The sequence below is a fragment of the Neoroseomonas soli genome (genome assembly GCF_018129065.1).
Lineage (GTDB): Bacteria > Pseudomonadota > Alphaproteobacteria > Acetobacterales > Acetobacteraceae > Neoroseomonas > Neoroseomonas soli.
Genome location: NZ_JAAEDM010000032.1, coordinates 1 through 46760, shown reverse-complemented (window position 1 = coordinate 46760; position 46760 = coordinate 1). Strand labels below are relative to the sequence as shown.

Annotated in this window: 47 protein-coding genes; 20 read left to right on the top strand and 27 right to left on the bottom strand. The window is 72.2% G+C overall.

The genetic code is table 11. The features are described 5' to 3' along the window. From GXW76_RS13135 to GXW76_RS13125, 3 genes are all read right to left on the bottom strand, one after another. On the bottom strand, nucleotides 1-568 hold a 568-nt coding region (locus GXW76_RS13135), incomplete at its 3' end, for an MFS transporter (protein WP_211862505.1). 1 nt (nucleotide 569) lies between these two features. Further along, entirely contained in the window at nucleotides 570-3455 is a 2886-nt protein-coding gene (gene polA, locus GXW76_RS13130; protein WP_211862503.1) for a DNA polymerase I, read from the bottom strand. Beyond that, complete coding sequence (locus tag GXW76_RS13125) at nucleotides 3445-3672, bottom strand: zinc-finger domain-containing protein (RefSeq protein ID WP_211862502.1); 228 nt, start codon at nucleotides 3670-3672, stop codon at nucleotides 3445-3447. The genes polA and GXW76_RS13125 overlap by 11 nt, the downstream gene beginning before the upstream one ends. A gap of 307 nt (nucleotides 3673-3979) precedes the next feature. Here GXW76_RS13125 and GXW76_RS13120 point away from each other — a divergent pair, with 307 nt between their 5' ends. The 3 genes from GXW76_RS13120 to GXW76_RS13110 all read left to right on the top strand — a co-directional run bounded on the left by GXW76_RS13120 (nucleotide 3980) and on the right by GXW76_RS13110 (nucleotide 6022). Further along, nucleotides 3980-4891 (top strand): alpha/beta fold hydrolase, encoded by a 912-nt coding sequence (locus GXW76_RS13120; RefSeq protein ID WP_211862500.1) that lies wholly within the window; start codon nucleotides 3980-3982, stop codon nucleotides 4889-4891. After that, nucleotides 4888-5547, top strand: coding sequence for a YdcF family protein (locus tag GXW76_RS13115; RefSeq protein ID WP_211862498.1), 660 nt, complete (start codon nucleotides 4888-4890; stop codon nucleotides 5545-5547). Before GXW76_RS13120 ends, GXW76_RS13115 begins: the two co-directional genes overlap by 4 nt. A gap of 88 nt (nucleotides 5548-5635) precedes the next feature. Then, nucleotides 5636-6022 carry a hypothetical protein gene (locus GXW76_RS13110; RefSeq protein ID WP_211862496.1) on the top strand — a complete coding sequence of 129 codons (387 nt, stop codon included), beginning with the start codon at nucleotides 5636-5638 and terminating at the stop codon, nucleotides 6020-6022. Here the strand turns inward: GXW76_RS13110 and GXW76_RS13105 are convergent. Further along, nucleotides 6000-7325: an NAD(P)/FAD-dependent oxidoreductase gene (locus GXW76_RS13105; RefSeq protein ID WP_211862494.1), complete on the bottom strand. Its 1326-nt coding sequence runs from the start codon at nucleotides 7323-7325 to the stop codon at nucleotides 6000-6002. The two genes, GXW76_RS13110 and GXW76_RS13105, sit on opposite strands and share 23 nt — an antisense overlap. 60 nt (nucleotides 7326-7385) lie before the next feature. Between GXW76_RS13105 and GXW76_RS13100 the strand changes: the two genes are divergently transcribed. Beyond that, the gene (locus GXW76_RS13100; protein WP_211862493.1) at nucleotides 7386-8159 is read left to right on the top strand and encodes a glycosyltransferase family 2 protein; all 774 of its coding nucleotides are present in this window, start codon (nucleotides 7386-7388) and stop codon (nucleotides 8157-8159) included. Nucleotides 8160-8168: 9 nt separating this feature from the next. On the opposite strand, the gene fabG is transcribed toward GXW76_RS13100, so the two are convergent. The 11 genes from fabG to GXW76_RS13045 form a co-directional block, all read right to left on the bottom strand. Further along, nucleotides 8169-8873: a 3-oxoacyl-ACP reductase FabG gene (gene fabG / locus GXW76_RS13095; RefSeq protein WP_211862491.1), complete on the bottom strand. Its 705-nt coding sequence runs from the start codon at nucleotides 8871-8873 to the stop codon at nucleotides 8169-8171. 85 nt (nucleotides 8874-8958) lie between these two features. Next, a complete protein-coding gene (locus GXW76_RS13090) occupies nucleotides 8959-9387 on the bottom strand; it encodes a phosphotransferase (protein WP_211862490.1) in 429 nt (142 codons plus the stop codon). Continuing rightward, nucleotides 9384-10172, bottom strand: a complete 789-nt coding sequence (locus GXW76_RS13085; protein WP_211862488.1) for a beta-ketoacyl synthase chain length factor — start codon at nucleotides 10170-10172, stop codon at nucleotides 9384-9386. The genes GXW76_RS13090 and GXW76_RS13085 overlap by 4 nt, the downstream gene beginning before the upstream one ends. Beyond that, complete coding sequence (locus GXW76_RS13080; RefSeq protein ID WP_211862486.1) at nucleotides 10169-11353, bottom strand: beta-ketoacyl-ACP synthase; 1185 nt, start codon at nucleotides 11351-11353, stop codon at nucleotides 10169-10171. Before GXW76_RS13080 ends, GXW76_RS13085 begins: the two co-directional genes overlap by 4 nt. A 5-nt stretch (nucleotides 11354-11358) precedes the next feature. Next, entirely contained in the window at nucleotides 11359-13698 is a 2340-nt protein-coding gene (locus GXW76_RS13075) for an MMPL family transporter (RefSeq protein WP_211862485.1), read from the bottom strand. Next, nucleotides 13695-14180 carry an outer membrane lipoprotein carrier protein LolA gene (locus tag GXW76_RS13070; RefSeq protein ID WP_211862483.1) on the bottom strand — a complete coding sequence of 162 codons (486 nt, stop codon included), beginning with the start codon at nucleotides 14178-14180 and terminating at the stop codon, nucleotides 13695-13697. The genes GXW76_RS13075 and GXW76_RS13070 overlap by 4 nt, the downstream gene beginning before the upstream one ends. Before the next feature lie 173 nt (nucleotides 14181-14353). Next, nucleotides 14354-15259: an LpxL/LpxP family acyltransferase gene (locus GXW76_RS13065; RefSeq protein WP_211862481.1), complete on the bottom strand. Its 906-nt coding sequence runs from the start codon at nucleotides 15257-15259 to the stop codon at nucleotides 14354-14356. Further along, the gene (locus GXW76_RS13060; RefSeq protein ID WP_211862480.1) at nucleotides 15256-15612 is read right to left on the bottom strand and encodes a 3-hydroxyacyl-ACP dehydratase FabZ family protein; all 357 of its coding nucleotides are present in this window, start codon (nucleotides 15610-15612) and stop codon (nucleotides 15256-15258) included. Before GXW76_RS13060 ends, GXW76_RS13065 begins: the two co-directional genes overlap by 4 nt. Nucleotides 15613-15778: 166 nt before the next feature. After that, nucleotides 15779-17107, bottom strand: coding sequence for an AMP-binding protein (locus GXW76_RS25995; protein WP_211862478.1), 1329 nt, complete (start codon nucleotides 17105-17107; stop codon nucleotides 15779-15781). After that, nucleotides 17097-17711: a COG4648 family protein gene (locus GXW76_RS13050; protein WP_211862476.1), complete on the bottom strand. Its 615-nt coding sequence runs from the start codon at nucleotides 17709-17711 to the stop codon at nucleotides 17097-17099. The genes GXW76_RS25995 and GXW76_RS13050 overlap by 11 nt, the downstream gene beginning before the upstream one ends. A 5-nt stretch (nucleotides 17712-17716) precedes the next feature. After that, on the bottom strand, nucleotides 17717-17983 hold the full coding sequence (locus tag GXW76_RS13045) for a phosphopantetheine-binding protein (RefSeq protein ID WP_246514228.1): 267 nt from the start codon (nucleotides 17981-17983) through the stop codon (nucleotides 17717-17719). A gap of 111 nt (nucleotides 17984-18094) precedes the next feature. Between GXW76_RS13045 and GXW76_RS13040 the strand changes: the two genes are divergently transcribed. Continuing rightward, a complete protein-coding gene (locus GXW76_RS13040; RefSeq protein ID WP_211862472.1) occupies nucleotides 18095-19006 on the top strand; it encodes a polysaccharide deacetylase family protein in 912 nt (303 codons plus the stop codon). 86 nt (nucleotides 19007-19092) lie between these two features. Here GXW76_RS13040 and GXW76_RS13035 read toward each other — a convergent pair whose 3' ends face one another. Next, nucleotides 19093-19497, bottom strand: a complete 405-nt coding sequence (locus tag GXW76_RS13035; RefSeq protein WP_211862471.1) for a hypothetical protein — start codon at nucleotides 19495-19497, stop codon at nucleotides 19093-19095. 183 nt (nucleotides 19498-19680) lie between these two features. Here GXW76_RS13035 and GXW76_RS13030 point away from each other — a divergent pair, with 183 nt between their 5' ends. The 3 genes from GXW76_RS13030 (at nucleotide 19681) to GXW76_RS13020 (ending at nucleotide 21388) form a co-directional block, all read left to right on the top strand. Continuing rightward, entirely contained in the window at nucleotides 19681-19854 is a 174-nt protein-coding gene (locus GXW76_RS13030; protein ID WP_211862469.1) for a hypothetical protein, read from the top strand. Between the two features lie 89 nt (nucleotides 19855-19943). Next, complete coding sequence (locus tag GXW76_RS13025; RefSeq protein WP_211862507.1) at nucleotides 19944-20678, top strand: NAD-dependent deacylase; 735 nt, start codon at nucleotides 19944-19946, stop codon at nucleotides 20676-20678. Between the two features lie 17 nt (nucleotides 20679-20695). Beyond that, on the top strand, nucleotides 20696-21388 hold the full coding sequence (locus GXW76_RS13020; RefSeq protein WP_211862468.1) for a trypsin-like serine peptidase: 693 nt from the start codon (nucleotides 20696-20698) through the stop codon (nucleotides 21386-21388). 197 nt (nucleotides 21389-21585) lie between these two features. On the opposite strand, the gene GXW76_RS13015 is transcribed toward GXW76_RS13020, so the two are convergent. The 7 genes from GXW76_RS13015 to GXW76_RS12985 form a co-directional block, all read right to left on the bottom strand. Further along, nucleotides 21586-22734, bottom strand: a complete 1149-nt coding sequence (locus GXW76_RS13015; protein WP_211862465.1) for a CaiB/BaiF CoA transferase family protein — start codon at nucleotides 22732-22734, stop codon at nucleotides 21586-21588. After that, nucleotides 22731-23696, bottom strand: a complete 966-nt coding sequence (locus tag GXW76_RS13010) for a hydroxymethylglutaryl-CoA lyase (protein ID WP_211862464.1) — start codon at nucleotides 23694-23696, stop codon at nucleotides 22731-22733. Before GXW76_RS13010 ends, GXW76_RS13015 begins: the two co-directional genes overlap by 4 nt. 26 nt (nucleotides 23697-23722) lie before the next feature. Further along, on the bottom strand, nucleotides 23723-24328 hold the full coding sequence (locus tag GXW76_RS13005; RefSeq protein ID WP_211862462.1) for a DUF938 domain-containing protein: 606 nt from the start codon (nucleotides 24326-24328) through the stop codon (nucleotides 23723-23725). A 70-nt stretch (nucleotides 24329-24398) separates the two neighbouring features. After that, complete coding sequence (locus GXW76_RS13000) at nucleotides 24399-25139, bottom strand: FkbM family methyltransferase (protein ID WP_211862460.1); 741 nt, start codon at nucleotides 25137-25139, stop codon at nucleotides 24399-24401. Nucleotides 25140-25278: 139 nt separating this feature from the next. Continuing rightward, nucleotides 25279-26163, bottom strand: a complete 885-nt coding sequence (locus GXW76_RS12995; RefSeq protein WP_211862459.1) for a VOC family protein — start codon at nucleotides 26161-26163, stop codon at nucleotides 25279-25281. Beyond that, nucleotides 26160-26813: a glutathione S-transferase family protein gene (locus GXW76_RS12990; protein ID WP_211862457.1), complete on the bottom strand. Its 654-nt coding sequence runs from the start codon at nucleotides 26811-26813 to the stop codon at nucleotides 26160-26162. Before GXW76_RS12990 ends, GXW76_RS12995 begins: the two co-directional genes overlap by 4 nt. Before the next feature lie 214 nt (nucleotides 26814-27027). Continuing rightward, nucleotides 27028-27420 carry a hypothetical protein gene (locus GXW76_RS12985; RefSeq protein WP_211862456.1) on the bottom strand — a complete coding sequence of 131 codons (393 nt, stop codon included), beginning with the start codon at nucleotides 27418-27420 and terminating at the stop codon, nucleotides 27028-27030. A gap of 200 nt (nucleotides 27421-27620) precedes the next feature. On the opposite strand from GXW76_RS12985, the gene GXW76_RS12980 reads away from it, so the two are divergent. The 7 genes from GXW76_RS12980 (at nucleotide 27621) to GXW76_RS12950 (ending at nucleotide 33506) form a co-directional block, all read left to right on the top strand. Beyond that, a complete protein-coding gene (locus tag GXW76_RS12980; RefSeq protein ID WP_211862454.1) occupies nucleotides 27621-28952 on the top strand; it encodes an aspartate aminotransferase family protein in 1332 nt (443 codons plus the stop codon). Nucleotides 28953-28960: 8 nt separating this feature from the next. Then, nucleotides 28961-29734, top strand: a complete 774-nt coding sequence (locus GXW76_RS12975) for a response regulator (protein WP_211862452.1) — start codon at nucleotides 28961-28963, stop codon at nucleotides 29732-29734. Further along, nucleotides 29731-30777: a CobW family GTP-binding protein gene (locus GXW76_RS12970; protein WP_338150954.1), complete on the top strand. Its 1047-nt coding sequence runs from the start codon at nucleotides 29731-29733 to the stop codon at nucleotides 30775-30777. Before GXW76_RS12975 ends, GXW76_RS12970 begins: the two co-directional genes overlap by 4 nt. Before the next feature lie 295 nt (nucleotides 30778-31072). Then, nucleotides 31073-32104 (top strand): WD40 repeat domain-containing protein, encoded by a 1032-nt coding sequence (locus GXW76_RS12965; RefSeq protein ID WP_211862449.1) that lies wholly within the window; start codon nucleotides 31073-31075, stop codon nucleotides 32102-32104. Between the two features lie 308 nt (nucleotides 32105-32412). After that, nucleotides 32413-32586, top strand: coding sequence for a hypothetical protein (locus GXW76_RS12960; RefSeq protein ID WP_211862448.1), 174 nt, complete (start codon nucleotides 32413-32415; stop codon nucleotides 32584-32586). Between the two features lie 78 nt (nucleotides 32587-32664). Then, nucleotides 32665-33087: a DUF3775 domain-containing protein gene (locus GXW76_RS12955; protein WP_211862447.1), complete on the top strand. Its 423-nt coding sequence runs from the start codon at nucleotides 32665-32667 to the stop codon at nucleotides 33085-33087. Then, nucleotides 33084-33506 (top strand): hypothetical protein, encoded by a 423-nt coding sequence (locus GXW76_RS12950; RefSeq protein ID WP_211862446.1) that lies wholly within the window; start codon nucleotides 33084-33086, stop codon nucleotides 33504-33506. Before GXW76_RS12955 ends, GXW76_RS12950 begins: the two co-directional genes overlap by 4 nt. Here the strand turns inward: GXW76_RS12950 and GXW76_RS12945 are convergent. The 3 genes from GXW76_RS12945 to GXW76_RS12935 all read right to left on the bottom strand — a co-directional run bounded on the left by GXW76_RS12945 (nucleotide 33493) and on the right by GXW76_RS12935 (nucleotide 36846). Next, nucleotides 33493-34215, bottom strand: coding sequence for a DUF1194 domain-containing protein (locus GXW76_RS12945; protein WP_211862445.1), 723 nt, complete (start codon nucleotides 34213-34215; stop codon nucleotides 33493-33495). The genes GXW76_RS12950 and GXW76_RS12945 overlap by 14 nt on opposite strands. Nucleotides 34216-34343: 128 nt before the next feature. Next, complete coding sequence (locus GXW76_RS12940; RefSeq protein ID WP_211862444.1) at nucleotides 34344-35492, bottom strand: DegT/DnrJ/EryC1/StrS family aminotransferase; 1149 nt, start codon at nucleotides 35490-35492, stop codon at nucleotides 34344-34346. A gap of 115 nt (nucleotides 35493-35607) precedes the next feature. Next, a complete protein-coding gene (locus GXW76_RS12935) occupies nucleotides 35608-36846 on the bottom strand; it encodes a patatin-like phospholipase family protein (protein WP_211862443.1) in 1239 nt (412 codons plus the stop codon). Between the two features lie 268 nt (nucleotides 36847-37114). On the opposite strand from GXW76_RS12935, the gene GXW76_RS12930 reads away from it, so the two are divergent. Then, entirely contained in the window at nucleotides 37115-38161 is a 1047-nt protein-coding gene (locus GXW76_RS12930; protein WP_211862442.1) for a patatin-like phospholipase family protein, read from the top strand. 4 nt (nucleotides 38162-38165) lie between these two features. Beyond that, nucleotides 38166-39620: a GntP family permease gene (locus GXW76_RS12925; RefSeq protein WP_211862441.1), complete on the top strand. Its 1455-nt coding sequence runs from the start codon at nucleotides 38166-38168 to the stop codon at nucleotides 39618-39620. Between the two features lie 169 nt (nucleotides 39621-39789). Here GXW76_RS12925 and GXW76_RS12920 read toward each other — a convergent pair whose 3' ends face one another. Continuing rightward, nucleotides 39790-40821, bottom strand: a complete 1032-nt coding sequence (locus tag GXW76_RS12920; protein WP_211862440.1) for an AI-2E family transporter — start codon at nucleotides 40819-40821, stop codon at nucleotides 39790-39792. 119 nt (nucleotides 40822-40940) lie between these two features. Between GXW76_RS12920 and GXW76_RS12915 the strand changes: the two genes are divergently transcribed. The 3 genes from GXW76_RS12915 (at nucleotide 40941) to GXW76_RS12905 (ending at nucleotide 46741) form a co-directional block, all read left to right on the top strand. Beyond that, a complete protein-coding gene (locus GXW76_RS12915; protein WP_211862439.1) occupies nucleotides 40941-42395 on the top strand; it encodes an alpha/beta hydrolase in 1455 nt (484 codons plus the stop codon). Nucleotides 42396-42515: 120 nt separating this feature from the next. After that, complete coding sequence (locus tag GXW76_RS12910; protein WP_246514226.1) at nucleotides 42516-43664, top strand: efflux RND transporter periplasmic adaptor subunit; 1149 nt, start codon at nucleotides 42516-42518, stop codon at nucleotides 43662-43664. Continuing rightward, nucleotides 43661-46741 carry an efflux RND transporter permease subunit gene (locus GXW76_RS12905; RefSeq protein ID WP_211862438.1) on the top strand — a complete coding sequence of 1027 codons (3081 nt, stop codon included), beginning with the start codon at nucleotides 43661-43663 and terminating at the stop codon, nucleotides 46739-46741. Before GXW76_RS12910 ends, GXW76_RS12905 begins: the two co-directional genes overlap by 4 nt. Nucleotides 46742-46760: the final 19 nt, after the last annotated feature.

Below are 46760 nucleotides of genomic sequence, written 5' to 3'. Positions count from 1 at the left end.
CCTGCGGCGCCCCGGCCAGCAGCAGCGGCACCGCCGCCACCGGCCCGAGCAGCCCCGCCGCGATCAGCGCGGCCGGCATGCCGAGCCAGGCCGCGATGCCGAGCACGAAGGCCGGCGCCATCGCCCCGCCGAGGAAGCCCGCGAAGGTGTGGATCGAGAAGGCGCGCCCGACGCGCTGCTCGGCGATCGAGGCGCCGAGGATGGCGTAGTCCGCCGGGTGATAGACGCTGTTCGCCAGCCCCGCGAGCGCCGCCGCCGCGATCAGCCAGGCATAGGAGCCCGTCAGCCCGAGCAGGATGAAGGACAGCCCGCCCAGCAGCAGCGCCGCCGCCAGCATCCGCCGCGGGCCGAGCCGGTCCACCACGAAGCCCATCGGCGCCTGGGTGAAGAAGGAGACGACGTTCAACACCGTCAGCGCCAGGCCGAGCTCGACATAGGAGACGCCGAGGCTGTCCTTCAGCAACGGGAAGAGCGGCGGGAGGACCAGGATATGCACATGGCTGACGAAATGCGCGCCGCAGATCTGCGCGAGCGTCGTCCTTTCCTGCGGCGTCCAGCCGGCGGCCACTTCAGTGCGCCTCCGCCCAGGAATGGCCGGTGCCGACCTCGACCGAGAGCGGCACGCGCAGCGTCGCGACCGATTCCATGATGTCCTTCACCACGGCGGCGGTGGCCTCGACCTCGTCCTTCGGGACCTCGAACACGAGTTCGTCGTGGACCTGCAGCAGCATGCGCGCCTTCAGCCCGGCCTGCTTCAGCGCGCGCGGCAGGCGGACCATGGCGCGCTTGATGATCTCGGCGGCGCCGCCCTGGAAGGGGGCGTTGATGGCGGCGCGCTCGGCGCCGGCGCGGCGCACCGGGTCCTTGGTCGCGATGTCCGGGATCCAGAGCCTGCGGCCGAAGGGCGTGCGGACATAGCCATGGGTCCGCGCCTCCTCCTTGCAGCGTTCCATCTCCTGCCGGATGCCGGGGTACTGGGCGAAATAGGCGTCGATGATGGTGCGGCCCTCGGCGGGGGGGATGCCGAGGCGCGAGGCCAGCCCGAAGGCCGACATGCCGTAGATGATGCCGAAGTTGATCGTCTTGGCGCGGCGGCGGGCTTCCTTGTCCACCTTGCCTTTTTCCAGGTGGAAGATTTCCGCCGCGGTGCGGGAATGGATGTCCTCGCCGTGCTCGAAGGCCTCGCGCAGGGTCGGCACCTCCGCGAGGTGCGCGAGCAGCCGCAGCTCGATCTGCGAATAGTCGGCGGACATGATGACGTGGCCCGGCTCGGCGACGAAGGCGCGGCGAATGCGCAGGCCTTCCTCGCTGCGGACCGGGATGTTCTGCAGGTTGGGATCGTTGGAGGACAGCCGCCCCGTGCTCGTGCCCGCCATGCCGTAGGAGGTGTGCACGCGCCGGTCCACCGGATCGATCTGCGCCGCCAGCGCCTCGACATAGGTGGATTTCAGCTTCGCGAGTTGCCGCCAGTCCAGCACCCGCGCCGCGAGCTCCACGCCCTGCGCCGCAAGGTCATCGAGCACCGATGCGTCGGTCGAATAGGCCCCGGTCTTGCCCTTGCGGCCGCCAGTGAGCTTCATTTCGTCGAAGAGGATCTCGCCGAGCTGCTTGGGAGAGCCGACGTTGAACTCGCGCCCGGCGAGCCTATGGATCTCCTTTTCCAGCACCGCGAGGCGCTTGGCGAAATCCTCCCCGATGCGGGCGAGCTCGGCGCCGTCCACCTTGATGCCGGCGGCTTCCATGTCGCGCAGCACGCCGACCATGCGGCGCTCGATCTGTTCGTAGAGGGCGAGGGCGCCTTCCTCCCGCAGCCGCGGCTTCAGCAGCAGCCAGAGGCGCAGCGTGACGTCCGCATCTTCGGCCGCATAGGCGGTGGCCTTGTCGAGCGCCACCTGGCCGAAGGGGATGCGCGCCTTGCCGGTGCCCGTCACCTCGTCGAACTTGATCGGCGTGTGGTTGAGGTGGACGACCGAAAGCTCGTCCATCCCATGCCCGCGCCGCCCCGCCTCCATCGCGTAGGAGATCATCATCGTGTCGTCGATCGGCGCGATGGTGGCGAAGCCGCCATTCTCCTCGCGCGCGAAGACCTCGAGGTCGTACTTGGCGTTCTGGAACACCTTCAACACGGTGGCGTCTTCCAGCAGCGGGCGCAGCAGCGCGAAGGCGCGCACCATCTCGATCTGCGCCGGCGCGGGATCGGACAGCATGTCCCCGCCGCCGCCGTGGCGGATCGGCACGTAGCAGGCCTTGCCCGGCGCGGTGGCGATGGAAAAGCCCACCATCTTCGCGCGCCGCGCATCCAGGCTGTCGGTCTCGGTGTCGATGCCGATCACGCCGGCTTCCGTCGCCGCCGCGATCCAACGCGCGAGGTCCTGTTCGGTCGTGACCGCCTCATATTGCCCGAAGGGCACGGAGAGGTCCGGCGCCACCGGCCCCGGCGCCGGCGCGTGGCGGACCGCCTGCGGCGCCCCGCGGCGGGCCGGCTCGTTGCCTTCCCCGAGCTTGCCCATGCGCGCGAGGATCGAACGGAACCCCATCGCGCGCAGGAAATGCTCGAGCTTGTGGTCGCCCGGCGGCTTCGCCGCGAAATCCTCGACCGGCCGGGGCAACGGCGCGTCGGCGTCGAGCGTCACCAGCCGCTTCGAGATGCGCGCCATCTCGGCATTCCCGATCAGCGCCTCGCGCCGCTTGGGCTGCTTGATCTTCGTGGCGTTCGCCAGGAGCGATTCAAGGTCGCCATACTCGTTGATGAGTTGCGCCGCGGTCTTGATCCCGATGCCCGGCACGCCGGGCACGTTGTCGGTGGAATCGCCGGCGAGCGCCTGCACCTCGATCACCTTGTCCGGCGTGACGCCGAACTTCTCCAGCACCTCCGGCTCGCGGATCGGCTTCTGCTTGATCGGGTCGAGAAGTTGCACGCCCGGCCGCACAAGCTGCATCAGGTCCTTGTCGGAGGAGACGATGGTGACCTGGCCGGGACCCTCGGCGAGGTAGGCCTTGGCGTAAGCGGCGATCAGGTCGTCGGCCTCGAAGCCTTCCTGCTGCACCCGCGCGACGCCGAGCGCATCCGTCGCGTCGCGGATCAGGTCGAATTGCGGGATCAGGTCCTCGGGCGGGTCGGGGCGATGCGCCTTGTACTCGGGGTAGAACTCGTTGCGGAAATTCACCCGCGCGGCATCGAAGACCACCGCGATGTGGCTGCCCGCATGGCGCGTGAGGAACTGCGAGAGCATGGTGGTGAAGCCATAGACGGCATTCACCGGCACGCCCTCCGGGTTCGTCATCGGCGGCAGCGCGTGATAGGCGCGGAAGATGTAGCCGGAGCCGTCCACCAGGATCAGATGGCGCTCGCCCGGCTTCACCTCGGGCAGCGCCTCGGATGCGGCAGTCGCCTCCGCCAGCGCGGCGCCCCGCGGCCGGCCGGCCTCGGGGGCGCGTGTGTCGTCAGTGGCCATGGTCCTCGCCTGCGCCCTCGGCGAGGACGTAGGTAATGGAGCAATAGGGGCAAGTGACCTCGCGGTCCTCGATGTGCAGCCAGATGCGCGGATGGCCGAGGCCCGAGGCCGCTTCCCCGTCGCAGGGGACCTTGCGGGAGGTCACCTCGATCCGCTGGTCGGGGGTCAGCCCGGCGACGGGCTTCGGGGCATATCCGGTCATCTGGGGGTCGCGCATGGGGGTCCTCTCGCCAGGGGGCGCACCATAGTCGCGGCGGACGTGGTGGACCAGCCTCGGGGGCGGTATCATCTGGCGGGCGATGATCCGAACAGGGCGCGACGGACGGAAGGAAGGTCGGGGGAGGGTGAACCTCCCCCGAGCCCCCTCCCTTTTTTGTTCCCTGGAGACTGACAGCCGAGGTCAGTTCCCAGGAACCAAGGAAGGGCGGGGGAGCGGGGGAGGTTCCCCTCCCCCGCCCTTCTTCCCCCGCCGGGCCGTCCTGGCCGCCCTCGCCGCCGCCGGCTGCGCCCCCGCGCGCGCACCGATGGGCCCGCCGGTCGCCTCCCCCTCGCTTTTCGGCGATGCCCTGGTCATGGCCGATGGCGCGCGCCTCCCCCTCCATGCCTGGCTGCCCCCCAGCCCGCCCAAGGCCATCGTGGTCGGCCTGCATGGCATGAACGAGCATGCCCGCGCCTTCCTGCAGGACGCCGCCGCCCGGTTCACCAGCGAGGGCGTCGGCCTCTACGGCTACGACCAGCGCGGCTTCGGGGGCGCGCCCAACCGCGGCATCTGGGCCGGCCATGAGGCGATGGCCGCCGACGCCGCCGAGGCCGCCCGCCTGATCCGCGCCCGCCACCCGCGCGTGCCGGTGGTGATGATGGGGGAGAGCATGGGCGGCGCCGTGCTGCTCGTCGCCGGCGCCTCCCGCACGCCACCGCCTGCGGATGGCTACGTGCTGCTGGCCCCTGCCGTGGTCGGGCGGGCGAGCCTCGGCTGGCTCGCGCGCAACATGCTCGATCTCATGGTCTCGGTGGTGCCGATGATGGGCGTCGTGAACAGCGCGCCCGGCTTCCAGCCGACCGACAACATGGAAGCCTGGCAGCGCTGGTCGCGCGACCCGCTGCTGATCCGCAATACGCGGGTGGATGCCATCGCGGGGCTGGTGGACCTGATGGATGCGGCGGTTGCGGCGGCGCCGCGCTTCCGCGCGCCGGCCCTGCTGCTCTACGGCGGGCAGGACAGGCTGGTCCCGGCGGCGCCGACCCGCCGGCTGCTCTCCGCCCTGCCGGACCCCGCCCGGCAGCGCGCCGGCTTCTATCCGGAGGGCTACCACATGCTGCTGCGCGACACGCGCGGGGACCGCGTGGCGCGCGACATCACCGCCTGGTCGATGGACTCGCGCCTCCCGCTGCCCTCGGGTTCCGAGGCCGCGGCGCGGGCCTGGCTTGCGGCGTGACGGAACGCGAGCCGCCCTTCCTCGGCCCTGAAGGCGCGATCACCCTGGCTGCGGCCGCGACCGTCGCGGTGCTGACCGGCGGCCTGGCGCCCCTGGCGGCGACGCTCGCGGTGCTGCGGACGGCCCGGCGGGCGGGGATGGCGCCCGAGGCACCCCCGGGGCGCATCCTCGTGCTCGGCCACCGGCTGCGGGGCAGTGTGCCCTCGCCGGTGTTCGCCGTGCGGCTGAGACGGGCGCTCGTCCTCGCACGTAGTTGCCCGCGGGCGGACCTGGTCGTGCTCGGAGGACGCTCGGCGCCGGGCGCGCCGAGCGAGGCCGAGGCCGGCCGCGACTGGCTGGTCGCGCATGGCCTCGATCCCGTGCGCATCGGCATGGAGACGCATTCCCGCCATACGCTCGAGAACCTGCGCAACCACAGGACGACAGGTCCAGCGTCGGGGCCGGAGGCGCTGGTGACCAGCCGGCTGCACCTGCACCGCACCTTGCTCATGGCGCGCGGCCTCGGTCTCGCCGTCGCGCCGGTGGCAGCGGAGGACGCGTTCCGCCCGGACCTGCCGGCCTTGCTGACGGAAGGCCTCATGGTCCACTGGTACGTGACAGGGCGACTGCTCGCGCGGCTGCTCCGGCGGCGGCGCTGGCTCGCGCGCATCGCTTGACCTGGCGCAACCCGCAGGGCCGGGCGAGGCCGATAGCCTATGCTTCAGGCGACGCCCGATCCCGGGCGCGCGAGGTGGAGGACAAAGGATGCAACGAAGGTCCCTGCTCGGTGCGGCGCCGGTGCTGCTGGCGATTGCCGCGGTCGGACTCTCGGCCTGCACGCGGCCCATCTACAACGTCGAGAGCCGCAGCTTCGTGGACACGGCGACGCCGGAGATCCGCCGCAACCAGATCCTGCGCGCCGGCGCCGGGCTGGGCTGGGAGATGGAGCCGGTGCGCCCCGGCCTGATCCGCGCCACGCTGCGCCTGCGCACCCATGTCGCGGTGACCGAGATCACCTACACCGCCAGCAATTTCTCGATCCGCTACGTGAACAGCACGAACCTGCAATACGACGGCACCAGCATCCACAGGAACTACAACAGCTGGATCGAGAACCTCGAGCGGGCGATCATCCAGCAGCCGCCGGTGTAGCCGGCGGCACCTTCACCAGCCCCTCCGGCCGCAGCCTGTAGCCGAAGCGGTAGGCGACATTCAGCGCATGGTAGGCCGCCTTGAAGGCGAGCACCGGCATCTGCCGGTTGGCGTTGGCATGCACGTCGCCGGCCAGCAGGCTGACCAGGCCTTCCCGCATGCGGAAGCGGTTGCGCGGCTCCATGAACATGTCGCGCAGCACCGGCTTGTTGATGCGGTAGATGAGCCAGGAGAGCGAGCCGATCGCCCGCTTCACCTTGCGTTCGAAGGCGCGCGCCATGCCGGCCGCACGCGCCGGGTCATCGAGCCAGGTGTCGGCGACCTCGGCACCCATCTCGGCACTCGCCATCGCCAGCAGCACGCCGGAGGAGAAGACCGGGTCGAGGAAGGCATAGGCGTCGCCCGCCATCAGCCAGCCGTCGCCGTGCATCACCTTCGATGCATAGGAGTAGTTGCCCGTGGTGGTGACGTCGGAGACCAGTTCCGCCCCTTCGATCCGCCGCGCGACGGAAGGGACCGAGCGCAGCGTTTCGAGGAAGAAGGACTCCACCGCGCCGCGCCGGCGCTTGAAGAAGGCCGGGTTGCTGACGACGCCCACGCTCATGACGTCGTTCTGCAGCGGGATCATCCAGAACCAGCCGTGGTCGAACAGGTGGATGGTGATGTTGCCGTCCTCCTGCTCCCCGAAGGGCGCGACACCGTGGAAATGGCCGTAGATGGCGGCGGTGTTGTTGTGCGGGTTGCGCGCCTTGCTGCCCATGGCGGTGGCGAGCATCGTGTCGCGGCCGGACGCATCGACGACGTAGCGCGCGCGGAAGGCCTGCATCGCGCCGTCCTCGCCGCGCGCCATCACGAGGTGCCCGCCGCGCGCATCCAGCGCGACATCGAGCACGCGCACCCCCTCCCGCGCATCGGCGCCGGCGGCATGGGCGCGGCGGAACAGGATCTCGTCGAACTCGCTGCGCCGCACCTGGTAGGAATAGGTGTAGTCCTGGTTCAACCCCGCCGCGAAGGAGAAGGCGGTGTGCTTGCCGTGCTCGTCCGAGACGAAGCGCGCGCCGGGCTTGTAGACACCGATCGCCGCCATCTCCTCCTGCACGCCGAGGCGCTCGAAGATGCGCAGGTTGAGCGGCAGCAGGCTCTCCCCGATGTGGAAGCGCGGGTGGCGGTCCTTCTCGAGCAGCACGACGTGGCGCCCCTTCTCCGCCAGCAGCGCCGCGGCGGTGGACCCGGCCGGGCCGCCGCCGATGACGAGCACGTCGCATCGGGTCTCGACCGGAATGTCGGCGGAATCGAGCGGCATGGTCCCTAGGTCCCCGCGCATTTCAACGGTAAGGTGATCGCCCATTCCAGCCGCATTCCCGTGACCGATGCAACCGCAGCGGCGGCCGCGAGCCTCGCCGTCGTCATCCCCGCATACCAGGAAGCGGCAACCATCGCATCGGTGGTCGCACGCGTGCGCGCCGCGCTGCCGGAAGCCCCGCTGCTGGTGGTGGACGACGGATCGACCGACGGCACCGCCGCCCTGGCCGCCGCGTCCGGGGCGGAGGTGGTGGCCATGCCGGGCAACCAGGGCAAGGGCGCGGCCCTGCGCCGCGGCATGGCGGAGGCGCTCGCCCGCGGCGCCGCCTTCGTCGCGACCCTGGACGGCGACGGCCAGCATCGGCCGGAGGATCTGCCGCGGCTGCTCGCGCTGGCGCGGCCTGACCGGATCGTGATCGGCTCCCGCCGCCATGCCGCCGGGCAGCCGGCGGCGCGACGGCGGGCCAATCGCTTCGCGGATTTCTGGATCTCCTGGGCGGCCGGGCATGCGGTGGCGGACAGCCAATCAGGCCTGCGCATCTACCCTGCGGCGGCGCTGACGGAACTCGCGCGCTACGACGGCCGCGCCCGCCGCTTCTCCTTCGAGAGCGAGATCCTGATCGACGCCGCGCGCGCCGGCATCACCAGCGTCGCGGCCGACATCCCCGCCCTCTATGGCGGGACGCTGCGCCGCCCGAGTCATTTCCGACCCGTCGCGGACATCGCCCGCATCGTATTGATGGTGGCGGGCAAGCTGCTCGCGCGCGGCATGGACCCCGCGGGGCTGTGGCGAAGCCAGGCCGAGTTGCGCCGGCTGGCGAAGCGCGATCCGTGAGGCGCCGCGCTACGCCATCCCGCCGTTGATCGAAACGGTCTGCCCCGTGATGTAGGCCGCGCGGTCGGAACAGAGGAAGGCGACGAGTTCCGCCACCTCCTCCGGCCGGCCGAGCCGCCGCGCGGGGACCATCTGCCGCACCGCCTCGGGCGGCACGGCGGCGGCGACGGCGGGGCTCTCGATCAGCCCGGGCGCGACCGCGTTCACCGTCACCCCGCGCGGCGCGCATTCCAGTGCGAGCGACCGAACCGCGCCGATCAGCCCCGCCTTGGCGGCGGCGTAGTTCGCCTGGCCGCGGTTCCCCATGATGGCGGACACCGAGGACATCGCCACGATCCGCCCGCGCCGCGTGCCCATCATCGGCAGCAGCAGCGGCCGCGCGACGTGGAAGAAGCCGTCGAGCGAGACGGCGAGCACGCGCCGCCACTGCGCCTCGCTCATGCCCGCCATGGGCACGTCCTCATGCGTGCCGGCATTGTGCACCAGCACCTGGATCGGGCCGTCCTGCAGCAAGGCCTCGCAGGCGATGCGACAGGCGTCGTGGTCGGCGAGGTCGAATGCGATGCTCGTCCCGCCGATCTCATCGGCCAGCGCCGCCGCTCGCTCGGCATGGGCATGGGCGTGGACGATCACCGCATGGCCGTCGCGGGCCAGCGCGCGGCATATCGCGGCACCTATCGGGCTCGCGCCGCCGGTGACGAGGGCGCGGATCATGCCAGCACCACCCTCGCCCGCCCGATCAGCAGGCGGCGCCCCTCGCTCTCGACCGCGAAGCGGTAGATGGTGACGAGGGCGCGCGTCATGCCAGCACCACCGTCGCCCGCCCGCTCAGCAGGCATCGTCCCTCCCCCTCGACCGCGAAGCGGTAGATGAAGCCGCGGCTCTCCCGCGCCATCGCGGTGGCGGAGACGGAAAGCACGCCCGCAACATCATCCAGCCGCGCGGCCGCGATCTCCACGCCCGAGAGCGCCGCGACGAAGCCGCGGCCCTGCGGCGCGCCCTCGGTCAGCGCGCCGTGCAGTGCCATCGCCTGCAGCGCGTATTCGACGCCGCAGACTGCCGGCAGCATGCCGTCCCGCCGCAGCGGATTGGCTGCGTCGCGGTGGCTGGTCGCGGCGCAGGCGATCGCCTCCGCATCGCAGGAGTCCACGCGGTCGAGCAGGCACATCCCGCCCTGGTGGGGAATGAGGCGCGCGATCGCCTCCCGCGTCGCCGGCAGGGCCTTCACGCCGCCACCGTCACCGCCAGGCTCGCATCGTCGAGCATCGGCAGCAGGATCTCCGCCGCGCCGCCGGCCGCAAGGGCGGCGAGCAGCGGCAGGGCGCGCGCCACCGGATTGGCGCCGTGCAGCGCGTCGAGACCTGGCGGGAGCAGCGGCGGCGGCGCGGCCAGGTCGCGCTGTTCCAGGCGCAGCGCGCCGCGCGTCCCTGTCGCGGGCGTCAGCACCATGGCGATCGCGAAGGGCGCGCTGGTCGGCCGCAATGCGTCGAGCGGCGGCGGCAGCGGCACGTCATGCGCCACGAACAGCACGGGCCGGCGGCCGGCCACGACCTGCGCCGCCGCATGCAGCAGCCCCGTGGCGAAGACCCCGTCATGCCCACCCAGGCTGACCGAGGGCCGCGACGATCCCACCGCGATGCCCCAGTACCCCGCCGCCGCGTTGTGCACCGAATTGTGGAACTGCGTCGGGGAGATGGCCCCGTCCGGCGTGTGCAGCGCCTCGAGGATCGAGGTGATCACCTGCCCCTCGCCATTGGAACTGGCGAAGACGGTATCGAGTTCCTCCGGCGGCACGCCGCTGTCCTGCACCGCCTCCGCCGCCACGGCGAGGGCCAGGCGCACCGAGGGGCCGGTGCGGCGGCGCTCGGTGGCCGGCAGCATGGCAGGCGCGGGCGGGGTGAGCGGCGCGGCCTCGTGCGGGACGCGACCGGCCAGCACCGGCGCGGCCTGCACCCAGCCCGCGAGCCCCGGCCCGAGCAGCCCGATCCCGGCGATGCCGACGGCGAGCGTCACGGCAGCCGCCCGATCACCAGCGCGCAGTTGCTGCCGCCGAAGCCGAAGGAATTGGACAGCACCCGGTCCACGCGCGCCGCCCGGTTCGTCACCACGATGCCGGAGGCGAAGGACGGGTCCGCGCGGTCAAGGCCAAGGCAGCCCGGCACCAGCCCAGCCTCGATGCAGACCGTCGAGATCGCCGCCTCCAGCGCGCCCGAGGCGCCCAGCGTGTGGCCCGTCCAGCCCTTGGTGGAGGAACAGGGCACCGCATCGCCGAAGATCCGCGCGAGGGCACGGTCCTCCATCGCGTCGTTCGCGCGCGTGCCGGTGCCGTGCATGTTGACGTAGTCGATCTGCGACGGCGCGAGGCCCGCGCTGTCGAGCGCCGCGCGCATCGCCACCACCGCGCCGAGCCCGTCCGGGTGCGGCGAGGACATATGGTGCCCGTCCGACGAAGCACCGGCACCGAGCAGCCCGAGCGCGCCCGCATCCTCCGGCCCCGCACGTTCCAGCAGGGCGAAGGCGGCGGCCTCCCCGATGCAGATGCCGTCGCGGTCCTCCGCGCAGGGCCGCGTCGGCCCCTTGGCAAGCAGTTCCAGCGAGCCGAAGCCGTGCAGCGTGAGCCGGCAGAGCGTGTCAGCGCCGCCCACCACCGCCGCGTCGGCAACGCCCGCCGCGATCAGCGTCGCCGCGTCGAGGAAAGCCCGCGCGCCCGAGGTGCAGGCGGTCGAGATCGAGATGCAGGCCCCCTTCAACCCGAGCCGCGCGCGCACGTAGCGCGGCAGCGCATGCAGGTCGTGGGTAGAGGCGAAATCGTAGGGCGGCAGCGCGCCGTCCGCGCCACGGCGGGACCAGGCCTGCTCCGTCTCCTCGATGCCGGAGGTGGAGGTGCCGAGCACCACGGCCACGCGCCCGGCGCCATGCCGGGCGACGGCAGCGGCCACCGCCTCCGTGAACCCATCCTGGCGCAGGGCAAGTTCCGCAAGCCGCGTGTTGCGGCAGGCGAAGGCGGCGAACGCCGCGGGCGGTTCGACCGTATCGGCCTCCCGCACGCGCCCGACCCAGACGCCTGGCGGCATGCCGGGCAGGTCGCAGGGCGCGAGGCCGCCGCGGCGCGTCGCCAGCGCCTCGCGCGTCCCCGCCAGCCCGACGCCCATGGCGCTGGTCGCGGTGATCGCCGTGATGCGGAGCGGAGCCATGCGGCTCAGCGGGGCGCACCCCGTCCGGGCGCCAGGGCGCAGGCGAGCAGGAAGGCCGCCGCGACGCCGACCGTCACGGTCAGCCCCGTGGCGTGCAGCACCGGCGTGCGGCAGAGCGCGAGAAGCCCGAAGGTGAGCAAGGTGGTGACCATGCAGGTGATGACGGATCCAAGCGCCCGCGCTGCCTCCTCCGTCGATGCCTCCCCGGAACGGGCCGAGGCCCGGGTATTCCCAAGGAACAGCGCATAGTCCATGCCGACGCCGGCCAGCAAGAGCGCCGCGGTCAGGTGAAAGACCGAGATCCGTTCCCCCAGCGCTGCGAGCATGGCGAAGGTCAGCATCAGCGCGCCGCCGAGCGCCACGGCGATGCGCAATCCGCCGGCGAGCCCCCGCCCCGCGCCGAGCAGCACCAGCACCAGCACGCCACCGACCGCGGCCCAGCGCAGCGCGGCGCCGGTGGCCTCGGCGAGGATCGCCTCGGTCTCCGCCTTGATCTCCACCGGCAGCAGCCCGGGCACGCGGGATGCGGCCGCGCGCAGCGCCGCCATGTCGCGGATGTCGGTGGGCAGCAGGATGGCGCGGACGCCGCCTTCCTCCTGCCGCAGCAGCGGAGCCAGCCGGGCGGCGAGCAGCGGCGCCGCGCGAAGATCCGCCGGCGTCAGCGGCGCCTGCGTCCGCGCGGCCTCGATGCCTTCGAGGAAGGGCGCGAAGGCATTGGCGCGGAAGGGCAGGCCCTGGCGCGCGGCCTCGATACGTTCTGCCAGCGTGGCGGCCTCGGGCAATGCCGCGAGCCGCGCGCGCTGCGTCGCCGCGCTCGGCAGGAAGCGCGCCGGGTGATCCAGCCCGGCGATGGCGCCGGAGGCAACCAGCGGCGCCAGCGCTTCCGCCGCCCGTTCCGCCGCCTGAAGGGCCGCTTCGGCATCAGGCGCGCGCAGCGTCAGCACCACGCGCACATCCGGCGCACCTACCTGGCGCCGCAGCACCTCGTCGAGGTCGCGCACCGCCTCCGGCACCGGGCTCAACGCCGCCAGGTCGCGTTCCATGCGCGGCCCGCCGCCCAGTGCCAGCGCGACCGCGACAACCGCCAGCGCCGCCAGCACCACCCCGCGCCGCGCCGGCAGCCGCAGCAGCACATGCGCGAGCCGTTCCGGAAGCGGACGCACCGGCAGCCCTTCCGCCGGCAGCAGCGCGGGCAACAGGTAGCGCGTCGTCAGCGCCGCGCCGACCAGCCCCGTCGCCGCAAAGAGGCCGAGCTGCGCCAGGCCCGGAAAGCCCGAGGCCAGCATCGGCACGAGCCCAGCCACCGCCGCCGCCGTCGCCAGCCGCAGCGTCGGCCAGATGCGGCGCGCGGCCTCGCGCAGCGTCTCCCCCGGCGCGCGCCCGGTGATGAGCAGGATCGGGTAGTCGTCCACCACGCCGAGCATGGTCATGCCGAAGCCGAGCGCCGCGCCGTGCACATGCCCGAACGCCGCATCGACCACCGCCAGTGCCGCCAGCGTGCCGGCCGAGAGCGGCACCGCTACCACCGCCAGCATCAGTGGCGACCGGTAGCGCCAGATCAGGAAGGCGGCGACCAGCACCGAGGACAGCATCGAGACGAGGCGCACATCCGCCCGCACCGTCGCCGCCGCCTCCGCCGCGAAGATGCCGGGCCCGGAGAGCAGCAGCCGCGCCCCCGGCGGAGGGTCGGAGGCAGCGAAGGCGGCGCGGAAGGCCTCGGCCGTGCGCGCCTGCGCCTCGGTGTCCAGGCCTCCGGCACGGGACTGCGCCAGCAGCAGCGCGCGGGGGCCTTCGGCCATCCACACGCCATGCTCCATCGCCACGCGCGCATCCGCGGCCCAGCCCCGCACCAGCGCGAGGAAGGCACCGGTCGGATCCGCGAAGCCATAGCGCCGCACCAGCGGCGCGGCGCTGCCGCGCAGCCCGTCCAGCACGGCTTCCAGCGAGCGGCGCAGCGCCGCCTCGGTGAAGGCTTCCGGCGTCGCGGCCGGGGAGAGCGCGTAGCGATGCGCGATGAGCAGCGCCGCCTCGCCATCGTCGATACGCGGCGCGCCATTGGCCACCAGCGCGAAAAGCCCGCTCGCCTCGAGCCGCGCCGCCATCGCCCGCGAGACGCGCGCGAGGTCGCGCGCCTCCCCGCCCTCGATCCCCGCGATCAGCAGCGTCGTCGCGGCGCCGCTGCGGAGTTCCTCCAGCAGGAAGGCGGATTCCTCGGTCTTCGGCGCCGGCAGGAAATCGGCGATGTCGCCGCGCAGCGAGACCTGGCGCAGCAGCAGCGGGAAGGCCAGCGCCAGCACCGCCAGCGCGGCGAAGAGGGCAGCATAGCGCGCGACGAGGCGCCTCATCGCAGCGGGGTGATCGCCATGCGGGTGCGGCCGTCGCGCATCTGCGTCTCCACCACCAGGATGGCGCCGCCCTCGCCTTCCAGCGTCACGCGCTGCACCGCCGCGCGCACGCGCAGCGAACGCGGCGTCAGCACCATCCGCCAGCGCGCGAAGGTGCCGGAGAAGACCACCTCGTGATGCTCGCGCAGTGTGGCGAGGTCGCCGGCAAGCGTCGCGCGGATCGCCTCCACCACCGGTCGCACCTCGGGCACGGCGTCGAGCGCCATGGTCTCGCGGATGCCGCGCGCGGGCTGCTCCAGGACCAGCGTGTCGCCATCGGCGAGGAAGCGTTCCTCGACCGGCTCGAGCGTATGCTTCTCCATCCGATCGGGCGCGCGCCAGGTCAGCACGCCGCGCGAGATCAGCGGGCGGTCGAGTTCAGGGAGTTCCCTCTCCTCGGTGAAGGCGGCGCGGCTTTCGCGCACGGCGGCGAGGGCCGCCATCACCTCGGGCAGCGGGTCGGGGGCCTGGGCGGCCAGGGGCAGGATCAGCAGGGTGCGGCGCAGGAAGGTCGGGGGAGGCGAACCTCCCCCGAACCCCCTCCCTTCTTTGGTTCCAAAGAAGGAGGGGGGATTCGGGGGGAGTTCACTCCCCCCGACCTTCAGCCACCGCCACCTCACGGCTCCTCCCCCCAGAAGTCGTAGAAGTTGAACCAGTTGTAGGGATGCGCCCGGCACATCTCGCCGACCCGCTCCGCGTAGCGCCCGAGCCATTCGCGCAACGCGGCCTCGCGCCGGTCCCGTGGCAGGTCGATCGCCTCGGCGAAGGGTTCGAAGCGCAGCAGGTAGCGGCGCGGGCCGAGCCACAGCCCGAAGCCCAGCACCACCGGCGCGCGCAGGATCGCGGCGAGCGTCATCGGCCCGCCGGGCAGCGTCGCCGGCGCACCGAGGAATTCCGCCGGCAGCATGCGGTCGCCGCTCACCGCGCGGTCCGCGAGGATCCCCACCACGCCGCCGCGCTCCAGCGCCTCCCGCGCCGCCAGCATCGCCGAGGGTCGGCCGAGCGGGATGACGGCGGCCGCGCGCGTCGGGTCGAGGCTGTCGAACAGCGCGTCCGCGGCGCCGGCATTGGCGGTGTGCATCATCATGCGCACCTCGACCGGCGCACCGGCGCCGCCGACCGCGCGCAACGCCTCGAAGGAACCCATATGCGCGCCGAGCACCACCATCCCCTGCCCGCGCGCGGCGGCGTCGCGCAGAATCTCCAGCCCCTCGACCTGCACATGGTAGCCACGCGTGCGCCCGGTCAGCAGGAAGACACGGTCGAGCATCGTCGAGGCGAAGCAGAAATACAGCCGCCAGAGGTCGCGCCACCCCGCCGGCCGGCCGAGCGCCCGCCCCAGGTAGCGCCGCGCCGTACGCTTCTGCGCGGCGGGCGAGGTGGCGAGGAAGAACAGCGTGATCGGGTGCAGCAGCGCATGCGCCACCGGCCAGCCGAGGCCGAGCGCGATGCGCGTCATCAGCCGCAGCACGGCGGCGTTGCCGCGCTCCGGCGTCGCGGCCCAGGCGGCGGTGCCGCTCATGCCGTGAAGGCCATGTCCCCGGCTGCCGCCGGCCGGCCATCGGCCTCGCAGGCGAAGCCGACGCGGCCGGGCGCGAGCAGGGTGAGCACGACGCGCACGTCCTGCCCCGGCAGGACGGGGGCGGCGAATTTCGTCCTCGGGAGCCCGCGCAGGGGGCCAAGGCCGAAGGCCATGCGTGCCGCCTCGGCCACCCGGTCGAGCAGCACGACCCCAGGCACGACCGGATGACCCGGGAAATGCCCGGGCAAGGCGGGATGGTCCGGCGGCACGGCGAAGCGGGCGACATGCGTGGGCGGGGGCGGCACCTCGTCCGGGCGCCGGGCGGCCGGGCCGCGGCTGGGGTCGGAGGCCATGGGCGCCTTCTACGGCAGTCCGGGGCCGGGTTGAATGGGCGGTGCAGGGCTCATGCCGCCGGGCCTTGCCGATCCAGGCCCGGTGAATTGGCGCGCGGAGCGGCTGGGGCGGCCGCGCGCAGGACCAGGCGCGCTGGTGCCGAAGCAGCCGAAAGTCTGGCCGGTATCAGCGCCGCACCGGGCCGCGGGGCCAGGCGAGCGCGGCGAGTTCCGCCTGCCGCAGCTTGCCCACCCCATCGCGCGGAAGCGCATCGACCATCACCACCGGGCGCGGCAGGAAGGCGGGCTCGATCCGCCCGCGCAGCGCCGCCACCACGGCCTTCGGCGTCATTCCCGGCGCCACCACCAGCGCCGCGAGCCGCGCCCGCGGGTTGTCGTCGATATCCGCCGGCGCGAGGTAGACGCCGTCCGCGATGCCCTCGACGTCGGTGAGGATGCGCGTCAGCCCGGCGAGGGAGGCGCGCTTGCCCGCCAGCTTCACCATGTCCGCCCGCCGCCCCGCCAGGCGGAAGCGGCCTTCCGGCAGGGGCTCCAGCGTGTCCGAGAGCGGCACCGGCGCCGGCAGGCCGGGCACGGTCACGTCCGCCCCGTCCTCGGCGATGGCGAAGACCGTGCCGGGATAGGGTTCCCAGGCATCGCCCTCCAGCGTGCGGCGGGAGGCGACGGACCCGGCCTCGGTGGCGCCGTAGATCTCGAGCACGGGCGCGCCCCAGGCCGCCTCGGCCTCCGCGGCGAGGCGCGGATCGAGCGGCGCGGTGGCAGAGATGACGGCGGCGAGCGGCGGCAGCGCGATGCCCGTCCCGAGCACCGCGCGCATCTGCAGCGGCGTGGTCACCAGCAGGCGCGGCGCGGGTACGCCGGCCAGGGCCTCCGCGATGTCGGAGGGGTAGAAGACCGCCCCCGCGTGCCCCGCCCCGCCGCCATGCAGCGGCAGCATCAGGGTCGTCTCGAAACCGTACATGTGCTGCGCCGGCACCGTGCCGACGATGGCCGTGCCCGATGTCACGCCGAACCGCTCGGCGGCGGCACGCGCCCCGGCCACCAGCGCGCCCCAGGGCTTGGCATGCGGCCGCGGCTCCCCCGTGCTGCCGGAGGTGAAGGCGATCGCAGCCACCGCCCCGGCGGGGATGAGCGGGTTCGGCGCATCGGCACCGGGCGCGGCATCCGGCCGCAGCACCGGCACGGGCAGTTCGGCCTCGGTGTCCGCGAGCGCACAGCGCGCCCCGTGCAGCCGGGCGATGTCGGCCAGGCGCTGCGGGGAACGGTCGGCGGAAAGCAGCGTCACCTGGCCCCGCGACAGCACCGCGGCGAAGCCGACCAGCGCCAGGTAGCGGTCGGCGCAGAAGTTCAGGACGGGCCCTTCCGCCGGCAGGCGCGCGGCGAGGGCCGCCACCTCGGCGAGGAAACGCGCCGTCGTCACCGGTTCCCGCCCGCGGTGGAAGATCACTTCGTGCGGCGCGCGGGACGTCAGCGGCAGGGCGGCGTCAGCGGGCATGGGGCACCGCGTCGGCGCGCCAGATGGCGCGCAGCGTCCGCCACGGCCGCACCGGGCCGAGTTCGGGAAAGACCATGCCGCGCACCACATGCTCGCCGAGGAAGAACGCCGCGGCGAGGCCGATGTTGAGCGCCGCCGAGGGCCCCGCCGGCGGCCCGAAGCCCGCCAGCGTCGCCGCGTTCATCGCGGAGAAGAGCAGGAAGTACGCCGTCCAGAGCGCCGTCAGCCGGCGCGCGTAGCGCACGAGCCCGGCCGGGATCTCCCCGTGCTCGGCGCGGCTGTAGCGGACGATCAGGGCTTCCTGCCCCGGGCGCAGCGTCGCGCCGAAATGCCAGGCGAGCGTCAGGTTCCCGGCCAGGGGCAGCGCCGCGAGCACCGCCCGGGCCCCACCCGTCCCGCCCACCCAGAGCCAGGTCGCGATCCCGGCCGCCAGCGCGCAGGCGACGATGCCCGCCGGCCGCGCGGTCGGCGCCAGGAAGGCGACGATGATCGCGGCGGCCAGAGCCGCGGCGGCGAGATCCTGTCCCGCCGCCCGGGCAGCGAGGCACAGCCCCGAGAGCGGCAGCGAGACCAGCAGCCGCGGCGCCAGGCGGGGCAGGCGCATGGCGTTCAGGCCGCCCGGTTCTTCTCGATATGCGCGGCGAGCGCGCGGAGCGAGGCGAAGATGCGGTGGTTCATCTCGTCATCGGATCGGAGTTGGAAGCCATACCGCTTGGAAACGGCGAGCGCGATCTCGAGCGCGTCGATCGAATCGAGGCCGAGGCCCTCGCCGAACAGGGGCGCCTCCGGATCGATCTCCTCCGGCGCGACTTCGAGGTGCAATGCCTCGACGACGAGGCGCGCCACCTCCGCTTCCAAGGAGAGGGTCGTGGTCAAGCTCGGTCTCCCGCCGCGCATCGGCTTCACAATCCCGAGGGCTGCCGCCGCCGGCCGCCCCCTTGCCGGGTGGCCTTGACGAAGCGGGGCCGACCAGCGACCTCAGCCGCGATGTCATCCACCTCCGGACTGCAAGAATATCAACGCGAAAGTGGCCTCACAAGGGCGGCACGCCGGGCCGCGCGCGGCTTCGCGGCACTGCCCGCCCTGTTCACCTTCACCGTGGACGTCGAGGAGCATGAGGGCGGGTCACGCGCACGCGAACAGACCGCCCGGCTGCTCGACCTGCTGGATGCCGCCGGGGCGCGCGGGACCTTCTTCGTGCTGGACCGGGTGGCGCGCGCCGATCCGCGCCTGGTCACGCGGATCGCGCGGCGGGGGCATGAGGTCGCCTCGCACGGCCATGTCCACCAGCCCCTGGCGGATCTGGCGCCTGATCGTTTCCGCGCCGGCATGGCAACGGCGCGGGACCGGCTGGCGAACCTGACCGGCGCGGCGCCGGCGGGATTCCGCGCGCCCTATTTCTCCCTGACGCCGGCGGCCGCCTGGGCGCCGGACATCCTGGCGGAACTCGGCTTCGCCTATTCCTCCTCCGTGCTGCCGGCCTGGAACCCGCTCGCGGGCTGGCCAGGGGCACCGCGGCGGCCCTTCCTCTGGCCCTGCGGGCTGCTGGAATTGCCGGTGCCGGTGGCGCGGCTGGGGCCGGCCTGGCTGCCCTTCCTGGGAGGCATGTACCTGCGCTGGCTGCCGCCCTGGCGCCTGCGCGGCCTGGCCGCGCGCTGGACGGCGGAGGAAGCCGCGGGCGGCGCCCTGTGGTCCTATTGCCACCCCTACGACCTCGACGAGCGCGAGGCGCTGGTCCACCGCCCCGATGCCGGCGTCTTCGGCAGCCTGATGTTGTGGCTCAACCGCGGACCGATGCTGCCGCGGCTGGAAGGGCTGCTGCACGGACGGCGCTCGGTGCCCTTCACCGCGCGGCTGGCGGAGTTGCGGTCGGAAGCCCGGGCCTGGGCCGCCGCGTAGCGCCGCAGGACCGGCGACCGGTTCACGGGAACCGCCGAGGCCACTGGCACGGCGGATTTCGACGTCCGATGCGGTGATGCCCGGTTCTACCGCCGGCAGACCGAGGCCTCGGCCGCCGCCACTGCAGAGGCGGTGTCGCCGCCGCTCAGCACGAGGTCGCGCAGCCCTTCCGCGCGCAGCCGGTCCGCGACGCAGAGGCAGAAGCCGGCGAGCCGGCGGAGCGGCCAGTCCGGATGCTCGCCAATCGCTTCCCGCAGGCCGGCGGTGCAGCGCCAGCGGAACATCGCATCCCCGAACGGCGTCTGCAGCGCAGCGCTGCCCGCCGCGGGCGGAGTGACGGCGGCAGCGCGCGGCCCGCGCTCGGCCATCGCCGCGCGCGGGCCGGTGGCCACGGGCGACGGGGCTGGCGTCACGAAAAGCCACCAGCCACCGAAGCCGAGGGCCGCCAGCAAGGGGAGCAGGAAGACGAGTCGCAGCACGGCGCCCAGCATGACCCGCCCGCCGCCGCTTGCGCCAGGGGGCCTGCCGCGGCAGCCGGGAGCGGTTTCGCCGACCGCCGTCGCCTGGCCAGGGAGGTTTCCGCCCGGGTGGAAGCCCCTCCCGCCGTGCCTCAGCGAGCATCTTCACGCACACGGCCGATTCCAGCCGCGTGCGATCTGCTCTAGGCTTCCGCCATGCGCAGCCTGTCGATCCTCCTCCTCGCCGCCGCGCTTCCCGCCCTGCCGCCGGCGCTGCCCGTGGCGGCGGCACAGGCCTGGCAGACCGAGACCCCGGCGCCGCCGCCTTCTTCCCCCGTGCCGCGGCCGCCGCGCTCCTGCTACCCGCCGCCGCCGCCGCCGACCTCCTGATGGCGGCGAGGGAGGTCGCGCCAGCGGCGCGCGAGACCGGCGCGCCACCTGCGCGCGAGACCGGCATGCCACCGGCGCGCGGGACCGACATGCCAGTGGCGCGCGGGACCCGCGTGGTCGAGAACGGCGGGATCGTGGTGCTGACGGGCGCCGGCATCTCCCGTGAATCGGGCTTGGCCACCTTTCGCGACACCGACGGCATCTGGGCCAGGGTGCGCATCGAGGAGGTCGCGACGCCCGAGGCCTTCGCCCGCGACCCCTGCCGGGTGCAGGCCTTCTACAACGCCCGCCGGGCGCAGCTCGCCGATCCCGCGCTCGCGCCGAACGCAGCGCACCTGGCGCTGGCGCGGCTGGAGCGCGAATGGCCCGGCGAGGTGCTGCTGGTGACGCAGAATGTCGACGACCTGCATGAGCGCGCCGGCAGCCGCCACCTGCTGCACATGCATGGGGAACTGGGCAAGGCGCGCTGTCTCGCCTGCGGCGCCGCCAGCCCCTGGTCGGCGGACATCGAACCCATCAGCGCCTGCCCCGCCTGCGGCGCGACCGGCCGGCTGCGCCCGCATGTGGTGTGGTTCGGCGAGATGCCGATGGAGATGGACCGCATCGACGAGGCGCTGGGGCGCTGCGGGCTGTTCGTCTCGATCGGCACCTCGGGCAGCGTCTATCCGGCCGCGGGCTTCGTCGCCGGGGTGCGCGGCCGAGCCCGCACGGTCGAACTGAACCTCGAGCCGTCCGAGGGCGCCATGCTGTTCGACGAGGCGATCCACGGCCCCGCGACCCAGGTGGTGCCCGCCTTCGTGGACCGGCTGCTGGCGGGCCGGTGAGCATCCGGGCCTCGATCATGCGCCTCCTGCCGGCGCTGCTGCTCCTCTTGGCCACCGCCCAGGCGCTGGCGGCGGAGGACACGCCCGGCCTCGGCCGCACCGACACGCGCCGCCCCGTCCCGCCCGACCGCCCGCCGTGGAACGCGGTCGGGGAGGTGGAGGCGCCGGGCAACCGCTGCACTGGGACGCTGGTCGGCCCGCGCAGCGTGCTGACCGCGGCGCATTGCCTGATCAACGAGGACGCCACCGCCCTGGCGCCGGCGCGCGACGTGACCTTCCGTCTCGGCACCCGCGTTGCGCGCGTGACGGCGGTCCGCATCGACCCCGGCTTCAACCCGCGGACCGAGCAGCCCTGGCGTTCGGACTGGGCGGTGCTGACCCTGGACACGCCACTCGGCGAGGGACGTGCGCTGCGCCTGTCCCGCGAGCCGCCGCGAGAAGGGATCGCCCTCGCCCTGCCTGGCTGGCAGCATGACCGGCCGGGGGTGCTGCTGGCCGATCTCGGCTGCCGCGTGGTGGTGATGGGCACCTTCGGCGGCCAGGGGATGTTGGTCGGGCACAATTGCGCCGGCACGCTCGGCAGCAGCGGCGCGCCGCTGATCGCGCTGGCCGAGGATGGCGGCTTCGTCGTCGTCGGCGTGCAGTCGAAGGCGGCGCTGGGAAGGCCGCTCGGCGTCGCGGTGCCGTCCTTCGCTATTCCCCTGCGGTAGCCTGCCCGGCCCGCCTTGCCGGGGGTGTCGAGGCGGATCGTGGCGGTCCGTAGCGCGAGGCAGGACGCCGCGGGGATGACGGGGACGGGCAGCCCCCCTCCCCCAATGTCCCCGGCTGTATCTCATGGTTCCCAAAGGCCTTTCGGCCTTTGGTGGGGGGAGGTCCGGAGGGGGGCGAAGCCCCTCTCCGGCGCGCCTCACTCCGCCGCGCTGCGCCCTGCCTGCAGCGGCCCCAGGATCTCCTCGTCGTGCTCGCCGGCCTTCGGCAGGTCGAGCCGCACGCCGAGCCGTTCCGCGCCAAACTGGATCGGCAGTGCGGGGACGGCGCCGGGACGGCCATCAGGCAGGGTGATCGGCAACAGCCCGCCGCTCGCCTTCAGGTGCGGGTCCTCGAACAGGTCCCATGGCCGCGCGATGCGGGAGAAGGGCAATCCCGCCTGCTCGCACATGTGTTCGAGCGCCGCGACGTCGTGTTTGACCAGCAGCGACTGCACGAGCGGGATCAGCGTCTCCCGCCGCTTCGCGCGTTCGGTGTTGGTCGCGTAGTCGGGATCGTCGAGCACCGGCTCGTTGAGTTCGCGGCGGAAGATCTCCCACTGCCGCTCGGTGACGACGCCGATGAAGATCTGCTCGCCGTCCCTGGTGTCGAACACGTCGTAGACGCCCCAGGCGCGGCGGCCGGCGGGCATCGGCGTCGGGTCCTGCCCCGTCATCGCCTGCTGCAGCATGGCGGTGGAGACGAGGAAGGCGGCGTTCTCGAACAGGCCGGACTGCAGGTGCTGGCCGCGGCCCGTCGCCTCGCGCTGGCGCAGCGCGCCGAGGATCGCGATGGCGCCGAACATGCCGCCCATCATGTCGTTCACCGGCGCGCCCGCGCGCAGCGGACGGCCGGGCGGGCCGGTCATGTAGGCGAGGCCCGACTGCATCTGCACCACCTCATCCAATGCGGTGCGGTTCTCGTAGGGGCCCGGAAGGTAGCCCTTGAGCGAAAGGTAGATCAGCCGCGGGTTGCGCGCCGTCAGCGCGGCGTAGCCGAGGCCCTTCGCGTCCAGCCCGCCGGGCCGGAAGTTCTCGATCACCACGTCGGCCGTGTCGATCAGCCGCTTCAGCGTCTCGAGGTCCGCCGCGTCCTCCGTGTCGAGCTGCACGGATTTCTTGTTTCGGCTGAAGGCCGGGAAGAAGCCGGTGCCCGAGGCCGTCAGGTAGCGCGTGCGGTCGCCCTTGCCGGGAGGTTCGACCTTGATGACCTCGGCGCCGAGATCGGCGAGCACCAGGCCGCAGGTCGGCCCCATCACCATGTGGGAAAATTCGACGACGCGGATGCCTTCGAGCGGAAGCGTGTTCATGCCGCGCGCGCCTTCGCCCGGAACGCCGTCAGGCTGCCGCCGCGCAGCAGGGCGGAAGGCAGCGTGCGGCCGAGGATCTTCTCCGCCAGATGCCCGGCCGCGATCAGCGCGTCCACGTCCACGCCCGTGGCGATACCCATTTCCTCACACAACAGGACCAGTTCCTCCGTCGCGATGTTGCCCGGCGCGCCGGGATGCCCGGCGAAGGGGCAGCCGCCGGCGCCGCCCACCGCCGCGTCGTATTCCGCCACGCCCATCCGCAGCCCGGCGAGCGCATTGGCGATGCCGAGCCCGCGCGTGTCGTGCAGGTGCAGGGAGACCGCCTGATCGGGCCAGCGCGAGCGCACCTCGCCGACCACGCGCTCGATCAGCAGCGGGTTCGCCCAGCCCATCGTATCGGCGAGCGAGATGCGTTCGATGGCGCAGCCCGTCTCTGCCGCGAGCGCCATCGCATCCGCCACCGCGGCGATTGCCTGCGCCGGCGTGATCTCGCCCTGGAAGTTGCAGCCGAAGGCGGCCTGGACGGAGACGCGGTTCACCTTCACGCCCGCCGCGAGATGCTCCGCGACATTCTCGCGCATCGCCGCGAGTTGCCCTGCTCGGTCGCGATTCAGGTTGCGCTGAGAGAAGGCCTCGGAAGCCGCGACGGTGATCGACCCGTAGACCGAAAGCCGATCCTTGAAGGCCAGCGCGCGCTGCAGCCCCTGCGGGTTGAACCACAGCGCCGTGTAGGCAACGCCCGCCCGCGGCGCGAATCCCGCGACAACCGCATCGGCATCCGCCCAGCCCGGCACGCGCTTCGGGCTGACGAAGGAAGCAACCTGGATCCGCGAGACGCCGGTCGCCGAGAGCGCGTCGATTAGCGCGATCTTGTCCGCCGTCGGCACGGGCGTCGCTGCGATCTGGAACCCCTCGCGCGGGCCTTCCTCCGTGATGCGCACGGCGCGCGGCAGGTCGGTCATCGCCATCTCCTCTCGGTGCGCCCGTTCTAGCCCGCGGCCGAGCGGCGGAACACCACCACCAGGTTGTTCGCCGGCATCTCCGTGACCTCCGGCGGCCCGAAGCCCGCCGCCGCGGCCAATGCCGCGACATCCTCGAGGTTCCGCACACCCCAGGCCGGATCGCGTGTCCGCAGGTCGGCGTCGAAAGCCTCGTTCGATGGCGCGGTGTGCCGGCCTTCGCGCTTATACGGGCCGTAGAGGACCAGCGGCGCGCCCGCGGGCAGGATCACGGCGGCGCCGCGCACCAGGCCCTCGCAGGCCGACCAGGGCGCGATGTGGATCATGTTGATGCACAGCACCGCATCCGCTTCCGCCACCGGCCAGGCCGGTGCGGCGGCATCCAGCGCCAACGCCGGACGGATGTTCGCGATGCCGGATGCCCAGGCATCGATGCTGGCGCGCGCAGCGTCATTCGGGTCGCTCGGCTGGAAGACCAGCGAAGGAAAGGCCGCGGCGAAATGCACGGCGTGCTCGCCGGTGCCGCTCGCGACCTCCAGCACCACGCCGCGCGCAGGCAGCACGTTGCGCAGGACGGCAAGGATCGGGTCACGGTTGCGCGCGGTGGCGGGGGCGAAACGGCGATCGTCGGTCATCGGCAAGCGCGCGGGGGAGGAGAACCTCCCCCGCTCCCCCTCCCTTCTTTGGATTTCCGCCCTCGCAGCATCACGGCGCCAGTCTTTCCGGGGCGAGGGCACAGTACACGTCGCCGCTGTTCGCGGCATGCGGCAGGGCGGCGATCCAGGTGGCCATCGCCTCGGCACGGATGGGGCGCGGATGGACGAAGGCCATGCTCTCGCCCAGGCACGCATTGAACGCGCGGTAGCCGAGCACCGAAAGCAACGCCAGGCACTCCGCGGCGACGCCGCGCTGGATGGTCGTGAACTCGAAGGAGAGCGCGCGTGGCGGTCGCGTCAGGCCACGCAGGGCCTCGGCCTCGAACCCCTCGACGTCGATCTTGATGAAGGCCGGCAATCCGTGCCGCATGGCCAGCGCATCGAGCGTCGTCACCGGCCGCGCGATGGCGGCGTCCCAGTGCTGGCCCTCCCAGCCGGCGGCGCCGTCGGCGGCGGCGATGAAGGCCTCGCTCGCGGTGGCGATGGTGGGGTTGGCGGTGTTCAGGCGCAGCACCGCCTCGCCCGGCCGCGCGCCGACCAGCGCCGGCACCAGCGCGACACCCGGATCTGCGCGGAAGATCAGCCGCAGCGCCCGCAGGAGGCGAGGCTGCGGTTCCACGGCCACCACGCGCGCGCCGAGGCGCCGGAAGGACGCCGTGCGGTCGCCCACATGCGCGCCGACGTCGAAGGCGAGGTCGCCCGGTCCGAGGAAGCGCGCGTGGAAGCCATCCAGCAGCGGCGCGCGCCCCGGGGCGTAGTAGGTGCGGAGGGAGGCGCCGATGGCGCTCATGGGCGAAGGTCGGGGGAGGGTGAACCTCCCCCGAACCCCCTCCCTTCTTTGGATTTCTGGCGCTGACCATCGCGGTCAGTCCCCAAAACCCAAAGAAGGTTGAGGGGGGTATGGGGGGAGAAGTTCTCTTCTCCCCCCATCACGCAAACACCACCGCCGCGCCTGCCGCATAGGCCGGCGGCACCATGGCTCCCGCCGGCGCCTGCACCGTCGGGATCCCTTCCAGCACCCGCCGCGCCGCCGCGCCGCCATCCTCCGTGCGCACCACCATTCCCGCCATGAACGGCAGGGCGGGCGCGGTCACGCCAGGCAGGACTTCGCCCAGCGCCTGCTCCGTCAGCATCCGCACGCGGGTTTCCATGACCGGCGCGAAGGGCCCGGCGGCACGCGCAGCGCCCGCCAGGCGCAGCAGGAAGCCGCCGGCCGGGTCCGGTTCAACCGGCAGGCCGGACAGCCGCGACAGGCGCGCCGCCGTCTCCGCGGGCTCGGCGGCGCAGAGGATCACTTCCTCCAGCGCGACCGCCTTGTTGGCGTGGTCCATCCACCTTTCCTGCCACACCAGTTCGGGCGTCAGGTGGCGGATGAGCTGCACGCGGCCTTCCGGCGGATCCGGGAAGGGCAGGCGGGCGAAACGCGCGATCGGCCCGCCCGCTTCCACCGGGCGTTCGAGATACGCCACGCCGGGGATGTCGATGCCCGCGGCGCGCATGCGGGTGAGGTTCGCATCCTCGTCCGTCATGGCCAGCGCCAGGATGTGCATGCCCGGGTAGCGCGCGAGGAAGGCGTTCAGCGTGTTGTCGTAGAGCGCCGGATCGAGGATCGCGATCAGCTCGATGTAGCCGTGCTTCAGGAAGGCGCAGCGATTGCCGGAACCGTATTGCTCCACCGGCAGGTCCGGGCGGCGGCGGCCCGACTGCTGCGCGACCGGGGAAAGCGCGAAGCCGAGGCGCTCGTAGGCCGCGGCCATCGGCGCCAGGTCCCGTGCCGCCACGCCGACGTGGTCGACCGCGACGGCGGTGCTCATGCCGGGTTCTCGTACTTGTCGAGCAGCCAGGACTGCGGTTCAGCCGCCGCCTCGGCGTACCAGCGTTCCATCAGCGGATGCGCCCGCACCGCCTGGACATAGGCACGCGAGGTCGGCGTGAGGTCAGGCTGCCAGGTGAGGAAGCGCGTCACCACCGGCGCATACATCATATCCGCCAGGCCGAAGCGCGGGCCGAACAGGAAGGGGCCACCCTGGGCGTGCAGCGCCTCGGCCCAGATCGCCTCGATGCGGGCGATGTCGGCCAGCGCCTCGGGCGTGCGGCCCATGCCGGGGAAGGTGCGGCCGAGGTTCATCGGCATGGCCATGCGCAGGCCGCGGAAGCCGGCATGCATTTCCGAGGCGACGGCGCGCGCGTGGGCACGCGCGGGGCGGTCGGCGGGCCAGAGCAGCGGGGCGATCTCGGCGCAGTATTCCGCGATGGCAAGGCTTTCCCAGATCCGCGCCCCGTCATGCTCGAGGTATGGGACCAGCCCGTTGGGGGAGACGGCCTTGATTGCCTCCGTCCCGCCGCCGGCCAGGGGGATCACCACTTCCTCGACGTCCAGATGCGCGAGCCGCACGGCGAGCCAGCCGCGCAGCGACCAGGACGAATACCGCTTGGTGCCGATGACAAGGCGACCCTTGGCCATGCGCGCGCCCTCCTTACCGGCGCGGGCCGACCATGCCACGGCCGGCGGCGGGGGCGAAGGGCGCGGGACGCCGGAGACCGATCGAGAATGCACACGCCGGCCCGCTCCCCCACCCGGCCGCCCAGCGCCAGTATCCTGGATGGGTGGCCGGGTGGGGGAGCGGGCCGGTGTCGGACTTCAGGATGCGCCGGATGGCGCACCCTGCAGCGGTCTCTCAGCCCTGGATCGGCGGCAGCATCACCATCTGCAGCAGCAGCAGGGACAGGCCCGCGGCATTGAGGGCCCAGCCGACCGTGAGCACCCGCGCCAGCGCGCTCCAGAAGGCGCGGTCGATGCCGAGCGGTGTCGGGTTGTCGATGTTGTCCGCGCTGCGCCAGACGCAGATGCAGATCCAGCCCGTGTAGACCATCAGCACCACGATGCCGAACAGCACCCAGCCGGCACCCACCCAACCCATCAGCGGCGGGACGGCGATGACGAGGGAGAGCACCAGGCTCGCCGCCACGCCCCACCCCCAGTAGAGCGGCGCCAGCCGGCCCTGGCCGTTCCACCAGGGGCCGAACTCGAAGCCGTGGAAGCCCGCTTCCGTGTCATGGGTCGTTTCCATCGCACTCCTCCTGAAACCCGGGCCGCGCGGTCGCGGCGAACGCGCACGGCCGTATTTGGGTATCCTGCGCCCGCCAGCGCCGGGAAGGCGAGCAAATTTGCATTTTACAATCCAATTCGCCCCCTCCGCCGGAGCCAGCGCTTGCCCCGCCGGCCCGGTGGGTGTTCCTTGCACCCCTGCCGACCCCGGAGACCCTGGCGATGAACGAACTGAGCGTGCCGCGTCCGAACTCCCTGGACGCCTTCTGGATGCCCTTCTCCGACAACAAGTACTTCAAGGGCACGCCGCGCATGCTCGCCCGCGCGGAAGGCATGCACTACTACACGCCCGAGGGGCGGGAGATCCTGGACGGCACCGCCGGCCTGTGGTGCTGCAACGCCGGCCATGGCCGCGTCGAGATCGTGCAGGCGATCCAGAAGCAGGCCGCGATCATGGATTTCGCGCCGACCTTCCAGCTCGGCCACCCGATCGCCTTCGAGGCCGCGTCCCGCATCGCGGAGATCACGCCGGAAGGCGTGGACCGGGTCTTCTTCACCAATTCCGGCAGCGAGAGCGCCGACACCGCGCTGAAGATCGCGCTCGCCTACCACAAGGCCCGCGGCGAATCCTCCCGCGTGCGGCTGATCGGGCGTGAGCGCGGCTACCACGGCGTCGGCTTCGGCGGCATGTCGGTCGGCGGCATCGGCCCGAACCGCAAGCAGTTCGGCGCGCTGCTGCCCTATGTGGACCACCTGCCGCACACCCACCTGCCGGCCAAGAACGCCTTCGCGAAGGGCGAGCCGCAGCACGGCGCCGAACTGGCCGATGCGCTCGAGAACCTGGTCGCCCTGCACGGTGCCGAGACCATCGCGGCCGTGATGGTCGAGCCGGTGGCAGGCTCGACCGGCGTGCTGGTGCCGCCCGTGGGCTACCTCAAGCGCCTGCGCGAGCTGTGCGACAAGCACGGCATCCTGCTGATCTTCGACGAGGTCATCACCGGCTTCGGCCGCCTCGGCACGAATTTCGGCGCCGAGCGCCTTGGCGTGACGCCGGACATCATGACCATGGCGAAGGGCCTGACCAACGCCGCGGTGCCGATGGGCGCGGTCGCGGTGAAGAACGGCGTGTACGACACCATCGTGAACGGCATGCCCGCGGGCATCGAGTTCTTCCACGGCTACACCTATTCCGGCCATCCGCTCGCCGCCGCGGCCGCCATCGCCACGCTGGAACTGCACAAGACCGAGGACCTGCCCGGCCGCGCCCGCGCCATGGAGCCCTATTGGGAAGACGCGATGCACAGCCTGAAGTCGGCGCCGAACGTCATCGACATCCGCAACTTCGGCCTGATCGGCGGCATCGAGCTGTCCTCCCGCCCCGGCAAGCCAGGCGCCCGCGCCATGGACGTGTTCCGCCGCTGCTTTGACAAGGGCGTGCTGGTGCGCGTGACGGCGGACATCGTCGCCCTCTCCCCGCCGCTGATCGTCGAGAACGCCCATGTGGACCGCCTGGTCGGCACCCTGGACGAGGCGATCCGCGCCGAGGCCGCCTGACCCCGGCCATGGCCGAGGAGGAAGCGCAGGCGCTGCGCGTGCTGCTGGTGGACCCGCTGCCCGGCACGCGGGTCACCGTCATCGCCATGCTGGAGGAGCAGGGCCACGAGGTCCTGCCCGTATCGGACTGGGACACGGCGGAGGACCTGCTGCTGCGCGAGGAGGTCGATGCCGTCGTCATGGCCTTCACCGCGGATGGCTTCGACGGCAAGGACGCCGCCCAGCGATTGCGGGACCGCCTGCCGCCGCAGGCCGACCTGCCGCTGGTCGGCACCACCACCGGCCTGCGCCGGGGAGAGGAGGACGAGGCCCTGGACGCCGGCTTCGACGTCCTTCTCACCCGCCCCTTCGAGGCCGAAGCCTTGGGGGAGGCGCTCCGCCAGGCCGCCCGGGACCGCACGCCGCCGCCGCCGCTGGACCCCGAGCGGCGGGCGGCGCTGCGCCGCCTGCATGGTCCCGCAGCTCTCGCCGGGCTTGACGACGCCGCGATGGATGCCCCGGGCCGCCTGCTCGCTGCCCTCTTCACCGAGGGCGGGGGCGCGGGCGACTATGTCGCCGCGGGAACGGAAATCGCGGCCGCGCTGGAAGATGTCGGTGCCATTGCCGCCGCCGCCGCCGCCCGGCGCCTGGTGGAGAATGCCGATGCCGGCCGTCGCTTCCTCTACCCGCTGATGTCCGCCGTCGTGGCCGCCCGGGTGGCGCTGCGCAAGGACAGGATGACCGCGGCCGCCCAAGACCCCATATGGGCGGCAAGCGACACACCGCCTGGAGACTCCCCGTGAGCGAAACCACGCAGCCCCCCCTTGGCCGCGAGCCCGTGCCCGTCACCGTGCTGACCGGCTACCTCGGCGCCGGAAAGACCACGCTGCTCAACCGCATCCTGACCGAGAACCACGGCAAGAAGTTCGCCGTGGTCATCAACGAGTTCGGTGAGCTCGGCGTGGACAACGACCTCGTCGTCGATGCGGACGAGGAAGTGTTCGAGATGAACAACGGCTGCATCTGCTGCACCGTGCGCGGCGACCTGATCCGCATCCTCGGCGCGCTGATGAAGCGCCGCGACCGCTTCGACGGCATCATCGTCGAGACGACCGGCCTCGCCGATCCCGCCCCCGTCGCGCAGACCTTCTTCGTGGACGAGGACGTCAAGCGCGCGACGAAGCTCGATGCCATCGTCACGGTCGTGGACGCGAAACACCTGCCCGCGCGCCTGTCCGACAGCAGCGAGGCGCAGGAGCAGATCGCCTTCGCCGACGTCATCGTGCTCAACAAGATGGACCTGGTGACGCCCGATGAGGCGTCCGAGGTCGAGCGCCGCATCCGCGCCGTCAACCCCTATGCCGAGATCCGCCGCGCGACCAAGTCCGACGTGCCGATCGACGCCGTGGTCGGGCGCGATGCGTTCAACCTCGCCCGCGTCCTGGAGCGCGAGCCGGAATTCCTCTCCGGCGAGGACCACCACGAGCATGATTCCGCGGTGAACAGCGTGTCCTTCGAGGTCGAGAAGCCGGTCGACCCGGAACGCTTCAACGCCTGGATCACGCAGGTTCTGGCGTCGAAGGGCCAGGACCTGCTGCGCACCAAGGGGATCCTCTACTATGAGGGCGACAGCCGCCGCTTCGCCTTCCAGGCGGTCCACATGATCGCCGATGGCGACTTCATCGGCGAGGTGAAGGAAGGCGACCCGAGGAAGTCGAAGATCGTCTTCATCGGCCGCGACCTGAACCGGCCCTGGCTGCGGAAGGGCTTCGAGGCCTGCCAGGCGGGTGAGGACGAGGCGAAGATCGAGGCTGAGATCGCGCGCTGGAGCCCGCCCCCGGCATGACGTGCACGGGGAGGGCCCTGCCCTCCCCGAACCCCACCCGCCGAGGGCTTAAGGCCCTCGGAACCCTCGATTTGATCGGGGTGGACAGGGAGGGGGCATGAAATGCCAGCGATCACCGGCTCGCCATTGACGCCCCCTCCCTGTCCACCCCGATTGAAAATGGTTTCCAAAGGCCTTTCGGCCTTTGGCGGGGGAGCGCGAGGGGGCGGCGCCCCCTCGCTGCCGCGCCCCTGGCCATGGCCACCGCGCCGCCGAAGCCCCATACACGCACCAGGACACGGACCCGGACACTGCGATGAGTGCGACCGAATCGGACTTTCTCCTCGAATCCCGCGGCCATGCGGAGGATCTCGGCGCCTGGGTCGTCGGCGTCGCCTTCGGGCGGGAGGGCGGTTCCTGCGCCTTCGCCCTTGGCGACGGCACGGTGCGCATCGCGACCCCCGGCGACCTGCGCGCGGAATGGCGCAGCGTCGCGGCGCATGACGGCGCCTGCCTCGCCATCGCCCCCGACGCGAAGGATGGCGTCCTCACGGGCGGCGACGATGGGCGGCTGATGCGCATCGCGCCCGATGGCACCGCGACCGAGCTCGCGAAGTACGGCAGCAAGTGGGTGGAGCGGGTCACCTCCCACGAATCCGGCCTGCGCGCCGTCGCGGTGGGCAAGGCCGTGCATGTCCTGGACGGCAAGGGCGCGGCGCTGAAATCGCTCGCGCATCCGACCTCGGTGACCGGCATTGCCTTCGACGGCAAGGGCAAGCGCATCGCCGCCAGCCATTACAACGGCGCCTCGCTGTGGTTCGTCGCGGCGAAGGAAGGCACCCCGCGCGTGCTGGAATGGAAGGGCAGCCACACCGGCGTGGTGATCAGCCCGGACGGCACGCATGTCGTCACCACCATGCAGGAGAACACGCTGCATGGCTGGCGGCTGGCCGACGGGCAGCACATGCGCATGGCGGGGTATCCGTCCAAGACCAAGTCGCTCGGCTTCACCGCCAAGGGGCGGTGGTTGGCGACGGCGGGGGCCGACTGCGTCGTGCTCTGGCCCTTCTTCGGCGGTGGGCCGATGGGCAAGGCGCCGACCGAACTGGCCGGCGGGGACGGCGTGCTCTGCACCATGGTCGCCTGCCATCCGCAGCAGGAGGTGGTCGCCGCGGGCTTCGGCGACGGGCTGGTGCTGATGGCCGAGGTCGCCTCCGGTCGCGTCGTGCCCGTGGCGGCGCCGCGCGGATCGGCCATCTCGGCCCTGGCCTGGAATGCGGCCGGAACGCACCTCGCCTTCGGGGCCGAGAACGGCTTCGCCGGGATCGTGGACCTCTCGAAGCGATGACCGTCCCGGTCCTGTAGAGCGGATCGCATACGACTGGAATCGGCCGCAGCGTGAAGATGCTCGCTCAAACACGGCGAGACCGGTTTCCGCCGATGTGGACATCGCTCTCGCCCCCACGGCTGCACATCCTGCGCCTCGGCCTCGGGCAGATGCCGACCAGGTGGAATCACCCGATCGGATGACGATGCTCACGAAAGCTAAGGACCTGGAGCGGTGTTCGTGAGCCCGGGCGAACGGAAGCCGCTCCAGGCATCTGGCCGACCCGCCGCATCACCGCGAAGCGCGGCGCGACGCCGGTGCAGATGCAGATGCAGATGCGGATGCGGATGCAGGTGACGCTCGCGCGGCTTCCGGCGCAGGGTAATCTCGTCGCTGCCGACCGGAAGCAGGCGCGGCCGGAAGGCCAGCGGGAGAACCTCGCCGCCATCGCCGCCCTGCCCAAGCCGATGATCCCGGCCTTCGCGCCGGCCTGGGCCGCGTGAATCGCGCCTTGCCGGGGGTGGCAAGCCCCCGCCCGCCCATGCTTGATTGCCGCCGTCCGTGATGCAGGAGTGAGGACAATGGCCGCGCGCGACCGTAAGGACGATGAGGGATTCGACCTCGGAATAAGCCTCGAGGCAGTCGCAGCCATCGTGGATGCCGCGCGCGCCGTGCAGGAAGGCGAGGAAAGCGGCGCCCTGGCGCGCGAGGATGAGGACGATGAAGGCCTCGATGCCGAGGACGACGAGAACATGGATGAGGACGCGCTGCGCGCCTTCATCGGCGACCTCAATGAGGACGAGCAGGCCTCCCTCATCGCGCTGGCCTGGATCGGCCGCGGCGACTACTCGGGCGCGGAATGGAGCGAGGCCCGCACACTGGCGAAGGAACGCAACGTGCGCGACACCGCCGAATACCTGCTCGGCATCGACATGCTGGGCGACATGATCGAGGAAGGCCTCTCCGAACTCGGACTTTCGCTGGAGGATGCGGACGGGTCGTGATGCGCCTCGCATTCGCATGGCTGCTGCCGTCCGCACTGGCCCTCGGCGCCTGTTCGGCACGTGATTCCGCCGTGGCCGAGGACGGGCGCGAGCGCCTGGTCGGGCTGCGCGCGGACGACCTGCGCCTCTGCGCGGGGGTGCCGAACCTCACGGCCCAGTCGGCCGGCGGGGAGTTCTGGACCTATGACCGCACCCCCCCGGCCGCCGGCGTCTCGGCGCCGGTGCCGGTGATCGGCGGCTCGCTCAGCGTCTCGGCCGGGTCGAGTTGCCGCGTCACCTTCCAACTGGTGGACGGCAAGGTGACGCGCATCGGCTACTCGGCGGCCTCGGACCTGCCGATGTCGCAGAACTCGGCCTGCGCGCCGGTCGTGCAGGGATGCCTGCGGCTGGTGGACACCAACGAGGTCAGGCGGGAATAGCGCCCCGCGCCAACCCCGCGACTTCCTGGATCAGCTTGCGCTTCACGGCGACGCCGAAGCTCTCGAAATCCTCGGCGACGATCATGAAGGCGCCGTCGCCGCCGATCACGTTCTCCCGGTAGTAGTCGTCGAGCGGCACCGGCGGCAGCCGCCCGAAGGTCGGGCGGTCGTTGATGATCGGCAGCCCGTTGATGACGATGCCCTCGGCCACCGCGGCATCGCGCACCAGGTCGGCCGGCGGTCCGGAATTGTTCACGCCGTCACCCGAGACGTCGATGACGCGGCGCGTCGCCTCCCACGGGCATTCATCGAGCAGGCCCATGGAATGGCGGATGCCGCCGGAGATGGAGGTCCAGGACAGCGAGGCGCGCGGCGCCTCGGCCAGTGCCGCCGCCCAGGCGTCGGCATCGGCCTGCGCCGCGATCCGCCGCCAGGGGATGACGGTGCGCTGGTACTCGATGCCGGCCCATTCGACATAGGCGATGCCGATCGCCCCGACCTGTCCGCTGCGGATGGCCGCCAGCACGACGGGGTCGGCAACTGCAAGGCGGTAGCCTTCGCGCTGCAGCCTGGCCTCGTCCTCGTCGATGGAGCGGGAGACGTCCACGGCCAGGACAAGGGCGACGTCCACGGCTTCCTCCGCACGGGCGGAGCGGAATGCCGGCACCGCCGCGGCCCCGGCCGCGGCGAGAAAGGACCTGCGGCGCATCGGCGCCTCCTCGGCTCGATGCCGCATGGTGGCGCCGCGAAGGGCGTGGTTTCAACCGTTCCGTGCGGCGATCGTCCGGATATCTCGATGCCGCCGCATCGATCGCCGCGACATGGCCGGCGCCGTCGTCACACCGCCGCGGTCACCGCCGCCGCGACGCGCTGCGCATCCGCCTCGGTCATGTAGGGGTGCATGGGCAGGGACAGGACCTGGTTGCACAGCGCCTCGCTGACCGGCAGCGGCGCCGGGCCGCCGGCGACCGCGCCGGCGTGCTGCGCCGCATAGGCCGGCTGATGGTGCAGCGGCTTCGGGTAGTAGATGCCGCAGCCGATCTGCTGCGCCGCCAGCGCCTGCTGCACCCGCGCGCGCGTTGCGGCATCCGGCAGGCGGATCGTGTAGAGGCCGCGGGCGCTTTCCGCCCCCGGCTGCGCCACCTGTACGCCCACCTTCCCGGCCAGCGCCGCGTCATAGGCCGCGCCGATCCGGTGCCGCTGGGCGAGCTCGCCCTCGAACAGGCCCATCTTGGCGCAGAGGATGGTCGCCTGCAGCGTGTCGAGCCGGCCGTTCATGCCGGTGCGCTCCACCTCGTAGCGCGTGCGGCCCTCGCCATGGGTGCGCAGCATGCGGAACAGTTCGGCCCGGTGCGGGTCGTCGGTCAGCAGCGCGCCGCCGTCGCCATAGGCCCCGAGCGTCTTGGTCGGGTAGAAGGACAGCGCCGCCGCCCCGCCCCAGCGGCCCAGCCGCCTGCCGTTCAGCGCCGCGCCGAAGGCCTGCGCCGCGTCGTCCAGGGCGAACATCGCCTCCCGCGCGCAGATCGCCTCGATCGCCGGCCAGTCGGCGGGCAGGCCAAACAGGTCCACGCCCACCACCGCGCGCGGCTTCAGCCGCCCGTCCTTCTTCACCGCGGCGATGCGGCGCTCGAGGTCGGCGATGTCGATGTTGAAGGTCTCGGCGTCCACGTCCACGAAGACCGGCGTGGCGCCCAGCACCAGCGGCACCTCGGCGGTCGCGGTGTAGGTGAAGGCCGGCAGGAAGACCGCGTCGCCGCGGCCGATGCCCTCGGCCATCATCGCGATCTGCAGCGCATCGGTGCCGGAGGAGACGCCGACCGCATGGGCGCAGCCGGCGAAGGCGGCGAGCTTCTCCTCGAGTTCCGTCACCTCCGGCCCGTTGATGAAGCGGCCGGAATCGAGCACCGCGGCGATGCGGCGATCCAGCTCGGGACGGATCAGCGCCTGCTGGGCCTTCACGTCGAACAGCGCGATGGGGGCGGTCATGATTCCTCGAAGCCTCACGCGATACGGAGCGCGGTTCTCTTAGACCCGGGTGCCGCGTCGCGCGAAATCACCCTTGGTGTCCTTGTGCAACGCCGCGGAGGCCAGGGCGGAACGATCAGCGTGCCGCCGCCTCCCTCGCCGGCTCGATGGTGCCGACCGGGCGCAGCGTGTCCCGCCAGCGCCCGCCGGCCAGCCCCTGCCGGTAGCCGTGGTCGAAGAGCGCGCGCATGAAGGCGGTGTCGAAGGGCTCGCTGCGCGGCGCCTGGAAGTCGGAATCGATATAGGCGAGCCGGAACCGCACCCCGTCCCGCTGCGCCGTCAGATAGATGCGGACGATGTCGTTGGCCGCGCTGAAATGCAGCAGCGTCGACGCAGACCGCCCGGCGATGGACAGGATCGAGCGGTTGGTACTCGCCCATTCCGCGTCCATCCGGCCGTTGCGCACCACCCAGGCGGTGCGTTCGCGCGGCCGACCGGCGTTGCGGACCTCGAGGCCGGGGGGCCAGAGGAACATCTGCACCGACGCCCCGCCATCCACGTGCATCTCCTGGTAGTGGGCGCCCTGGTGCTCGACGTCGATCAGCACCGGCGGGAAGGCCCCGGGGATGGAGGCGGAGGCGAGGAGGATGCGGCGGAACAGTTCGAGCGCATCGGGGTGCCCGCTCGCCGCGATGGCGCCGATGTTCCAGAACACCGGCCGGCCGAGGTCGAGGTTGGTGGTGCCGATCAGCAGCAGCCGCCCGCGGCCGTATTCGCGCGCGATCGCGGCCATCAGTTCCTCGTTCACGTGGCGTTCGATCAGGCGATAGAGGGGGGAGGTGTCGGCCAGTGCCTCCCCGAACAGCACCGCGCGCATCCGCCCGCGCATCAGCATGAGGTCGCGCGGGGCGACCTCGGTGAAGACCTCCCGCACTTGCGGGTCGTAGTCCGGGCCGAGGAAGGCGAAGGGGGCGATGAGCGCGCCAGCGGAAATGCCGGTCACGAGGTCGAAGGACGGCCGCTGGCCGGATTGCGTCCAGCCCACCAGCAGCCCCGCCCCGAAGGCGCCGTTGTCCCCGCCGCCGGACAGGGCCAGGAAATTCGCCGGCGGCAAGGCGCCGCGCCGGCCGGGCGGCAGCAGGGCGACCTGGCGCTCCTGCATCAGCCGCCCTTCGCGCAGCAGCGCGTCGCCCCCCGAATCGAGCCACAGCCGTGCATTGGGGATGCCGAGGACAGGCTCCGACTCGCTCACCGCCACGGGTGGGGGGTCGAGTCGCCGGATGCTGCCGCAGCCGGCCAGGGCCAGCAGAGCCAGGAACGCGCCCAGCAACCGCGCCGGCGCCCCTCGGCGCCAGAGCCAACCCTGCAACCTCATGCCGTGCGCCCCTTCTTCCCTGCCGATGTCCGCAGTGCCCGGCCCCGGCGCTGCCGGACGGGGAGCCGCAGTCTAGGGTGCGCCGGTCCCGGCCGGGAAGCGCCGCCGGGCCCGCTTCCCGGAAGCGTCACCCCGCGGGCGCTTCCCTCCGACGCGCAACCCGGTTTAGTTTCGGATCGATTTTGTGCAGCGCACACTAACACTCGCCTTCCGGTGCATGGGCTGACAGGCCCCAGCCGGCGGCAGGAACCAAGGCGACCGAAGACCCATGGCCCAACGCCCCGCCCGCCGCGCCGCCACGCGCGCGCCGATCCTCGTGGACCTCGCGCTGCAGGGTGGGGGCAGCCACGGCGCCTTCACCTGGGGCGTGCTGGACCGGCTGCTCGAGGAGGAATGGCTCGTCATCGAAGCCGCCTCCGGCACCTCGGCCGGGGCGATGAACGCCGCGGTGCTCGCCCACGGCCTGGCGATCGGCGGGCGGGAGGGCGCGCAGGATGCGCTGGCGGCCTTCTGGCGCCGCGTCTCGGAGGCCGCGGCGCTCAGCCCGCTGAGGCGCGGGCCGCTCGACGTGCTGCTCGGGCGCTGGTCGCTCGACCATTCGCCCGGCTACCTGGCGATGGACATCGCGACGCGCGTCTTCTCCCCCTACGACCTGGATTTCGGGCTGCCCAACCCGCTGGCGGCCATCCTGGCCGAGGCGGTGGATTTCGCCCGCCTCCCGCAGGCGCCGGTGAAGCTCTTCATCACCGCGACCAACGTGCACACGGGGCGGCCGCGGGTGTTCCGCAATGCCGACCTCTCGCCCGAGGCGCTGCTCGCCTCCGCCTGCCTGCCGATGATGTTCCAGGCGGTGGAGATCGACGGGCAGGCCTATTGGGACGGCGGCTATTCGGGCAACCCGACCATGACGCCGCTGATCGACGAGTGCGTGTCCGACGACACCATCATCGTCGGCATCAACCCGGTGGAGCGGCCGGGTATCCCGAAAAGCGCGCGGGACATCCTCAACCGGCTGAACGAGGTCGCCTTCAACGCCGTGCTGCTCAAGGAACTGCAGATGATGGCGCTGCTGCGTTCGGTGGCCGATCCCGGCAACGAGCGCACCGCCCACTGGGCCAGGATGCGCGTGCACCTGGTCCGCAGCGGGCTGCTGCTGGAACTCGGCGCCTCCTCCAAGCTCAACGCGGAATGGGAGTTCCTGACCATGCTGCGCGACGAGGGCCGCCGCGCGGCCGACGCCTTCCTGGCCGAGCACGGCGAGGCACTCGGCACCCGATCGACGCTGCCGATCGAATACCTGCTCCAGAAGGCGTGAGGCGATGGGCCTCCTCGGGATCCTCCTCGGCCTCGCGGTCCTCGTCTGGCTGGCCTATCGCGGCTGGTCGGTGCTGCTGCTGGCCCCGGTCGCGGCGCTGGTCGCCGCGGGCTTCGCGGGTGAGCCGCTGCTCGCGCACTGGACGCAGACCTTCATGGGCAGCGCGGCGCGCTTCGTCGCGCAGTTCTTCCCGCTGTTCCTGCTCGGCGCGCTGTTCGGCAAGCTGATGGAGGACAGCGGCTCGGTCGGCGCCATCGCGCGGTGGATGACGGCGAAGCTGGGGCCGCAGCGGGCGCTGCTCTCGGTCGTGCTGGCCGGCGCGGCGGTCACCTATGGCGGCGTGTCCCTCTTCGTCGCGATCTTCGTGCTGGTGCCGATGGCGATGGCGCTGTTCCGCGAGGCCGGCATCCCCCGCCGCCTGATGCCCGCGGCGATCGCGCTCGGCACATCGACCTTCACCATGTCCGCCATGCCGGGCACGCCGGCGATCCAGAACGCCATCCCGATGCCCTTCTTCGGCACCACGCCCTTCGCGGCGCCGGGGCTCGGCATCCTGGCCTCCGCCATCATGCTCGGCTTCGGGCTGTGGTGGCTGCAACGCGCCGAGGCCCGCGCGCGCGCCGCCGGCGAAGGCTTCGGGGACGAGACGCCCGCCCCCGTCGATGCCGCCGCCGACGACCCCGTGATCCGCGAGCGCGCCTCCACCGCGCGCGAATTCGACCCCGCCGAGATGCACCGCAGCCCGCATGCGGCGGGGGAACCGCCGATCCTGCTCGCGGCGCTGCCGCTGTTCGTCGTGGTCGGCGTGAACCTCCTCATGTCGATGGCCGTCCTGCCGAACATGAACGCGGATTTCCTCGCCGAGCCGCGCTGGGGCGGCACCAGCCTCGCGGCGGTCGCGGGCGTGTGGTCGGTGGCGGTGGCGCTGCTTGCCGCCATCCTGGTGCAACTCGCCACATCCTTCGCGCGGCTGCCGGACCTGCGGGCGACGATGGATGCCGGCGCCAATGCCTCGGTCCTGCCGATCTTCAGCGTCGCCAGCCTGGTGGGCTTCGGCGCGGTGGTCGCGGCCATGCCGGCCTTCGAGGCGGTGCGCGACTGGGTGCTCGGCATCGGCGGCGGGCCGCTGGTCTCGCTCGCGGCGGCAACGAACATCCTGGCGGCGCTGACGGGCTCGGCCTCGGGCGGGCTGACCATCGCGCTCGACGCGCTGGGGCCGACCTACATGGCGCTGGCGGCGGAAAAGGGCATCGACCCGGGACTGCTGCACCGGGTGGCGGTGATCGGGGCAGGCACGCTGGACAGCCTGCCGCACAACGGCGCGGTGGTGACGCTGCTCGCGGTGTGCGGGTCCACGCACAGGCAGTCGTACCTCGACATCGTCATGGCGTGCATCGTCGGCGCGCTGATCGCGCTGGCGGCGGTGATCGTGCTGGGGAGCACGTTGGGGTCGTTCTGACGCGGCGGAGAGGGGCGCCGCCCCTCTCCCCGCCACGGGTCCCCATTGCTGTTGCAAGCAACGTCAATGGGGACCCATCGGCCGAAAGGCCTTTGGAACCCGGGACCTCGTCAGGGATTTCGGAACGGGTGTGAGACGCGACAGGTGCGCCACGCTCCTCCCCGCGGCGTCACCCGCCGCCCGCGCCCTTGCCCGACAGCAGTTCCGCCACCCAGCGGCTGCCCTCGAACTGCTCGCAGAGCGTCAGCGCGGCGATCAGCACCGGCACGCCGATGAAAGCCCCGGGAATCCCCCACAGGAATGCGCCGAGGAATACCGCCACCAGCACCATGAAGGGCGACACCGCCAGGTGTTTCCCCGCGAGGCGCGGCTCCAGGTAGGACCCGATCAGGAACTGGATCACCTGCAACACCGCGAAGATGGTCACGACGGATTGCCAGGACCCGAATTGCAGCATGCCGACGGCGGTCGGGAAGACGGTTGCGACCAGCGGCCCGATGAACGGGATGTAGTTCAGCACGAAGGCGATGACGCCCCATTCGGCCGCAAGGTCGAGCCCCATGTAGAGCGCGAAGGCCCAGACCAGCACGCCCGTCAGCACGCTCGCGAAGGTCCGCACCAGCATGTAGGCGCGCAGTTTCGAAGCACTCGCAGCCAGTCCGGAGAGCACCCCGCGCGCCGCCGCGCTCTCCCCGCGCGCCGCGAGCTGCGAGGCCACCTGCCCCACTTCCAGCAGGCCGAGGATGACGAAGACCGCCGTCACCACCACGAAGCTGATGACGCCCTGCAACTGCGCGAGCACGCCCTGCGCGATGCGCACCAGCCAGCGCACGTCGAACTGCTCGGCGAGCGGACCGGCCGCCGCGATGCCCTGCGACTCGAGCCAGGCGATCTTGGCGTTGTACAGCGCCTGCAACTGGGACGCATTGGCCACCACCCACTGCGCCACGCGCCCGAAGGCCCAGGCGATGCACATCGCCAGCCCCGCGACGACGACGAGCGTGACCAGCACCGTGCCGATCATGGCGAGGCCCGCCGGCATCCGCGCCTGCACCACGCGCTGCACCGGCCAGACCAGCGCGATGACGAAGAAGGCGAAGACGACCGGCGCGAAGATGGTCTGGCCCGCCTGGAGCGCAGCCGCGACGAGCACGGTGGCGCAGAGGCCAACGAGGATGCGAAGTCCGCGATCGGTGGTCATGAGGTTCGGCAGCTTCCCGGGAATCGGCGCCAGCCTGGGTCGGCTGCACGCGCGGCGCAAGGGCTTCGATCCGGACGCGGTTCCGTGCGACACCGCTCGACGGGGACCCGGAGACAGGCATGACATCCTTCGCGAGGCGCTGGCTGATCCGCGCGGCGGCCGCGGTCGCGGCGGCATTGCTGCTGGTGCTCGGCGTCCGCGCCTGGGAAGCGACGCAGGGCCCGCCGCTCGCGCCCTGGCACCTGGTGGTGCCGGAGGAATTGTCGCCGGACGCCCTCGATGCCGCCGACTGGCGCGGCTGGCTCGCGACGGAGGAAGCCGCCTTCGCCACCGTGCGGCGGGAGGTGACGGAGGCGCTCGACCCCGCCGACCGTGTCCCGGCGAACCGCTTCTTCGCGGGCAGCCCGGTGAACCCGGCGCGCTTCGCGCGCGACTGGAACCGTTCCTTCGTGCTGGAGCCGGAGGGTGCCCCGCGCGGTGCCGCCGTCTTCCTGCACGGGCTGACCGACGCGCCCTTCAGCCTGCGCCACCTGGCCGAGGCCTATCGCGCGCGCGGCTTCCTCGCCATCGGGATGCGCATGCCCGGCCACGGCACCGTCCCCGCCGGCCTGACGCGCGCGGCCTGGGAGGACTGGATGGCCGCGACGCGCCTCGCGATGCGGGAAGCGCAGGCGCGGGTCGGGCGGGAGCGGCCGATCCACCTGGTCGGCTACTCGAACGGCGGCGCGCTCGCGCTCAAGCATCAGCTCGACGCCATCGAGGATGCGCGCCTGCCGCGCGCGGAACGCATCGTGCTGCTCTCCCCCATGGTGGGCGTGACCGCCTTCGCCCGCTTCGCCGGCATCGCGGGGTGGCCGGCGCTGCTGCCCCGCTTCGCCCGCGCCGCCTGGCTCGACGTGCAGCCGGAATTCAACCCCTTCAAGTACAACTCCTTTCCGGTCCAGGCGGCGCGGCAGACCCACCGGCTGACGGCGGCATTGCAGGCGCAGCTCGACCGGCTGGCGGGCGCGGGGCGGCTTGCCGCGCTGCCGCCGGTGCTCACCTTCCAATCCGTGGTGGACGCGACGGTCTCGACGCCGGCGGTGCTCTCGGCGCTCCATGCGCGCCTGCCGGCCAATGGCAGCGAGCTCGTGCTCTTCGACCTGAACCGGAATGTGAAGTTCGGCCCGCTCTTCGCGGCGGGGGCGGAGGCGGCGCTCGGCCGCATCGTCCCGCCCGCGCCACGCGCCTACGGCCTGACCATCGTCACCAACGCGGCGGCCGAGACCAACGCCGCCATCGCGCGCCGGACCCCGGTCGGCAGCCAGGAGGAAACCGCGATGCCGCTGGGCCTCGCCTGGCCGCGGGAGGTCTTCTCGCTCTCCCACGTCGCGCTGCCCTTCCCGCCGCAGGACGGGCTCTACGGCGCCGAACCCGACCCGGCGGAGGATTTCGGCGTGCGGCTCGGCGCGCTGGCCATCCGCGGGGAGCGGGGCGTGCTGGCGGTCGGGCTCGACTCGCTGTCGCGCGTCACCTCCAACCCCTTCTTTCCCTACCTGCTCGACCGGGTGACCGAGGCGCTGCCGGCGCGCTGACGCCCGCCCTGGGACGCACGAACCAGGGTGCGGGACGTTGGGCTCATGGTTTGGCCGCGCCGGGCAGCCCCGAGCCCGCCGTCATTCGCGTTTCGCTTGCGCATCCCCTCGGCGCGATGCATGACCCGACGACGCAATGACCTGCCGATACCGGCGACCATGGACCTCATGATGCAGTATTCGCCCATCCGGCCCTTCCTTCGCGCGGTCATGCCAGGCTTGCTGGCCCTCCGGCTGCTCGCCGCCTGCGACAGCGCCCCCCCACCCGCGCCGCCGGAAGTCCGCCCGGTGCGCGTCGTGACGGTGGAACGCAGCGCGGGCGGGGAAGTCGTCTCGCTGACCGGCACGGTGCAGGCCGAGACGGAGGTGAACCTCGCCTTCCGCATCGACGGGCGGATGGTCGAGCGGCTGGTCAACGTGGGCGACACGGTGCGCGCCGGCCAGGTGGTGGCGCGGCTGAACCGCGAGAACGAGGAGAACGGCCTGCGCGCCGCCCGCGCGCAGCTCGCCGCGGCCTCCGCCCAACTGACCGAGGCGCGCAACAACTACTGGCGACAGTCCGAACTGCTGCGCGACGGCTGGACCACCCGTGTCCGCTACGACCAGGCGGCGCAGACGCAGCAGAGCGCGCAGTCGGCGGTCGATGCGGCCCAGGCGCAGGTGGGCATCGCGGAAACCCGGCTCGGCTACACCGAACTCGTCTCCGACGTGAATGGCCGCGTCACCGCGCGCGGCGCCGAGCCCGGCGAAGTGGTGCAGCCCGGCCGCATGATCGTGCAGGTCGCCCGCGACGAGGGCCGCGACGCCGTCTTCGACGTGCCGCCGGTGCTGAAGGACCAGGCGCCGGCCAATCCGGTGATCGAGATCGTCCTCGCCACCGACCCCAATATTCGCACCACCGGCCGCGTGCGCGAGGTCGCGCCGCGCGCCGATGCCGTGACCGGCACCTTCCAGGTGCGCGTCGGCCTCGCGGACCCGCCACCGGCCATGCGCCTCGGCGCGACGGTGACGGGGCGGCTGACGCTCGGGTCCAGCGCGGGCTTCTCGATCCCGGCCTCGGCGCTTACGCGGGCCGACCGCGCGCCCGCCGTCTGGGTGGTGAATCCGGCGGACCAGACCGTCGCGCTGCGCACGGTCGAACTGGTGCGCCACGACCCCGGCCATGTGGTGGTCGGGACCGGCCTCGAAGCCGGTGAGATCGTGGTCACGGCCGGCGTCCAGGCGCTCAGGCCGGGCCAGAAGGTGCGCCTGCTCGGCGGCGCGCGATGATCGGGCCCAATCTGTCGGAATGGGCGATCGGGCGGCGTTCGCTCGTCGTCTACTTCATGATCGTCGCGCTGGTGGCGGGCTCCTTCGCCTTCCTCAAGCTCGGGCGCAACGAGGACCCCGCCTTCACCTTCCGCACCATGATCGTCTCCGCCGTCTGGCCGGGGGCGACGATCGAGGAGACGCTGCTGCAGGTGACGGAACGGCTCGAGCGCACCTTGCAGGAGACGCCGAACCTCGAACGGATCCGCTCCTACACCGTGCCCGGCCAGACCACGATCTTCGTGGACCTCAAGGGTGCTACGCCGCCCGCCGTGGTGCCGGACATGTGGTACCAGGTGCGCCGGCGCGTCGCCGATATTCGCCACACCATGCCCCAGGGCATGGTCGGGCCGTTCTTCAACGACGATTTCGGCGACACCTTCGGCATCATCTACGGCTTCACCGCCGACGGCTTCACCCAGCGCGAGCTGCGCGACCAGGTCGAGGCCGCGCGGTCGCGCCTGCTGCTGGTGCCGGATGTCTCGAAGGTCGAGATCCTCGGCGCGCAGGATGAGCGCATCTTCATCGAGTTCTCGACCGAGCGCCTCGCCGGCCTCGGGCTGAACCGCGGTGCGCTGATCGCGGCGTTGCAGGCGCAGAACCTGGTGCGCCCGGCGGGGCTGGTGGAGACCGGGCAGGAACGCCTCTCGGTCCGCGTCTCGGGCGCCTTCGCGAACGAGGCGGACATCCGCAACGTCAACTTCGTGGTCGGCGAGCGCATCTTCCGCCTGGGCGACATCGCCGAGGTCCGCCGCGCCACCGCCGATCCGCCGCAGCCGATGTTCCGCGTGAACGGCCAGCCCGCCATCGGCCTTGCGGTCGCGATGCGGGATTCGGGGGACATCCTGGCCCTCGGCCGCAACATCAAGGCGGCGATGGACGAGATCCGCGCCAACCTGCCCATCGGCATCGAGCCCGTCCTCGTGGCCGACCAGTCGGTGACGGTGGACGAGGCGATCGGCGACTTCACCGACAGCCTCTGGCAGGCGATCCTGATCATCATGGCGGCGTCCTTCGTGGCGCTCGGCATGCGGGCCGGCTCGGTGGTGGCGCTGTCCATCCCGCTGACGCTCGCAATCGTCTTCCCGCTGATGTCGGTGTTCGGCATCGACCTCCAGCGCATCTCGCTCGGTGCGCTGATCATCGCGCTGACCCTGCTGGTCGATGACGCGATGACGACCATCGACGCCATGATCCGGCGGTTGGCGGCGGGCGATTCCAAGCCGAAGGCGGCGACCTTCGCCTATTCCACCCTCGCCTCCTCCATGCTGATCGGCACGCTGGTGACCATCGCGGGCTTCGTGCCGATCGGCTTCGCGCGGTCCTCGGCGGGCGAATACACCTTCTCGATCTTCGCCGTGGTCGGCATCGCGCTGATCGTGTCCTGGTTCGTGGCGGTGATCTTCGCGCCGCTGCTCGGCATGGCGATCCTCAAGGCGCCGAAGGGCGCGGTGGAGCCCGTGAAGCCCGGCGCCATCCTGCGCGGCTACACCGCCTTCCTGACCATGGCGATGCGGGCGAAGTGGGTGACCATCGCCTTCACCGTCGTGATGTTCGGCGCCGCAATCTTCGCCATGCAGTTCGTGCCGCGGCAGTTCTTCCCCTCCTCCGACCGCACCGAGTTGCTGGTCGAGGTGACGCTGCCGCAGAACGCCTCGATCTTCGCGAGCGAGGAAGTGGCCCAGCGCCTCGACGCCGCGCTCGCCGCCGATCCGGACGTGCAGCGCTGGAGCACCTATGTCGGCCGCGGCGCCATCCGCTTCTACCTGCCGCTGAACGTGCAACTGGCCCTGCCCTTCTTCTCCCAGGCGGTGGTGGTGGCGAAGGACCTGGCGGGGCGCGAAAGGCTGCACCGGCGGCTCGAGACGCTGCTCGCCGAGCAGTTCCCCGCCGCCGTCTCGCGCGTCTATCCGCTGGAACTCGGCCCGCCGGTCGGCTGGCCGCTGCAATACCGCGTCAACGGGCCGGACATCGAGCGCGTGCGGGAGATCGCGCAGGATGTCGCGAAGATCCTCGCCGACACACCCGGCGCGCGGCATGTCCATTTCGACTGGATGGAACCCTCTCGCCAGTTGCGCGTGCGGGTGGACCAGGACCAGGCGCGACTGCTCGGCCTGTCCTCGGCGGAACTCGCGGCCGCGATCAACGGCGCGGTCACGGGCACGACGATCACGCAGGTGCGCGACGACATCTACCTGATCGACGTGGTGGCCCGCGCGACCTCGGACCAGCGGCTCTCGCTCGATACGCTGCGCTCGCTCCAGGTGTCGCTGCCGGGCGGGCGGACGGTGCCGCTGACGCAGCTCGCGACCTTCGAGCACACGCAGGAATACCCGCTGATCTGGCGGCGCGACCGCGTGCCGACACTGACCGTGCGCGCCGACGTCAACCCCGGCGTTCTGCCCGACACGGTGGTCGCCGCGGTGCAGGGGCGCATCGACGCGCTGAACGCGCGGCTCGAACGGCCCTACCGCGTCGACCTCGGCGGCATCGCGGAGGAAAGCGCGGACAGCCAGGCCTCGGTCATCGCCGTGGTGCCGATGATGCTGCTCATCATGCTCACGCTGCTGATGTTCCAGCTCGGCTCCTTCCGGCGGCTGGGGCTGGTGCTGGCGCTGCTGCCGCTCGGTATCATCGGCGTGGTGCTGGCGCTGCTGGCCTTCAACCGGCCGCTCGGCTTCGTGGCGATCCTCGGCATCCTCTCGCTGCTCGGCATGATCGCGAAGAACGCGATCATCCTGATCATGCAGATCGAAGCCGATCGCGAGGAAGGCAAGGATGTCTGGAACGCGGTGATCGCCGCGGCGTCCTCCCGCCTGCGCCCGATGCTGCTGACCGCGGTCTCGACCGTGCTCGGGCTGATCCCGATCGCGCCGACGGTGTTCTGGGGGCCGATGGCCTTCGCCATCATGGGCGGGCTGATGGTCGCGACGCTGCTGACGCTGGTCTTCCTGCCGACGCTCTACGTCACGGTGTTCGGCGGGAAGCCGCCGGGACCGGCCGCGGAAGCGGCGCCACCCGCCCCGGCCGCGGGCTGAGATGGCGGCGGCCGGCGCC

Coding starts and splice junctions, on each gene's coding strand:
- GXW76_RS12990 (WP_211862457.1), bottom strand. CDS start 26,813: ATGGCCAAGGGTCGCCTTGTCATCGGCACCAAGCGGTATTCGTCCTGG.
- GXW76_RS12945 (WP_211862445.1), bottom strand. CDS start 34,215: ATGCGCCGCAGGTCCTTTCTCGCCGCGGCCGGGGCCGCGGCGGTGCCG.
- GXW76_RS13010 (WP_211862464.1), bottom strand. CDS start 23,696: ATGACCGACCTGCCGCGCGCCGTGCGCATCACGGAGGAAGGCCCGCGC.
- GXW76_RS12980 (WP_211862454.1), top strand. CDS start 27,621: ATGAACGAACTGAGCGTGCCGCGTCCGAACTCCCTGGACGCCTTCTGG.
- GXW76_RS13065 (WP_211862481.1), bottom strand. CDS start 15,259: ATGAGCGGCACCGCCGCCTGGGCCGCGACGCCGGAGCGCGGCAACGCC.
- GXW76_RS12905 (WP_211862438.1), top strand. CDS start 43,661: ATGATCGGGCCCAATCTGTCGGAATGGGCGATCGGGCGGCGTTCGCTC.
- GXW76_RS12940 (WP_211862444.1), bottom strand. CDS start 35,492: ATGACCGCCCCCATCGCGCTGTTCGACGTGAAGGCCCAGCAGGCGCTG.
- fabG (WP_211862491.1), bottom strand. CDS start 8,873: ATGATCCGCGCCCTCGTCACCGGCGGCGCGAGCCCGATAGGTGCCGCG.
- GXW76_RS12985 (WP_211862456.1), bottom strand. CDS start 27,420: ATGGAAACGACCCATGACACGGAAGCGGGCTTCCACGGCTTCGAGTTC.
- GXW76_RS13050 (WP_211862476.1), bottom strand. CDS start 17,711: ATGCGCCTGCCCCGCCTGGCGCCGCGGCTGCTGGTCTCGCTGCCGCTC.
- GXW76_RS13005 (WP_211862462.1), bottom strand. CDS start 24,328: ATGACCGACGATCGCCGTTTCGCCCCCGCCACCGCGCGCAACCGTGAC.
- GXW76_RS13040 (WP_211862472.1), top strand. CDS start 18,095: ATGTCATCCACCTCCGGACTGCAAGAATATCAACGCGAAAGTGGCCTC.
- GXW76_RS12975 (WP_211862452.1), top strand. CDS start 28,961: ATGGCCGAGGAGGAAGCGCAGGCGCTGCGCGTGCTGCTGGTGGACCCG.
- GXW76_RS12935 (WP_211862443.1), bottom strand. CDS start 36,846: ATGAGGTTGCAGGGTTGGCTCTGGCGCCGAGGGGCGCCGGCGCGGTTG.
- GXW76_RS13035 (WP_211862471.1), bottom strand. CDS start 19,497: ATGCTGGGCGCCGTGCTGCGACTCGTCTTCCTGCTCCCCTTGCTGGCG.
- GXW76_RS13110 (WP_211862496.1), top strand. CDS start 5,636: ATGCAACGAAGGTCCCTGCTCGGTGCGGCGCCGGTGCTGCTGGCGATT.
- GXW76_RS13125 (WP_211862502.1), bottom strand. CDS start 3,672: ATGCGCGACCCCCAGATGACCGGATATGCCCCGAAGCCCGTCGCCGGG.
- GXW76_RS13105 (WP_211862494.1), bottom strand. CDS start 7,325: ATGCCGCTCGATTCCGCCGACATTCCGGTCGAGACCCGATGCGACGTG.
- GXW76_RS13075 (WP_211862485.1), bottom strand. CDS start 13,698: ATGAGGCGCCTCGTCGCGCGCTATGCTGCCCTCTTCGCCGCGCTGGCG.
- GXW76_RS12965 (WP_211862449.1), top strand. CDS start 31,073: ATGAGTGCGACCGAATCGGACTTTCTCCTCGAATCCCGCGGCCATGCG.
- GXW76_RS13030 (WP_211862469.1), top strand. CDS start 19,681: ATGCGCAGCCTGTCGATCCTCCTCCTCGCCGCCGCGCTTCCCGCCCTG.
- GXW76_RS13080 (WP_211862486.1), bottom strand. CDS start 11,353: ATGGCTCCGCTCCGCATCACGGCGATCACCGCGACCAGCGCCATGGGC.
- GXW76_RS13000 (WP_211862460.1), bottom strand. CDS start 25,139: ATGAGCGCCATCGGCGCCTCCCTCCGCACCTACTACGCCCCGGGGCGC.
- GXW76_RS13025 (WP_211862507.1), top strand. CDS start 19,944: ATGCCAGTGGCGCGCGGGACCCGCGTGGTCGAGAACGGCGGGATCGTG.
- GXW76_RS12995 (WP_211862459.1), bottom strand. CDS start 26,163: ATGAGCACCGCCGTCGCGGTCGACCACGTCGGCGTGGCGGCACGGGAC.
- GXW76_RS12915 (WP_211862439.1), top strand. CDS start 40,941: ATGACATCCTTCGCGAGGCGCTGGCTGATCCGCGCGGCGGCCGCGGTC.
- GXW76_RS12955 (WP_211862447.1), top strand. CDS start 32,665: ATGGCCGCGCGCGACCGTAAGGACGATGAGGGATTCGACCTCGGAATA.
- GXW76_RS12930 (WP_211862442.1), top strand. CDS start 37,115: ATGGCCCAACGCCCCGCCCGCCGCGCCGCCACGCGCGCGCCGATCCTC.
- GXW76_RS13020 (WP_211862468.1), top strand. CDS start 20,696: ATGCGCCTCCTGCCGGCGCTGCTGCTCCTCTTGGCCACCGCCCAGGCG.
- GXW76_RS13015 (WP_211862465.1), bottom strand. CDS start 22,734: ATGAACACGCTTCCGCTCGAAGGCATCCGCGTCGTCGAATTTTCCCAC.
- GXW76_RS12920 (WP_211862440.1), bottom strand. CDS start 40,821: ATGACCACCGATCGCGGACTTCGCATCCTCGTTGGCCTCTGCGCCACC.
- polA (WP_211862503.1), bottom strand. CDS start 3,455: ATGGCCACTGACGACACACGCGCCCCCGAGGCCGGCCGGCCGCGGGGC.
- GXW76_RS13060 (WP_211862480.1), bottom strand. CDS start 15,612: ATGGCCTCCGACCCCAGCCGCGGCCCGGCCGCCCGGCGCCCGGACGAG.
- GXW76_RS13070 (WP_211862483.1), bottom strand. CDS start 14,180: ATGGCGGCCCTCGCCGCCGTGCGCGAAAGCCGCGCCGCCTTCACCGAG.
- GXW76_RS12910 (WP_246514226.1), top strand. CDS start 42,516: ATGACCCGACGACGCAATGACCTGCCGATACCGGCGACCATGGACCTC.
- GXW76_RS25995 (WP_211862478.1), bottom strand. CDS start 17,107: ATGCCCGCTGACGCCGCCCTGCCGCTGACGTCCCGCGCGCCGCACGAA.
- GXW76_RS12925 (WP_211862441.1), top strand. CDS start 38,166: ATGGGCCTCCTCGGGATCCTCCTCGGCCTCGCGGTCCTCGTCTGGCTG.
- GXW76_RS13120 (WP_211862500.1), top strand. CDS start 3,980: ATGGGCCCGCCGGTCGCCTCCCCCTCGCTTTTCGGCGATGCCCTGGTC.
- GXW76_RS12960 (WP_211862448.1), top strand. CDS start 32,413: ATGCAGATGCGGATGCGGATGCAGGTGACGCTCGCGCGGCTTCCGGCG.